Consider the following 54743-nt stretch of genomic DNA (forward strand, 5'->3'; position numbering starts at 1 on the left):
GCCCCAACATGGCCATCGGCGGCATGACACCCGCCATGAAGCTGAAAACAGCCGCCTGAATTCTACGGCTGAACCCCATCAAAAATGGGGGGATTACCAAGGCATTGAACAATATTACTCACTTAACCGAAAGGGTTCAAAAGAGCCTTCAGATCAAGAAAGGCTTGTTCTCGACATCATTCAAAATATTCAGCAGTGCAAACGCCAGTATCAGAATTTGAGAAATACGCTGGAATTAGCGCACGATTCAGTTGTCAAGAAAATCGAGGTCGATAGAAGTGCCTATAACCGCGCAGTTTATGAGGCTATAACCAAGGATCGTTGCAGCGCGGGATTAAGCCGCGCAGCACGCACTCTTCAAGACCTCAGAAGAGAGCGCGGACGAGTGCGAGAGGTTAGGGATATTGAAGAAAAACAGGCAAAACAGGCGGAACTGATGCAGGTTGTTCAGAAAGACCCTATACTTGCTGCATATCTGTTCAATAATCACGTTAGTTTTTTCGACAAACTCTACCACTCGCATCCAAACTTTGGAAAAATTGATAAACTCAAAGAAGAAGAATTTCTAGATTGGTTCAATCTCGCATTTGCAGAGCATCGTGGGTATTCCACCGATATAATTAATTCCCGACTAGAATTGCATAGAAAATTCGGCAGCGATACGAAATTCAGATCGTTGACGCAGTCGTGCGCTGCCCTGCCATTGACTTATGACATGCTTGAAACCACTCACTTCGATAAGAAAAAAGATGCCTTTACCTTCACAGTTCAACTTTACAGATCGTCCAATGACAGCAGAAAAGCTTGCGAAGAAAGTGTACCGAATACACTTCAAATGCTCTCAGAGGATGTCCTGTCACTCTTGAAATAGCGCCCCAGAGAAAATTGATTTGGATCGTTGCTTTGTAAACGAAATCTGCAGATCGACAGAACGACCTTGTAACCACCTAAACCTAAACCACAACCTCCATCGCCTCCTGCTCCCCTACCCCGAACACGCGCTTATACCGCTTGATCTCGTCCTCCGGCCCCATCGCCTTGCGCGGGTTGTCGGAGAGTTTGACGGTGGGTTTGCCTTCGGCGGCGACGGCCTTGCACACGAGTGAAAACGGCGCGAGCGCGTCGCCGGTCGTGAGGCCGCGGAAATCGTTGGTCAGCAGCGTTCCCCAGCCGAAACTGAGTTTGACGCGGCCGTGGAACTGGCGGTGGAGGTCGATGATCTTTTCCTCGTCGAGCCCGTCGGAGAAGATGATCAGTTTCTCGCGCGGGTCCTCGCCGCGGTCCTGCCACCAGCGGATCGCCACCTCGGCGCCGGTGGCCGGGTCGCCTGAATCGATGCGGATCCCTGTCCAGCCGGCCAGCCAGTCGGGGGCGTTCTGCAAGAAGCCTTCGGTGCCGTATGTATCGGGCAGGATGATGCGCAGGTTGCCCGAATGCTCGTCCTGCCAATCGGCCAGCACCTTGTAGGGGGCCTCGGCCAGTTCGGCGTCGTCGCGGGCCAGGGCGGCGTAGATCATGGGCAGTTCATGGGCGTTGGTGCCGATCGCCTCGAGGTCGCGGTTCTTGGCGATGAGGCAGTTGGAGGTGCCGACGAACCCCTTGCCCAGCCCCTCGCGCATGGCCTGCACGCACCAGTCCTGCCAGAGAAAGGAATGCCGCCGCCGCGTGCCGAAATCGGCGATGCGCAGCCCGTCGAGCGGGCGCAGGCGTTCGACCTTTTCCCAAAGCTTGGTCATGGCGCGGGCATAGAGCACCTGGAGTTCGAATTTCTTCATGTCGCCCAGGACGGCGCGGGCGCGCAACTCCATCAGCACGGCGAGGGCGGGGATTTCCCAGAGCATGACCTCGGGCCATGCGCCTTCGAAGGTCAGTTCATATTGGCCGTCGCGGGTTTCGAGGTGATAGGGCGGCAGCGACAGGTTCTCGAACCAGCGCATGAATTCGGGCGTGAACATCTGGCGCTTGCCATAGAAGGTGTTGCCCCTGAGCCAGGTGGATTCGCCGCGCGTGAGCGAGAGCGAGCGGATGTGGTCGAGCTGTTCGCGCAGCTCGCCCTCGTCCACCAGTTCGGCGAGGCGCACCGATTTGCTGCGGTTGATCAGGCTGAAGGTGACCTGCGTGTCGGGCTTGTTGCGAAACACCGACTGGCACATCAGCAGCTTGTAGAAATCCGTGTCGATCAGGGAGCGGACGATCGGGTCCATCTTCCAGCGGTGGTTATAGACGCGGGTGGCGATGTCGACCATGCCGACCTCCGGGGTAAAAGGGTTCCGGGCGGTTAAAGCAAAGGGGGGGAGGGCTGGCAAGGGGCGGCGGTTGGCCGCACGCCCCGTGGCCGGTGCCGGGTCAGGCGGCGGCGCAGCCGGAAAAGGCGTGGCGGCGGACCTGATCGGGCATCTGGCCGTATTTGCGGTGGAACCACTTTTTCATCAGCGTGACGTTGGAGAAGCCGCAGGCGACCGAGACCTCGTTCATCGGCATCGAGGTCTGCGCCAGCAGGCTGTGAGCCCGGTCAAGGCGCAGGTCGCGATAGACCTTGAGCGGCGTCTGGCGCAAGCGCTCGCTGAAACCGCGTTCCAGCTTGCGCGGCGAGACCGCGAGGATATCGGCGATCTGGCCGACGCTCAGCGTGTCCTCGAGGTGGTCCAGCATGATCTGGAGCGCGTCGGAGATGACCTCGTCGCCCTGGGCCATGCGCTTGTAGCGCCAGTGTTCGCCGACAAGGGTTTCGGCCTCGGGTTCGCTGAGGCCGAGGTAACGCGAGAGGGCGGCGCGGGTGAATTCGCCGTCACGCGCGCCCACCAGTTCGACCATCATGCGGATCGCCGCGGCCGGGCTGATGGCGCTGGAGAGGGCCTTGTGATGGCAGGTGGCGCTGCTGCTGAGGTCGAGATCGCGGCCCAGTTCCTCGACGCCGGGGCGGAAATTGGGATGCACGACAAGGCGGCGCGCGCCCAGGACACCGGCGGCAAGAGGGACGAAGACGGCCGAGCCGACGACGCAGACACGCGCGGCGTTGCGGATACAGGCGCGCAGCGAGTCGAGGTTGAGCGTATCGGGGCGCCAGGGGGTCTCGGTGCCGCCGATCAGCACGAGGGTCTGGTCGGGGCCGCAGATCGGGCCATCCATCGGGCTGCGATCGCCGGCGCAGATATGCGACCAGCCATAGGCCTCCTGCCCCAGCAGCCGGTTGGCGGAGCGCAGCACGTCGATACAGGCCCCGGCGGCGAAGGCGACGGAGGAATCCTGACTGAGGAACACGAATTGGCCCGAGAGGCTGCGGCGCGCATTCTGGGGGCCGGAAACGGCAGGCCGGGCGGTCTCAAGGTTTTCAAGATACATGGATGATCTTCCTTTCCCTTATATGACACGGAGCCCTGAATCCGCGTGGTTTCCTGTTCAGATCGTGTTTTCGATCGAGGTTTCGACGGCATGGAGGAATGATCCTGCCGAGGAACTGGCCGACAGGAGCAGGAAGCTGTCCTGCCCCGTGCGGATGATGAGAACGCCCAGATGCTCCATCGCGGTGCGCGCCGCGTCATTGACGGCGAAGGCGCTGTCGTGAAGATCGAGCGGGCAGATGCGTTCGAGCGCGGCGCGGGCGGTCGGGCCGGAGAGTTCCAGACCTGTCCAGACATCGGTCTGGTCGGTGGTATAGACCGCGCCACCGAGGCGGGCGGCGACGACGCGCTCGGCATCGGGTGTGGCGTGGGTGAAGATCACCATCCCCGCATCGAGGCCAAGGCGCACCAGCCGCGCGCCGTCCTTGGCCGACACGGATTTGCCCGGTACCGGCAGCGCCGCGCCATAGGCGGATTTGATCGCCTTTTGCGCGGCGTCCTCGCCGCCAAGCGGCAGTGCGAGCGACACGAGCGCAAGATCGGCAGGCGAGGTCAGGCGCAGATCGGCGAAGGACTTGTCGTAGCCTGCCAGCGGCGGGGCGGATGTGAGGGTGAAATCAGGCACGAAGACGCTCTCCTTCTGGGTCGATGAAGTGGGCGGAGACGATCTCGACCTCGATCTCGCCGGTCTTGAGGGGATTGACGGCGCGGATGATCTCGCCCTGGCGTGTGTCGCCGCTCTTGACGAAGCCGAGTCCGATGGAATGGCCGAGCGAGGGCGAATAGGCCACGGAGGTCATCCAGCCCTGATCGTTGTCCATGGTGGCGTCATCGCCGCGATTGATGAAGTGCGATCCCGCGATCAGCTTGTCGGCGCGGTTCACCGGGCGCAGGCCCACGAGCTTGACCGCGTCGTCGCGGATCATTTCGGGGCGCTGGCTGAGAACGTTGCCGATACAGTCCTTTTTCTGGCTGACCATGCGGCCCATGCCGAGGTTATGGGCGGTGGTCTGACCATTGAGTTCATTGCCCGCCGCGTGGCCCTTTTCGATGCGCATGACGCCCAGCGCCTCGGTGCCGTATGGCACGGCGTCGAATTCGCGGCCCGCTTCCATCAGCACATCCATCATCGAATGGCCAAAGCGCGCAGGCACCGCGATTTCAAAGGCCAGTTCCCCGGAAAAGGAAATGCGGAACAGGCGCGCGGGCGTGCCGCCGCAGACGGTGATTTCGGCGCAACCCATGAAGGGGAATGCCGCGTTCGAGATGTCGTGATCGCTGTCCACCACCTTGCGCAGGAGGGCGCGCGCATTCGGCCCGGCGACGGCGAATTGCGCCCAGCCGTCGGTGGTCGAGATGAGATGCACATCCATGTCCGGCCAGAGGCACTGGCGCGCGAATTCGAGCCGGCGGAAAACCAGCACCGCGTTGGCGGTGGTGGTGGTCATGACATAGTGGTTATCCGCAAGGCGCGCGGTGGTGCCGTCGTCATAGGCGATGCCGTCTTCGCGCAGCATGAGGCCATAGCGCACCTTGCCCACGGCCAGGGTCGCAAAGCCGTTGCAATAGACCTTGTTGAGGAATGCGCCCGCATCGCGGCCCTGGATGTCGATCTTGCCGAGGGTGGTCACGTCGCAGATACCGACCGATTTCCGGGTCATCAGCACTTCGCGGTCGACGCTGTCGCGCCAGCCCTGTTCGCCGGGGCGCGCATACCACTGGGCGCGCAGCCAGTTGCCCGCCTCGACGAAGGTGGCGCCGTTGGCCTTGGCCCAGTCATGCGACGGTGTCAGGCGGAAGGGGCGGAAATCGCGCCCGCGCGCGCGGCCCGCCAGCGCGCCCATCGGCACGGGCGTATAGGGCGGGCGAAAGATTGTGGTGCCGGTTTCGGGGATCGTCTTGCCGGTGCATTCGGCCATGATCGCAAGCGCCGGGATATTGGCGGTCTTGCCCTGATCGGTCGCCATGCCGAGGGTGGTGTAGCGTTTCAGGTGTTCGACCGCGCGGAAGCCTTCTTGATAGGAGAGTTTCACGTCCTTCACGGTCACGTCGTTCTGCTGGTCGAGCCAGGCGCGTTTGGTGCTTTCGCGCACATACCAGAAGGGGGCGCTTTCGCGCGGTTCGTCCTCGGCGCGCGGGGCGGCGGCCCTGGAGGGTTTGAAGCCCAGTTCCTTGATCTGCGCATTGGCGGTGGCGCGGCCCTCGGCCAATGCGGCCGCCAGCGTCAGCGCGCCATTGGCGGCACCGGCCACGGCCATGCCGGGGGGCAACGTGCCGCCGGGCACGAAAGCGTTGATGTCGTCGCGCCATGCCGGGCGGCCACGCTGGTGGCAGGTGAGGTGGACATTGGGATTCCAGCCGCCCGAGACCGCAAGGCCATCGACCGGGATCATCTGACCGTCGGTCAGGGTGATGGATCTGACCCCCTTGCGCCCCACCGTATCGACGACGCCCGCGCCGCGGACATGGCGGATACCGGGCAGGTCGATCGGGGGAAGGGCATCGCGGCTGTCGATCACGGCAGGCACGTCGATACCGGCGGCGGACAGGTCGGCTGCGGTGCGCCAGCCATCGTCGTTATTGGTGAAGACGGCGATCCGCTGGCCCGGAGCCACGGCGAAGCGGTTCACATAGGTGCGCATGGCCCCCGCCAGCATGATGCCGGGGCGGTCATTATTGCCAAAGGCGATGGGGCGCTCGGTGGAGCCGGCGGCCAGCACAGCGCGGCGCGAATAGACGCGCCAGAGGATCTGGCGCGGCTTGCCGCCCGGATCGGGCAGATGATCGGTGCAGCGTTCCAGAAGGCCATAGACCCCATGATCATAGGCGCCGTAGACAGTGCTGCGTATCATCAGGCGCACGTTGTCCATCGCTGTCAGTTGGGCGACGGCTTGCGTGGCCCAGTCGGCGCCGGGCATGTCGTCAATGGAGAGCGTTTCGGCGTTGAGCCTGCCGCCGGGGGTGAAATCCTCGTCGGCAAGGATCACACGTGCGCCCGCGCGCCCCGCCGCCAGTGCCGCCGCAAGCCCGGCAGGCCCGGCGCCGATCACCAGAAGGTCGCAATGCACAAAGCCCTTGTCGTAACGGTCGGGATCTTCCTGCATCGAGAGCCGCCCAAGCCCCGCCGAGGCGCGGATCACCGGTTCATACAGCTTTTCCCAGAAGGCGCGCGGCCACATGAAGGTCTTGTAGTAGAAGCCCGCCGCGAGAAAGGGCGACAGAAGGTCGGTGGCGGCCATCAGGTCGAATTCGAGCGAGCCGCGATGGTTCTGGCTGGTGGCGGCGAGGCCCTCGAAGAGCTCGACCGTGGTGGCGCGGGTGTTGGGCTCCTGGTGGGCGCCCGAGCGCAGCTGCACGAGCGCGTTGGGTTCCTCGGACCCCGCCGTCAGGATGCCGCGCGGGCGGTGGTACTTGAACGAGCGCCCGACAAGGCGCTGGCCATTGGCCAGGAGCGCAGAGGCGAGCGTGTCGCCGGGGTGGCCCTTCATCGCCTTGCCGTTGAAGGTGAAGGCGATGTCGGTGCTGCGGTCGATCTGGCCGCCGCCCTTGATGCGGTATTGCTGGGTCATGCGCTGCGCCCCCGGCTGCGGGCCACGTCGCGGGCCAGTTCGACGGCGGTGATTTCATGCGTGGTGGTGTCGCGGGTCACCACCAGCCACGAGCGGTCGCCCTGTTCGTGATACCAGAGTTCCTTGTGCGGCCCCGCAGGATTGTCGCGCAGGTAGCCGTAATCGTGGAAGGCGGCGAGCGCGTCTTCGGCCTGCCAGTCGGGGCGGTCGATCAGCGCGGCATCGCCGAGATAGACGAATTCGGCGGCGTCGCGGGGGCCAAGAAGAGGATGGGGAATGATCATCGGTGATGCCTTCTCAATGCAGGTTGGGCTGGTTGCCCTGCCCCTTCTCGTCGATCAGGTTGCCGGTCATGAACCGGTCGAGGCGCATCTGGGTGGCGGTGGGGTGCGGTTCGTCGCGGGCCAGAAGATGCGCATAGCAAAAGCCGCTGGCGGGCGTGGCCTTGAAGCCGCCATAGCACCAGCCGCCGTTGAAATAGAGCCCGTTGATATGGGTCTTGTCGATGAAGGGGGAGCCGTCCATCGACATGTCCATGACGCCGCCCCAGCTGCGCAGGAGGCGGGCGCGACCGATCATCGGCATGATCGCCATGCCGCCTTCGGCCACGTCCTCGACCACGGGCAGGTTGCCGCGCTGCGCATAGGTGTTGTAGCCGTCGATATCGCCGCCAAACACCAGACCGCCCTTGTCGGACTGGCTGACATAGAAATGCCCCGCGCCAAAGGTGACGACGCCGGGCAGAACGGGTTTCAGCCCTTCGGTGACGAAGGCCTGGAGCACGTGGGATTCGATCGGCAGGCGCATCCCGGCCTGTGCCATGACCCGGCCCGAGGAGCCGGCGACGCAGACCGCGACCTTGCGCGCGCGGATCGCACCGCGGCTGGTCTGGACGCCGGCGCAGGTGCCGTTCTCGATGTCGAAGCCCGTGACCTCGCAGTTCTGGATGATGTCGACACCGCGGGAATCGGCGCCGCGGGCATAGCCCCAGGCCACCGCATCATGGCGCACGGTGCCGCCGCGGCGCTGAAAAAGCCCGCCCTTGATGGGAAAGCGGGCATTGTCGAAATCGAGAAACGGCAGCTCGGCGCGCAGCTGATCGGCATCGGCCAGTTCGGCATCCGCCCCGGCAAGGATCATCGCGTTGCCGCGCCGCACATAGGCGTCGCGCTGCGCGTCGGAGTGAAACAGGTTCAGGATCGAGCGCTGGCTGACCATGGCGTTATAGTTGAAATCCTGCTCCAGCCCCTCCCATAGCTTGAGCGAGAGTTCATAGAAGGGTTCGTTGCCGGGCAAGAGGTAATTCGAGCGGATGATCGTGGTGTTGCGCCCGATATTGCCCGAGCCGAGCCAGCCCTTTTCCAGCACCGCCACATTGGTCAGGCCGAATTCCTTCGCGAGGTAATAGGCCGTCGCCAGCCCGTGCCCGCCGCCGCCGATGATGACGATATCGTATTCGGGCTTCGGGTCGGGCTCGCGCCAGACGGGTTTCCAGCCCTTGTTGCCGGTCAGCCCCTCGCGGAGGATGCGGAAAGCGGAGTAGCGCATTGGCATGAATCCCATTGCTCGCGTTGCCTTCAGCCTGACGGTAACGGCGCAATTGGACTTTTCTGGAATGGACGGATACATATCCAGAATGGACGAAATCGGATCGAAACCGACAAAACCCACCCCGGACGCGGCCACCCGGCGAATCGGCGTGCTGCCGGTCGCGGGGTTTGCGATGATGTCCTATGCGTCGCTGGTGGAGCCGATGCGCGCGGCGAACCTGCTGGCAGGGCGGACCTTGTACGACATGGTGAATTTCGCCACCTCGTCGGCGCCGGTCCCGAGTTCCGGCGCGGCGGTCGTGATGCCGCAGGCGGTGGTGGGAGACGCGCTGAAGCTTGATTACCTTTTCGTGGTCGCGGGGGGCGATCCGACGGGCTACGCGGACCGGGCGGTGATGAACTGGCTCGCGCGGCTTGCGCGCGAGGGCGTGCCGCTGGGGGGTGTGTCGGGCGGGCCGATCATCCTGGCGCGCGCAGGGCTGATGGCGGGACGGCGGATGACGGTGCATTGGGAACATGCCGCGGCGCTGGCGGAAATCTCGCCGCACCTGGCGATCGAGCGCACGCTTTACGTCATCGACCGGGACCGCGTGACCTGCGCGGGGGGCACGGCGCCGATCGACCTCATGCATGCGCTGATCACCCAGCATCACGGCGCCGATTTCGCCCGCCAGGTCAGCGACTGGTTCATGCATACGGATGTGCGCCCCTCGGTCGGGCCGCAGCGCGCCGGGCTGGTGGAGCGCGTCGGCACCACGGCGCCCGCGATCCTGGATGCGGTGGCTGCAATGGAGGCGCATGTGGGTGAGCCGCTGACGCTGGCGCGGCTGGCGGGGTTCGCCAGCCTGTCGCCGCGCCAGCTCAACCGGCTGTTCACCGAGAAGCTGGGCTGCCCGACCATGCGCTATTACCGTGAGCTGCGATTGGACAAGGCGCAGAGCCTCTTGCGCAATTCGCCGCTGAGCCTGACCGAGATCGCGCTGGCGACGGGATTCGCCAGCTCCTCGCATTTCTCGCGCGCCTATTCGGAGCGCTACGGGCGGCCGCCCTCATCCTATCGCTAGCGCAAATGCGGCAGCACGCGCGGGATTTGCGCAGGCCCGGGAGCGGGCGCTTGCCGCCGCGGGGTACCGGCCCTAGGCTTGGCGAAACCCGAGACGAAGGAGGCCACGCATGCGCATTCTGGTCCTGCAACACGCCACAAGCGAACATCCGGGCATCTTCCGCAGGTTCCTGGCCGAGGATGGCCATGACTGGGACGCGGTGGAATTGGACAAGGGCGCGGCCCTGCCCGAAATAGAGGATTATGACGCGCTTTGGGTGATGGGGGGTCCGATGGACACCTGGCAGGAGGATGCGCATCCCTGGCTGGCGGATGAGAAGGCCTTTATCCGCGCGGCGGTGGAGGAGCGCGGCCTGCCTTATCTGGGCCTGTGCCTCGGGCATCAGTTGCTGGCCGAGGCGCTTGGCGGCGCGGTCGGCCCGGCCAGGACCCCCGAGGTGGGGGTGATGGATGTGCATCTGACCGAAGCGGGGGCGAGCGGCGTGCTGTTTGACGGGCTGCCCGAGGTGTTCCCGGCGCTGCAATGGCATGGCGCGGAAGTGACCGCCCTGCCGCCGGGCGCGCAAGTGCTGGCGACATCGCCCGCTTGCCCGGTGCAGGCGATGAAATGGGGCACGCGGGCCTATTCGACGCAGTTCCATGTCGAGGTCGAGCCCGACACGGTGGAAAACTGGGTGGCGATCCCGGAATATGCCGAGGCGCTGGAAACCACGCTTGGCGCAGGTGCCGCGGAACGGTTGCGCGCGGATTGCGACGCACGCATGGAGCGGTTCAACGAGATGGCCGAGCGGCTTTATATCAACTGGCTTCAGGCGACGGCGAAAACCTGAGAGGGGTGCGGGGGCGCTGCCCCCGTCGCCGCAAGCGGCGACTCCCCCGAGGTATTTCCGGCCAGATGAAGGGGTCAGTCCTGCGCCCAGTCAGCGGATTGCATTTCACGCAGCCGGCTGGCGGTGCGTTCGAATTCGAAGCTGCCTTCGCCTTCGACATAGAGATATTCGGGCTCGGCGGCGGCCGAGCAGATCAGGCGCACGCGCGCCTCGTAAAGCGCATCGATGAGGGTGACGAAGCGTTTCGCCTCGTTGAAATTGGAGCGCCCGAGCCGGGGGATGTTTTCCAGCATGAGCACACGGGCGGCGTCGGCCAGGGCGAGGTAATCGGCGGGGCCGAGCGGGCGGCCACAGAGATCGTAGAAGCTGGCGCGCGCCACGCCGTTATGGAAGGCCGGGATTTCGACCGCGCGTTTTTGCACATGCAGCACATGGGGCGGGGCATCCTGGCCATCGGTGAGGTCGTCCCAGAGGGCCTGCATCCGGTCGCGCGTTTCGGGGCCGAGGGGCGTGAACCAGGTGGGGCTGCCGGCCAGCCTGTCCTGCCGGTAATCGGTGGGGCTGTTCATTTCATGCACCACCATGCGGGTCTTGATCAGGTCGATGAAGGGCAGGAAGAGCTGGCGGTTGAGCCCGTCCTTGTAGAGGTCGTCGGGGTGGCGGTTGGAGGTGGTGACGACCACGATCCCGGCATCGAACAGCGACTGGAAGAGGCGCCCGACGATCATGGCGTCGGTGATGTCGGTGATCTGCATCTCGTCGAAGGCAAGCAGGCTGAGCCCGTCGGCGACGGACGCGGCCACGGGCGCCAGCGCGTCTTCGACGCCTTTCTGGCGGGCGGCGTGCATCCCGGCGTGGATTTCCTGCATGAAGGCATGGAAATGCACCCGGCGGGCGGACACCGGCACGGTTTCGACGAAGAGGTCCATCAACATCGACTTGCCGCGCCCCACCCCGCCCCAGAGGTAAAGCCCCCTGGGCGGTTCGGGCTTGCGGCGGAACCAGCCCTTATGTGCAGCCTGAGCGGCGAGCCCGGCGCGGATACGGTCGAATTCGGGCAGCGTCGCCTGTTGTGCCGCGTCGGGCGTCAGGTCTCCGGCGGCGGTCAGGCGGGCGTAGCGATCGGTCAGCGTTTCCATGGAGCGACGCATAGCGCGCCGGGGCGCGCAAGGAAAGCGGTGCGCGGACGCTGATGAGGCGCATCACAATGGCTGAATTGACCGGGGCGGGTTTTTTCCTAATGTGGCCGGGCGCAGGACAGGAACACCCTCATGGACAGGCAGGCGCCGCTTTTCACACCGGTTCTGATCGCGGGTTGCGCGATCATACTGGTTTCGTTCGCGATCCGGGCGTCCTTTGGCGTGTTCCAGATCCCGATCGCCGAGGAGTTCGGCTGGCTGAGGGCCGAGTTCAGCCTGGCGATCGCCATTCAGAACCTGGCCTGGGGGATCGGCCAGCCGATTTTCGGCGCGATTGCCGAAAGGATCGGCGACCGCAAGGCGATCGTGATGGGCGCGCTGGTCTATGCCGCGGGTCTGGTGTTGTCGTCCTTCGCGGTCTCGCCCGAGGCGCATCAGCTTTATGAGATCCTGGTGGGGTTCGGCATTGCGGGCACCGGCTTTGGCGTGATCCTGGCCGTGGTGGGGCGGGCGTCTTCGGATGAGAACCGCTCGATGAGCCTGGCGATTGCCACTGCCGCCGGGTCGGCGGGGCAGGTTTTCGGCCCGCCGGTGGCCGAGGCGCTGCTGGGATGGATGAGCTGGCAGATGGTGTTCCTGGTCTTTGCGGGCGCGGTGCTGATGGTGCTGGCCTTCCTGCCGCTGATGCGCGCGCCCGAGCCGGCGAGCCGGGAGGAACTGGAGGAAAGCATGGGCGCGATCCTGACACGGGCGTTTCGCGATCCGTCCTATACGCTCATATTCCTGGGGTTCTTCAGCTGCGGGTATCAGCTGGGATTCGTGACCGCGCATTTTCCGGCCTTCGTGACCGAGATGTGCGGGCCGATCGCGCCGGGGGGCGCGCTGCATGCTGTGGGGATCACCACCACATCGGCCCTGGGGGCGATGGCCATCGCGGTGATCGGGCTGGCCAATATCGCCGGCACGCTGACGGCGGGCTGGCTGGGCAAGCGCTATTCCAAGAAATACCTGCTGGCGGGGATTTACGGGGCGCGGACGGTGGTGGCGGGGGCGTTTATCCTGGTGCCGATGACGCCAACGAGCGTGCTGCTGTTCTCGGTGGGGATGGGGGCCTTGTGGCTGGCGACGGTGCCGCTGACCTCGGGGCTGATCGCGCATCTTTACGGACTGCGCTACATGGGGACGCTGTACGGAATCGTGTTCTTCAGTCATCAATTGGGCAGTTTCATGGGTGTCTGGCTGGGCGGGCGGATGTATGACGTTTACGGCGACTACACGATGGTCTGGTGGGTCGGCGTGGGGGTCGGGGCGTTTTCGGCGCTGGTGCATCTGCCGGTGAGGGAGGTACGCGCGACGCCGCCGCAACTGGCGGCGTGAGCTGCTAACGCAGCAGGAGGATGTCGAGCAGGTCCAGAACCTCGCGGTCATGGGTATAGGCAACGGCATGGCCCGCGCCCTCGATGACCTCCTGGCGGGCATTGCGGTTCCATTCGGCAAGGCGGCCGAGACCCGAGATCGGGATCACCTCATCCTCGCGTGCCCAGATGGCGAGCACCGGCAGGCCGGAGGCGGCGAGGGCGCGATGCGTGTCGGCCATGTCGCCGGAAAGGGCGTGGCGCAGGGACGAGAGCACCGCCGGGCGAAAGCCGCGCCAGCGCAATTCGCCCTGCTGGCGGTCGACCACGTTGTCGATGCTGCTGTCGAGGCCGCGTTCGGATTCCGTGGCGCTGCGGAAGGAATGGCCATAGGCGAGCATGAAGAGCCAGCGCCCGAACCGGTCGTAATCGACCACCAGCCGCGCCACCGGCCCCAGATCGTGGCCCATGCCCGCAGGCGCGAGCAGCACGAGCTGGCGCAGCCGCGGCCCGTGTTTGCGCGCGAAGGCGGCCGCGATGGCGCCGCCCATGGAATAGCCCATGAGCGTGATCCGGTCCCCGACCCCGAGACTGTCGAGCAGGTTTTCCAGCTGGGTGACGAAAAACGCCGTGTCCTGCGCGCCGCGCGGGCGGTCGGAATAGCCGCGCCCGTAAAGATCGTAGAGCAGGACACGAAAGCCCAGCCGGGCCAGCCCGTCGGCAATCGGGTGCCAGACATAGGAGGGCGTGGTCAGGCCATGCACGCAGACGATCAGCGGGCCGTCGGCGGGACCGATCCACTGGTAATGGGTCTGCCCGCCGGGAAGGTCGGCGAATTGCCCCGGTGCGCAGGCGCGGGCAGCGCCGCGCATGGCCGGGCGCAGGGCCTCGGCGAGGAAGGGCGCGGCGATGAGCGCCGCGACCGTCAGGATCGCCAGCGCCCACCAGATCATTGCGCGCTCTGCCAGGCGTCGAGGATGTAGCGGCTGGTCATGAGGTCCAGATGCGCGCCGCCGCCGTTCTTGAAGAGCGTGATCTCGTCATCGCCTGTCCGGGTGAAGCCCGAGGGCGAATAGTGATCGGCGATCAGGTCGCCGCGGCTGATGGTGCCCGCTTCGAGCGGGATCTTGATCTCGCCGATATGGCCGACGGTGGTGTCGTAGCTGTCCACGAAGATGCGCGCGCGGGTCAGTGCCGTGTCATCGACCTCGCGCATGTCGGGGCGGTAGGCGCCGATCACGTCGACATGCTGGCCGGGGCGCAGCCACTCGCCCTTGAGGATCGGATCGGTGGACATGGTGGCGGATGTCACGATGTCGGCGTCGCGCACGGCGCGTTCAAGATCATCGGCGACGCGCAGGCCCGGGCAGGTTTCGACCATGGCCTCGGCTTTGGCGCGGGTGCGGTTCCAGACCCGGAAACGGGCATTGGGGAAGGCGGCGGAATAGGCATCGAAGAGCGAGTGCCCGACGGTGCCCGCGCCCACGATGAGAATGTTCTCGCTGTCGGGGCGGGCCAGTTTGCGCGCGGCATAGAGGCTGTCGCCCGCGGTTTTCCACTTGGTCACGAGGTGGAAATCCACCAGCGCCGCCAGCGTGCCGCCCGCATCGTCATAGAGATTGACCGCGCCATTGATCATCGGCGCGCCCTTGGCGGGGTTGCCGGGGAAGATCGTGGCGGTCTTGACGGCCATGCCCAGACCGTCGATCCAGGCGGCGCGATTGAGCATCGTATCGCGGTCGCGGTAGAGGAAATTATCGGCGATCTCGGCCTTGGGCAGTTTGTGCCCGGCCTCGAACGCGTCGCAAAGCCCGAGCCAGTCGAGATGTCTTTCGCCTTCGTCAAAGGGGATGATGGTAATGGTCATGCGGCCTCTTCCCTGGTCAGCAACCCGTGTTCGACCAGAGTGTGCGCCCATCTTCCGGGGCCGTCAAACAGGTGGGTGCGCCAGCCGCGCGCATGGGCGGCGGCAATGTTCTCGTCGCGGTCATCGGTGAAGAGGAGGGTTTCAGGGGCAAGGCCGCAATCGGTTTCCACCGCTTCGTAGATCGCCGGGTCGGGTTTGACGAGGCGCATCTCGCCCGAGATGTAATGGCGGTCGAACTCGGACAGGAAAGGGAATTGCGCGGCGCTGAGGGGGAAATTGCGGGCGCCGAAATTGGTCAGCGCGAAGACCGGCACGCCGCGCGCCCTGAGCGCGCGAAGGAGGCGGACGCTGTGGGGTATCTCGGGGCGCGCGATGGCGTTCCAGTCATCGCGAAAGAGGCGGATTTCGTGCTGCCAGTCGGGATGGGCCAGTGCGGTTTGCTCGATCGTGTCGGCGAAATCGCCACCCGCGTCGATCCGGGTCATCATGGCATGCACGTCGAAGGCCGCGAACAGCGAGGCTGCGCGATCCGCGCCGATGCGCTCGGCAAGGCGGCGTTCGGGTTGCCATTCGATCAGAACGTTGCCGATGTCGAAGATGACGGCGTTTATACTCATGTCTCTACCTTCTGCGGGGGGCCTTGGCGACCAGCGTGCGGCCCTTGGCGGATTCGCGCCAGAGCATGTAGAGTCCGGAGCCGACGATCAATGCAATCCCGATCCAGGCGGTCGGCGCGGGCCATGTGCCAAAGACCGTGACGCCCCACATGATCGCCATCGGCATCGCCACATATTCGAAGGGCGCGGCGAAGGCGGCTTCGGAGAGGCGGTAGGCCTGGCTGATGAACAGGCCGCCGAAGACGCCGGTCGTGCCCAGCATCACGAGGATCGGCCAGTCACCCGGCGCCACCGGCCCCCAGGGGCGCAGGAGGAATTCGAGCGAGGGGTGGCCCGAGCCGGCAAATCCGCCATGACCAAGCACCGCGCCGAAAAGCAGGCTGGCGACGATGAATGTGGCCTGGATATAGAAGGCCATCGTGGCCGCGCTTTCGGTGCCGCCGATCTTGCGCGCGAGGATATGCATCACCGCATAGAGCGTGGCCGCCGCGACGGGCAGAAGCGAGGCAAGCTGAAACGCGGTGGTGCCCGGCTTGACGATCACCAGCACGCCGAGGAAACCGACGCCGATCGCCGCCCAGCGCCGCGCGCCGACGGTTTCGCGCAGGAAGATCACCGAGAAGATGGTGATCACCAGCGGCGAGACGAAGAATACCGCGATGGCATCGGCGATCGGCATCGCCGCCAGCCCCAGAAAGAGGCACATATTGGCCAGGACCACGCAGAGCCCGCGCAGAAGATGCATCCCCAGCCGCCGCGTGCGGATCAGCGCAAGCCCGCCGCCGAAGGGCATGATCAGCGCGCCAAAGACGCACATGGCGATCATCGCGCGGATGAAGATCACCTGGTGCAGGGCATAGCGGTCCGAGAGGAACTTGATGCCCATGTCGTTGATCGAAAAGCACAGCACCGCCGCGATGGCGCAAAGCGCGCCCATCAGGTTGGATCGCGATGTGGTGGCGGTGGTCATGAATATCCGAGGCTGAAACTGCCCCGCCAGATGAGAGGAGGGGGCAGGTTTTGTAAACCCCCCGGCGACGCAAAGACGGCGGCGGCGTGATTTGAGTATTTTTGGCAAGATGAATGCGGGCGCTTGAGAAGGCGTGATACGCGGCGTCGGCAAGTGTAGAAAAAATTGCATAACCAAACTAAGTTGGATGGGATGCCAACCAGGGAATCGGTATGCGCAACCTGCAACTCCAGTTTCGGTTGGTTAACCTGTACATGCGGCTTTTTCGCCGTTCGGCTGCGGACGACCCCCTGACGCGACACAACAAGAAGGCTGTTAAGCGCCTTCGCCAGATCGAACGTCCCAGCGTGCTTGAGATCGGTTCCCGCAACGTTTCCGGAAGGATAGACCGAAACCGTTTTCCGGATGCCGCGGAATATGTCGGTTTCGACGTTCTCGAGGGCGAGAATGTCGACATCGTCGGCGATGTGCATGAACTTTCGAAGCTTGTTCCCAACAATCATTTCGACATCGTGTTCTCGACATCGGTGTTTGAGCACCTCCTGTTTCCCTGGAAAGCCGCGCTTGAGATAAACCGCGTCCTGAAACTGGGTGGATTTGTTCTGACGCAAACGCACCCCGCCTGGCCAGAACATGAAATGCCCTGGGATTTCTGGCGGTTTCCGCATCAGGCCTTCGTTTCGCTTTTCAACAGGCATACCGGTTTCAAGATCATTTCCAAAGTCGAGGGTCGCCCGTTGAAGGCATTCGCGCTTACGAATGATGGCCCCTCGCTCAAAATGTATCGGTTCAAACTGAATGGTGCCGTTCAATGCCTGGCGCAAAAGACCGGTCCCTACAGGGAAGATCTACTGAAATGGGATCTGGTTGCGAATGATGTGGTCGACAATATCTACCCGGCCAAATAGGCAGCGCCCCGGATAGAGTGGAGGATGCACCCTTGGCAGTCGTCAGGCGCGGGGTTGCGTGGCGGCGGCGCGCACGGCTTTTTCGAGGGCTTCGAGAAAGCGCGAGCGGTCGGATTTGGTGAAGCCCTTGCCGCCGCCCTGGCGGAACGGGTCGGCGGCGCGCAAATCGGCCATCAGGTCGCGCGTGGCCAGCACGTTGCCGATATTGGCCGCCGTCAGCGCCTCGCCGTTATGCTTGAGCACCTGCGCGCCCGCCTCGACGCAGCGCGCCGCGAGGGGGATGTCGCCGGTGATGACCACGTCGCCCGGACCGGCACGCTCGGCGATCCACATATCGGCCACGTCGGGGCCGTCGGGGACGATCACGGTGTCAACCAGTGGGTTGGGCGAGGGGCGCAGGCCGCCATTGGAGACGACATGGACGCGCAGGCCGTGGCGGGTAGCGACCCTTTCCACCTCGGATTTGACCGGGCAGGCATCGGCATCGACATAGATGCTCATGTTTGCGTCTTTCCGGCGTGGCCCGCGTCGCGCCGCACCTTGTATTCCTCGGGGATGGGCATGCGGTTGAAGGCGTCGAGACCCGCGATCTTGTAGGCCTCGGCGAGGGTGGGATAGTTGAAGGTGTTCTGCACGAAATAGTCCACCGTACCCTTGAGGTTCAGCACCGCCTGAGCGATGTGGATCAGTTCGGTTGCGCCTTCGCCGACGATCTGCACCCCGAGAACGCGGCGGGTTTTGAGCGAGAAGAGCATTTTCAGCATGCCATGTTCGAGCCCCATGATATGCCCGCGCGAGGTTTCGCGGAAGCGCGCGACGCCGACCTCGTAGGGGATGCCGCGTTCCTGCATTTCCTCCTCGGACATGCCGCAGGTCGAGATTTCGGGCACCGAGTAGATGCCGTAGGGAAACCATGGGCTTTCGGGCAAGGTGGGCGTGTCGAGCGCGTCGCAGGCGGCGACCCGCCCCTGTTGCAGCGAGGTCGAGGCCAGTGAGGGGTGCCCGATCACGTCGCCGGCGGCGTAGATATGGGGCACGTCGGTCTGGTAGGTCTTGCGATCCACCGACAGCCGGCCACGGTGGTCGGCCGTGAGGCCGGCGGCGTCGAGGTTCAGGCTGTCGGTCGCGCCCATGCGTCCGGCGGCGAAGAGCAGCATTTCGGCGCGCACATGGCGGCCATTGGCGAGGCTGACCTCGACATGCTCGCCGCAATCGTCGATCCGGTCAATGGCGCTGCCGAGGCGCAGGTCGACGCCGTTCTCGCGGATCTGATGGGTGAAGTCCTGGATCAGGGTGCGGTCGATGAAATCGAGGAAGCTGTCGCGCGGCTCGATCAGGGTGATGCGCACGTCGAGCGCCGAAAACATCGTTGCGTATTCCACCCCGATCACGCCGGCGCCGACCACGATCAGGCTGCGCGGAATCCGGGCGAGTTCGAGAAACTCGTCGCTGTCGAGCACGGTGGTGCCGTTGAAGGGCACATCATCGGGGCGGTAGGTGCGCGTGCCGGTGGCGATCAGGAAGCGGTCGGCGGTGAGCCGGGTCTTGTCGCCCGCCTCGGTGGCGACCTCGATCTCGTGGGGGCCTATAAAGCGCGCCATGCCGCAAAGCGTGTCGACATGATTGCGGTTGAACTGGTGTTCCAGAACGTCGACCTCGTAATCGAGCGTCTTGTGCAGCCGCGCCTTGAGGTCATGCGCACCGATGTCGTCCTTGACCCGGTAGGAGCGCCCGTAAAAGCTGCGCTCGCGCCAGCCCGAGAGATTCAGCACGGTTTCGCGCAAGGTCTTGGAGGGGATGGTGCCGGTATGCACCGAGACCCCGCCCAGCCGGTCCTTGCGGTCGACCACAAGCACCCGGCGCTTGAGCTTGCCCGCCTGGATGGCGGCGGCGCGGCCCGCGGGGCCGGAGCCGATGATGACGAGGTCGTAATGGGACATGCCGTCAGCCTGTATAGAGCGCCTCGGCATGGAAGGCGACGTGGTCTTCCATGAAGGTCGAGATGAAATAATAGCTATGATCGTAGCCCGGCTGCATGCGCAGCGTCGCCTGCTGGCGGCGTTCGGCGCATGCGGCGGCGAGCGCCTCGGGGCGCAAGAGGTCGAGGAACTGATCGCTGGTGCCGGTATCCACCAGCACCGGGCCGTCGAAGCCGCGTTCGCGCATGAGATGGCTGGAATCATGCGCCGCCCATGCGGTTTCGTCATCGCCCAGATAGGCCGCGAACTGCTTGCGGCCCCAATCGCTGGCGCTTGGATTGCAGATCGGCGCGAAGGCCGAAACGCTGGTGAAGCGCCCCGGCAGCGACATCGCCAGCGTCAGCGCGCCGTGCCCGCCCATCGAATGGCCGGCGATGGCCTGCCGGTCGCCGTCGATCGCGAAATTGTTGATCAGCACGCGGGGCAGATCCTCGGCGATGTAATCCCACATGCGGAAATGCGGCGCCCAGGGGGATTGCGTGGCATTAACGTAAAAGCCCGCGCCCTGCCCCAGATCATAGGCGTCGTCATCGGCGACGCCCTCGCCGCGCGGGCTGGTATCGGGGAACACCAGCGCGATGCCGTGCTCGGCCGCCCAGCCCTGCGCCCCGGCCTTGGTCATGGCGTTTTCATGGGTGCAGGTGAGGCCCGAGAGATACCACAGCACGGGCACCGGGCCGTCCTCGGCCTCGGCGGGGAGGAACAGCCCGAAGGTCATGTCGCATTCGGTGGCCTGCGATGCGTGGCTGTATACGCCCTGCACGCCGCCGAAACAGGCGTTTTCCGATAGGGTTTCCATTGGCGCGTTCCCTTCTGATGTGGTCAGTGTCGCGCAACAGTGACCACGAGGCAGGGGGCAAAGGCAAGCCCGCGCGACGCGCCCAGGGCGGCTTTTTCGCGCGCTAGCCGCTGCCGATCAGCACCCCGGCGGCGAAGACCAGCGCGCCGCCCAGCACCACCTGGAAGGCGGCGCGGAAGAATGGCGTTTCCATGTAGCGGTTCTGAATCCAGGCGATCGCCCAGAGTTCGATGAAAACCACGACGAAAGCGATGCTGGTGGCGGTCCAGAAATCGGGGATCAGATACGGCAGGGCATGGCCGAGCCCGCCCACGGTGGTCATGACGCCCGAGGCGATGCCGCGTTTCAGCGGGCTGCCACGGCCCGAAAGCTCGCCGTCGTCGCTGGCGGCTTCGGTGAAGCCCATCGAGATGCCCGCGCCGATCGAGGCGGCAAGCCCGACAAGGAAGGTTGTCCAGGTGTCCTGTGTGGCGAAGGCGGTGGCGAAGATCGGCGCCAGCGTCGAGACCGAGCCATCCATCAGCCCGGCCAGCCCCGGCTGTACCCAGGTGAGCACGAACTGGCGCTTGGAATTGCGCTCTTCGGCGGCCAGCGCGTCTTCGTCAAGGTGTTCGGCCTGAAGTTCGGTGGCGCGTTCGCCGTGGCCCGCCTCGGCGGCGGCCAGGTCGCCCAGCAGCTTGCGGGTGGCGGGATCGGTGCTGCGCTGTGCGGCCTTGTGATAGAAGGCCTCGGCGTCGTGCTCCATCGCTTCGGCCTCGGCGCGGATGCGTTCGATCCCGAGGTTCTCCATCAGCCAGACCGGGCGGCGGGCATAGAACCCGGCCACATGTTCGCGCCGGATCAGCGGGATGACCCCGCCAAAGCGGCTTTCATGCAGGTCGATGAGGGCGCGGCGGTGGCTGTCTTCCTCGGCGGCCATGCCATCGAAGATGCGTGCCGAATCGGGAAAGTCGGCGCGCAGGTGTTCGGCATAGGTCCTGTAGATCCTGGCGTCGTCCTCTTCGGAGGCGATGGCAAGTGCCAGGATTTCCTGTTCGGACAGATCGGCAAAGCGTCGGCGCGATGAAACTCCGGGGATCATGCGCGGGTCTCCTTTGTTAGAATGATTCTAAATTACTCGCAGGAATCGGAAACGCAAGCCCTCTGGGGCGGACAGAAGGCCGCGGAAGAAAGTGAACAGATCAGTTCAGTTTTGACTTGCAAAGTAAACTATCTGGTTTAGATCTGAAAAAGTAAACTGATCAGTTCAGATAGGAGATCGTCATGAAACCCGTCCTTGCCGCACTTGTGATCATGCTGTCCGTCGGCCCTGCATTCGCCTTTGGAATCGGGACCGACACGCTGACCCCGACTCTGTCCTACCCGACCCCGAAACCGGCCCCCGCGCCCGTCACCCAGACCGACGCGGGCATCAACAGCTAGAGGATGCGCGACGTAAACGAGCGAGGTGCTTGCGGTATCCCCCCTGGCGCGACTAGACTGCGACGGCTTTGGGGAGACACCGCATGTCGGCGATGGCCGCTGAAATCAAGAAGGGCAGAAAGTTCGACCAGGTGCTGGAAGGCGCGCGCGAAGTGTTCATGCGCGACGGGTTCGAGGGCGCCAGTGTCGACGAGATCGCCCGTGTCGCAGGTGTCTCGAAGGCCACGCTTTACAGCTATTTCCCCGACAAGCGGCTGCTGTTTTCCGAGGTCGCGCGGATGGAATGCAACCGGCAGGCCGAGGCGGCGCTGGCGGAGTTCGATGCGGATCATCCGATTGACTGCGTGCTGCGGCTGGCGGCGGATCGGATCGTGCGCTTTTTCCTGTCGGATTTCGGGCAGCAGGTGTTTCGCATCTGCGTAGCCGAGTCGCACCGCTTTCCCGAACTGGGCTGCAGGTTCTACGAATCCGGCCCGGCGATGGTGCGCGACCGGCTGACCAGCGTGCTGACGCCCTATGTCACGAGCGGCGTGCTGAAGATCGACGACATGGCCCTGGCCGCCAACCAGTTCGGCGAGCTGTGCAAGAGCGATCTGTTCCTGCGCAGCCTGTGCGGGGTCGGCAAGCCGGCCACCGAACAGGATATCGAGCGCGTGGTCGAAGGCGCGGTCGCCATGTTCCTGGCGCGCTACCGCGCCTGAGCGTCAGGCGCCCACATCAACGATGGCCTGGGCCAGCTTGGGCACGGTGTCCTTGTTCAGCCCGGCGATATTGATGCGCGAATCCCCGACCATGTAGATACCGTGATCCTTGCGCAGGCGTTCGACCGTTTCGGGCGAAAGTCCGAGGCGCGAGAACATGCCGCGATGCTGGGCGATGAAGCCGTAACGATCCGAATTGGTCAGTTTGCGCAGCTCGCCTGAGAGCTGTTCGCGCAGGCCCAGCATGCCGTTGCGCACCTCTTCCAGCTCGGCCTGCCAGTCGGCGCGCAGATCGTCGCTGTGCAGCACGAGCGAGACCAGCCGCGCGCCGTGATCGGGCGGAAAGGAATAGTTCTGGCGGTTGAGATAGGCCAGGTTGCCTTGCGTGACAGCATGCAGCCCCTTGTCCTGCGCCACCGCCATCAGGATGCCGGTGCGTTCGCGGTAGATGCCGAAATTCTTTGAGCAGCTTGCGGCGATCAGCACTTCGGGGCAGCCCGAGGCGACCGCGCGGGTGGCGGCGGCATCGGCCTCGAGCCCGTCGCCGAAGCCCTGATAGGCGATGTCGATCATCGGCAGCGCGCCAAGGTCGTTCATCAGCGCGATGACCGCCTGCCATTCCGGGCCGGTCAGGTTGGCGCCGGTCGGGTTGTGGCAGCAGCCATGCAAAAGCACCACGTCGCCGGCGCGAAGCCCGGCCAGATCGGCCATCATGCCGTCGAAATCGACGCCGCCGGTTTCGCTGTCGAAATAGCGGTAGCTGACGGCTTCGATCCCGAGATGCTTGAGGATGCTGAGGTGGTTGGGCCATGTCGGGTCCGACACGAACACCCGCGCTTCGGGATTGGCCATGTGAATGAGGTCGAAGGCCTGGCGCACCGCGCCGGTGCCGCCCGGCGTGGCGACGGCGGCGACGTGGTCGCGCGCGACGGCATCGCCCAGCACGAGGCCGATCATCGCATCCGAGAAGGCAGGATCGCCCGCCAGCCCGGTATAGGCCTTGGTGGTTTCCTCGTCCCACCAGCGGCGCTCGGCTTCCTTGACGGCGCGCATGATCGGGGTCACGCCCTGCGGGTTCTTGTAGACACCCACGCCAAGGTCGATCTTGTCGTCGCGCGGATCCTCCTTGTAGGCCTGCATGAGCGCGAGGATCTTGTCCTTGGGTTGTTCCTTGAGATGTTCGAACATGGGTCAGTCTTCTCCGGTGGCGACGGGCACGGTGGGGAAGGCGCCCCATTCGCACCAGGACCCGTCGTAAACAGCGTGATCGGTCTTGCCGATCCGCTCCAGTGCAAGGTTGATGATGGCGGCGGTCACGCCCGATCCGCATGAGGTGATAACGGGTTTGGAAAGATCCACCCCCGCATCCGCGAAGACGGCGCGCAGCCCGTCGGCATCCTTCATCGTGTCGTCGTCATTGAGCAGGTCGCGATAGCAGACATTGCGCGAGCCGGGTATATGCCCGCCGCGCAGGCCCTCGCGCGGTTCGGGCTCTTCGCCGCGGAAGCGGCCGGGCGAGCGGGCGTCGAGGATTTCGTGATCGCCGAGCTTGGAGGCGGCGGAGACCTGCGTGACATCCTTGACCATGTGGTTCTGGCGGCGGACCGTCATGTGGCGGTCGCGCACGATGGGGGGCATGTCCTCGGTGGGGCGGCCCTCGGCCACCCATTTGGGCAAGCCGCCATCCAGCACGGCGATGTTGTCCTGCCCCATCAGGCGGAACAGCCACCAGACGCGCGCCGCCGAAAACAGGCCCAGCGCGTCATAGACCACCACCTGATGCCCGTCGCCCACGCCCATCGCCCGCAGGCGCGACATGAATTTTTCGACCGGGGGGACCATATGCGGCAGGGCCGAGCGATGGTCGCTGATGTCGTCGATGTCGAAGAAGCGCGCGCCGGGAATATGCGCCGCGTGATATTCGGCGCGGGCATCGCGGTCGGTTGGCGGCAGGAAATAGGTGCCATCGAGGATCCGAAGGTCGGGATCCTTCAGATGGCTGGCCAGCCAGCCGGTGGATACGAGGGTTTTAGGATCGTCATGGGCCATGTGCGCGTCCCCTGATTTCGGACGGCTCATGCCTAGCGCGCGGCGCAGTCGAGAGCAAGCAATCCCGGTGCGCCGCCGGGTTTATTTCACCAGCATGTTCCGGATCGAGCCAAGCGCCAGCAAGACCGCCGCGCCGCCGAGAGCGCCCGTCACGGCATGGGTCCAGAGCACCCCGGCATCGCCACCGCCCAGCGCCGAGGACAACCCGTCATCGCCCAGTACCGACAGCGCCTTTGCGCCGATTCCCGCACCGACCACCCCGGCAAGGGCGTTCCCGAAAAGACCCAGGTTGATGTTGCGCAGAAGCCCGGCGGCGACATTCGCGCCAAGCGCACCGGAGATCAGCCCGATCAACAGTTCCATGCGCCCCCCCCTTTTTGTACCAGCGATCACACGAGAGTAGCAAAACCGGGCGGCTTTCCCATCATGGGAATTATGACCGGCAGGTCACCGCTCAGCCGTGATCCTTCAGAAGGCGCTGTTTCTGGCGATTCCAGTCGCGCTTGGCCTCGGTCTCGCGCTTGTCATGGGCCTTCTTGCCCTTCGCGATGCCGATCTTCATCTTGGCGATGCCCTTGTGATTGAAATAAAGAACAAGCGGCACCAGCGTCATGCCCTTGCGCTGCGTCTCATTCCAGAGCCGGGCCAGTTCCTTTTTCGACACCAGCAGCTTGCGGCGGCGTTTTTCCTCGTGCTGGAAGGTCTTGGCCTGCTCGTAAGGCGCGACGTAGGAGTTCACCAGCCACAATTCACCGTTATCCACGGTGGCGTAGCTTTCGGCGATGTTGGCGCCACCAAGGCGCAGGGATTTGACCTCGGAACCTTCAAGGATGATGCCGCATTCCAGATCGTCCTCGATCGCGTAATCGAAGCGCGCGCGCCGGTTCTCGGCGACGACCTTGTAGTTGGGGTTTTCCTTTGGCTTGGCCATGTTGCCTGTCCTGTCGCGCTGTGCCCGAAGCGGCAAGATAGACGCTTGCGCGGGGTGATCCAAGGGGGCGTGGACGAATCGGGCGCTCAGGCCAGCCCGCGCGCGGCAAGTTCGGCGCGAAGTGCCGCGCCATCGGCATCGCGTGCGGGGATCGGGCGCGGCGCGGGCGCGACCCCGTCAAAGCGCGGCGCGGGGGCGGGTTGCTGCATGCCGTCGGCCATGTGCCAGACGCCGCGCGCCGCCATATGGGGGTCGCGCGCGGCTTCGGCGGGCGAAAGGACCGGCGCGACGCAGGCGTCGCTGCCCTCGAAGAGGCGCGCCCAGTGATCGCGCGGCTGTGCCGCGAAGATCGCGGCAAGGCGTTCGGTCTGGGCGGGCCATCGGGCGGGATCGTTCTGACCGGCGAAGGCGGCATCATCCGAGAGCCCCATCAGATCCAGGAACGTGGCGTAGAATTGCGGCTCGAAACATTGCACGCTGACATGACCGCCACAGGCGCAGCGATAGGTTCGGCACCAATGCGCCCCATCCAGAAGGCTTTGCCCGCGCGTCTGCGAAAGGTTACCCGCAGGCGCCATCGACATCAGCAGCGCCATCATATGCGCCGAGCCATCGACGATGGCCGCGTCCACCACCCTGCCCTGCCCTGTGCCTGCGGCGCTGATGATCCCGGCCAGAATCCCCGCCACCAGATACATCGCGCCGCCGCCGATATCGCCGACCAGCGTCGGCGGCGTCAGCGGCGCGGCACCGGGCGGCGAGGCGTACCAGAGCGCGCCCGATGTCGCGATGTAATTGAGGTCGTGCCCCGCCATCGGCGATTTCGGCCCGTCCTGCCCCCATCCGGTCATGCGGCCATAGATCAGCGCCGGATTGTCGGCGTGGCAGGTTTCGGGGCCAAGGCCCAGCCGCTCCATCACGCCGGGGCGAAAGCCCTCGATCAGCGCATCGGCGGTAGCGATCAGCGCCCGCGCGGTGGCAAGGTCGGCCGCGTCCTTGAGGTCAAGCGCGATGGTGCGCTTGCCCCGGTCCAGCAGGTTGCGCGCGCCGGCCACGGCGTTGCCTGTGCCGGGGCGCTGGATCACGATCACCTCGGCCCCGAGATCGGCCAGCATCATGGCGGCGAAGGGGCCGGGGCCAAGGCCCTCGATCTCGATTACGCGGATACCTTGCAACATCTTCCTTCCCCCGGTCGTGGCGTTCCGGCGCGCAGCTTAGCGCGCCGCACGCCGGGTGCAATGACGCTGGCCACTTGGCCAGCGATGCGGGTTGCTCTAGGCTGAGCCGCAGGGCGGACGCGACAGGAGGAAGCGCCATGAAGATGAGTGACGAACGTATTATCGAAGCCGATCGTGCGACGGTCTGGGCGGCGCTTCTGAACCCGGATGTGTTGAAGGAATGCGTGCCCGGCGCGCAGGAGGTCACCGGCAATCCCGAAGACGGGTTCGAGGCCACCGTGACCCAGAAGGTCGGCCCGGTGAAGGCCACGTTCAAGGGTCACGTCACCGTATCGGAGATGGTGGAACCCGACAGCCTGACCCTGAGCGGCGAGGGCAAGGGCGGGGCCGCCGGCTTTGCCAAGGGCGCGGCCGATGTGCGTCTGGAAGAGGTGCCCGAGGGCACGCGGCTGTCTTATGACGTGGAAGCCAAGGTCGGCGGCAAGCTGGCGCAGCTTGGCAGCCGGATCGTCGACGGTTTCGCCAAGAAGATGGCGGACAATTTCTTTTCCCGGCTCGAAGAGGTGATCGAGGGGCCAAAGGAAGAGGACGACGAGGCGGAAGCCGAGAAGAAAGGCTGGCTGAAGCGGCTGATCAAGTCCTAGCGAGAAGACGGCGGGCGGCTGTGCGTCTCGATGATGCGCGCGATCCTGCGGCCGATTTCATCGCTGCCCTTGGGCGAGGGATGGATCAGGTCCAGCCCGTGATAGGACCGGTCGCCATGCGGCACGACATCGGCCAGCGACAGGAAATGCACGCGCCGGTCTGGCGCATCCGGGAGACGAAGCCGGGGATCCTGCCGCGCTTGCCGTCCTCTGAAATCAGCCGCGAAATGCGATGCTTGCACGGGCCGCAGAGACATCCCATCCAGATATCGTTGCCGCCGCCATTCATGACGACCCATTCCCAGTCGCCTTGGCGATATTGCTTGGTGATATTGAGTCCGGCACTGCCCGAGATCGGCAGCGCATAGAGGAACCGGGCGCCGATCACCGAGCGATCCGTCACCGGTTCGTTCAAGCTGTTTTCGATGGCGTCCGAGACGGCGCGGCCCTGCACCCTGTTGAAGGCCATAAGCGAATCGCCCAGCAGCAGGATGCGCGACCCGCTATCGGATGTGACAGGTTCGCCGCAGCCTGCGAGCACAATCAGAGAGACCAATGAAACCAAGCGTTGAATCATGTTCCGGCCACTCATCCTGATTTTGCCTGCAAAGTTTGTAGCATCATACGCGCGGAAGGAAAGCCCAAAGCGTGCCCCCCTGCATGCCTGCACAGAGGGGTCTGCATGCCGGGCGATTTGCAGTCGGGCGGCAATGCCTTAGCCTGCGGGGATCGAAAACGGAGACGCCGCATGACACCGATGGTCGAGGTCGAGAACCTGCGCAAGACATATGGCGATGGCTTCGAGGCGTTGAAGGGAACGTCGCTGACCATCGACGAGGGCGAGATCCTGGCCTTGCTCGGCCCCAATGGCGCGGGCAAGACGACGCTGATCTCGGCGCTTTGCGGGATCACCACGCCAACCGGCGGTCAGGCCCGCGTGGGCGGGCATGATGTGGTCAAGGAATACCGCGCAGCGCGCGCGATGATCGGGCTGGTGCCCCAGGAGATCGCGCTGGAGCCGTTCGAGAAGGTCATCAACACGGTGCGGTTCTCGCGCGGGCTGTTCGGCAAGGCGCAGGATGCCGCGCTGACCGAAAGGATCCTGCGCCAGCTGTCGCTGTGGGACAAGCGCAACGCACGCACCCGCGAACTGTCGGGCGGGATGAAGCGGCGGGTGCTGATCGCCAAGGCACTGATCCACGAACCGCGCGTGCTGTTTCTGGACGAACCCACCGCGGGCGTCGACGTGGAGCTGCGCCGCGACATGTGGGAGGTTGTCAGGGGACTGAAGGCAGAGGGCGTCACCATCATCCTGACCACGCATTACATCGAAGAGGCGGAAGCCATCGCGGACCGGATCGCGGTGATCAACAAGGGCGAGATCCTGCTGGTCGAGGACAAGGCGGCGCTGATGCGGCGCATGGGGCGCAAGACGCTGCGCATCGACCTTGCGGAGCCTGTCGGCGCGGTCCCGGCGGCGCTGGCGGATTACGATCTTGAACTGGCCGCGGATGGCAGCGCGCTGAGCTATCATTATGACACGCGCGGGCAGGACGGCACCGGCATCACGCGGCTGTTGCAGGCGCTGGCCGATGCGGGGCTGACCCTGAGCGATCTTCACACAACGCAGTCGAGCCTTGAGGAAATCTTTGTCGGGCTGGTCAGGGACGAAGAGGAGGAAACGGCATGAACCTGCGGGCCATCCAGGCGATCTATGTCTACGAGATGAAGCGTTTCCTGCGCACCTTGATGGAGAGCCTTCTGTCGCCGGTGATTTCGACATCGCTTTATTTCGTGGTGTTCGGGTCGGCTATCGGCAGCCGGATAGACCAGATCGAGGGCGTCAGTTACGGCTCGTTCATCGTGCCGGGGCTGATCATGCTGACGATCATCACCCAAGGCATCAGCAATGCCAGTTTCGGCATCTATTTCCCGAAATTCATCGGCACGATCTACGAATTGCATTCGGCGCCGATCAATTTCCTGGAGATCGTCATCGGTTATGTCGGCGCGGCGGCGACGAAATCGCTGATGATCGGGGCGGTGATCCTGGTGACGGCGGGGTTTTTCGTGGATCTGGACATCATGCATCCCTGGCCGATGCTGGCCTTTCTGGTGCTGACCTGCCTTTCGTTCTCGCTTTTCGGTTTCATCATCGGGATCTGGGCCGAGAATTTTCAGCAATTACAGATCATCCCGCTGCTGGTGATCACGCCGCTGGTGTTTCTTGGCGGGTCTTTCTATTCGATCTCGATGCTGCCGCCGATCTGGCAGACGGTGTCCTATTTCAACCCGGTGGTTTACCTGATCTCGGGCTTCCGCTGGTCGTTCTTCGGGCTGGCGGATGTACCTCTGGGGCTGAGCCTGTTGGCGATTGCCGCCTTTACCGGGCTGTGCCTGTTCATCATCTGGCTGATCTTCAAAACCGGCTACCGGATCAAATCCTGAGCGGCGCAAGCGCCTGAAGCGCGTGACTTATCTGCGCATCCATTCCGGCTTTTTGTGGGCGGGGGAAAAATGCTTGGCGATGCCGCCTTGTTTGTCGGTCTCCGGCATTCTACATCGGTTGCCATGAAAGAGCGCATTCCCTTTCTCAACCGTGGCCCGCTGGTTGCCGTGATCCGTCTCAACGGAACGATCGGAACCGGCAGCCGTTCGCAGCTCAATGACGAGGTGCTTGCGCCCGCGATCGAGAAGGCGTTCAAGCGCGGCAAGCCGAGGGCGGTGGCGCTGCTGATCAATTCGCCCGGCGGCTCGCCAGTGCAGTCATCACTGATCGCATCGCGCATCCGGCGGCTGGCCGATGAAAAGAACATTCCCGTCCATGCCTTTGTCGAGGATGTGGCCGCCTCGGGCGGTTACTGGCTGGCGACGGCGGCGGAATCGATCTGGGTGGACGAGGCCTCGATCGTGGGGTCGATCGGCGTGATTTCCGCAAGTTTCGGCGCGCCCGTGCTGCTGGCGCGTCAGGGGGTGGAACGCCGGGTCCACAGCTCGGGGAAATCCAAGAGCTTCCTTGATCCGTTCCTGCCCGAAAAGGAAGAGGACGTGACGCGGCTCAGGGGGCTGCTGGAACAGATGCACGGCGTCTTCGAAGCGCAGGTCACGAGCCGTCGTGGCGCGCGGCTGGCCAGGAACGACGATCTGTTCACCGGCGAATTCTGGCTTGGCGCAAGGGCGATCGAGCTGGGGCTGGCAGACGGGGTGGCGCATCTGGTGCCCAAGATGAAGGAACTTTACGGCGACGATGTCCGCTTTGCGCAATATGGCCGCAAGCGCGGGCTGTTCCAGCGCTTTGGCATAAGCATGGCGGCGGACGCCATTGCCGGGGTCGAGGAGCGCGCGGCATTCGCGCGTTTCGGCCTCTGAGGTGATCGTCAAGATCGTCATATTGTTTCTTGTCGGCATGGGCGTCATGGCCATGTTCGGCAAGCTGCGCTTTCCGGGCCAGAAGAAGCTGGCCTCGGCGAAATGTCCCAAATGCGGACGCTTCCGTATCGGCAAGGGTCCATGCCCCTGCGGAAAGGGCAAGACCAAATGATGCCATGGTTATTGGCGAGTCTGGGATTGGTGATCCTGCTTCTGGCCGGCGATGCATTGGTCAAGGGCGCGGTCAATCTGAGCCTGCGGATCGGGATTCCGGCGCTGATCGTCAGCCTGACCATCGTGGCCTTCGGGACATCCGCGCCCGAGTTGCTGATCTCGGTCAACGCGGTGCTGGACGACAAGCCGGCATTGGCACTTGGCAATGTGATCGGGTCGAACACCGCCAATATCCTGCTGGTGCTGGGACTGCCCGCGATGCTGTCGGTGCTGCACACCAGCGATTGCGACACGCGCAAGACCTATGTGTTCATGCTGGCGGGCTCGGTGCTGTTCATCGGGCTGGCCTTTCTGGGCACGTTTACCCTTGTGTCGGGACTGATCCTTCTGGCGGGACTGTCATTCGTGCTGACCGATGCGTTCATCGAGGCGCGCCAGCATCGCCGCGCCAGTTTTGCCATTGTCGCCGGTAACCCCGACGATATCGCGGAGGTCGAGGGGGCGGACCCCGATATGCCCTGGTGGCAGATCGTGCTGTTCCTGATGCTGGGATTGGTGGGCCTGCCGCTCGGGGCGGACCTGCTGGTGGACAATGCCTCGATCATCGCGCGCCAATACGGCATCAGCGAAGCCGTGATCGGCCTGACGCTGGTGGCGCTTGGCACCTCCTTGCCGGAACTGGCGACGACGGTGATGGCGGCGCTGCGCAAGCAGGCCGATGTGGCGCTTGGCAACGTGATCGGCTCGAACATGTTCAACCTGCTTGCGATCATCGGCATCACCGCCCTGATCGGCGATCTGCCGGTGGACCGCGAGTTCCTGCAATTCGACCTGTGGGTGATGTTGGGGGCGTCGCTGCTGATCGTGCCCTTCGTCTTTTTCAAGGTCGATATCGGTCGTCTTTGGGGCGTCGTGCTGACGGCGCTTTACGTCACCTATATCGTTGTGGTGCTGGCATGAGCAGAGCTTTGGTAACTGGAGCGGGGAAACGGCTGGGCCGCGCGATGGCGCTGGAACTGGCGCGGCGCGGGCATGATGTTGCGGTGCATTACGCCAGCAGTGCCGAGGAGGCGGAATCGGTTGCGCAGGAGATCCGCGAGATAGGACAGCGGGCCGTGACGCTGCAAGCGGACCTGCTGGACGAGGCGCAGGTGGAGCGGCTTTTGCCGGCGGCCGCCGAGGCGCTGGAAGGGCCGATCACCGTGCTTGTGAACAACGCGTCCATCTTCGAGCATGACACGCTGGAAACCGCCAGCCGCGAAAGCTGGGACAGGCACATCGAAAGCAACTTGCGCGCGCCCTTCGTGCTGATACAGGCGCTGGCGCGCCAGGTGCCCGCGCCCGTCCCCTGCGAGGGTGGCGAGCCGGTGGCGCAGGGTCTGGTCATCAACATGATCGACCAGCGGGTGCGCAAGCTGACCCCTGAATTCATGAGCTACACACTTGCCAAGATGGGATTGTGGGCGCTGACCCGGACCGCCGCGCAGGCGCTGGCGCCGCGGGTGCGGGTCAATGCGATCGGCCCCGGTCCGACCCTTCAGGGCTACCGCCAGAGCGACAGTCATTTTCAGCGCCAGCGCCAGGCGACAGTGCTGGAGCGGGGCGCCAACAGCGCTGATATCATCGCCGCGCTATCCTATTTCCTGGATGCGCCGGCGGTGACCGGGCAGCTTCTGTGCGTCGATGGCGGGCAGCATCTGGCCTGGCAGACGCCGGATGTGCTGGGCCTGGAGTGACCCGGGGACGAGACGATGCCGGGGGAACTTGTGCACGACCCGGAAAACCGTCAGAAAGCTGTTACAAAATTTTTAATGTTTTCAATATTTTGCGAGCAGTGAAAGTTTTTTACCTGCAATTTCAATGGCTTGAAAATACGCCTAAAAATTGGGCAGATCGATCAAATCATCTGAATCCAAGGGAATATTTCCCTTTCACGAAACTTGCCCCCAAGTTTATCCACAGGATTGGTGGAAAGGTTTCCTCTTGCCCGCACCGCGATAAGATTGCAGCGACCCGGAAGAATCATATCTGAGCCTCATGACCGAGCAGAACAGCGACAACACCCCTGAAACGGGCCACGGCCTGATCCGCCGCTACCTGCGGACGCTGGATTCCTCGCCCGGAGTCTACCGGATGCTCGATGCACAGGCGCGGGTGCTGTATGTCGGCAAGGCCCGCAATTTGCGGGCGCGGGTATCGAATTATGCCCGGCCCACCGGACATACCGCGCGCATCGCCCGGATGATCCGTGAAACCGCCTCGATGATGTTCCTGACCACGCGCACCGAAACCGAGGCGCTGCTGTTGGAACAGAACCTCATCAAGCAGCTGAAGCCGCGCTACAACGTGCTGTTGCGCGACGACAAGAGCTTTCCCAGCATTCATGTCACCGCCCATGATTACCCGATGATCCGCAAGCATCGCGGCGCCAAGAAGGGCAAGGGGCGGTTCTATGGCCCCTTCGCCAGTGCGCGCGCGGTCAACCGGACGCTGGCGCAGTTGCAGCGCGCGTTCCAGTTGCGCAATTGCACGGATACCCAGTTCGCCTCGCGCACGCGTCCGTGCCTTCAATACCAGATCAAACGCTGCACCGCCCCTTGCGTCGGCTATATCAGCCAGGAGGATTATGCCGCCGTGGTGCGCGATGCGGAACGGTTCCTTTCGGGGCGCTCGACCGAGATTCAGGACAAGCTGAAAACCCAGATGGCCGAAGCGTCCGACGCCATGGAATTCGAGCGCGCAGCAGCGTTGCGCGACCGGATCAAGGCGCTGACCGAGGTGCAGAGCGCGCAAGGCATCAACCCGCGCACCGTGTCCGAGGCTGATATTGTGGCGCTGCATCTGCAGAACGGGCAGGCCTGCGTGCAGGTGTTCTTTATCCGGGCCGGGCAAAACTGGGGCAACCGGGATTTCTATCCGCGTGTCGGCGACGATGTCGAAGAGGCCGAGGTGCTGGAAGCCTTTATCGGGCAGTTCTACGACAGCAAGGAACCGGCGCGGCAGCTGATCCTGTCGCATCCGATCGAGAACGCCGATCTGATGACCGAGGCCCTGAGCGGAAAGCTGGGCCGCAAGGTCGAATTGCTGGTGCCCAAGCGCGGCGAGAAAGCCGAGTTGGTGGATGCCGCGCTGCGCAACGCCCGCGAGAGCCTGGCGCGCAAGATGTCCGAAACGGCGACCCAGGCCAAGCTGCTCAAGGGGCTGGCCGAGGCGTTCGACCTGCCCGCCCCGCCCCAGCGGATTGAAGTCTATGACAACTCGCATATCCAGGGCACCAATGCGGTCGGCGCGATGATCGTGGCCGGTCCCGAAGGGCTGATGAAGAACCAGTATCGCAAATTCAACATCCAGGGCGACGACCTGACGCCGGGTGACGATTTCGGGATGATGAAAGAGGTGCTGACCCGGCGGTTCAAGCGGCTGCTGAAGGACGACCCGGAGCGCGAACACGGGCTTTGGCCCGATCTGCTGCTGATCGACGGGGGCGCGGGACAGGTCAGTGCCGTGGCGCAGATCATGCGCGAAATGGGGGTCGAGGACATCCCCATGCTGGGCGTCGCCAAGGGCGTGGACCGCGACCAGGGCAAGGAGGTGTTCCACCGTGTCGGTGCGCGGCCCACGGCGCTCAGGCATAATGACCCGGTGCTTTATTTCGTGCAGCGTCTGCGCGACGAGGCGCACCGATTTGCCATCGGCTCCCACCGGGCGAAACGCGCCAAATCCATGAGCGCCACCCCGCTTGACGAGGTGGCCGGCGTGGGCGCGGCCCGCAAACGGGCGCTGTTGGTGCATTTCGGGTCAGCCAAGGCAGTGAGCCGCGCCAACCTTGCGGATCTGAAGGCGGTCGAGGGGGTGTCGGAGGGGCTGGCGCAGAAGATCTACGACTTCTTTCACGAAAAGGGCTGAGGCGCACAGGACGAAGGGGCGGTTGACCAGGTCCGCAGTTTTAATGAATATGGATTCAGTTTCATAAAATTGGATTGCCCATGAGTACCGCACAGAAGCCCCGGCCTGACCCCTCTGGCCCCATCGGCACGTTCAACTATCGCAAGGTCCTGGCCGAGCGCGTGAGAGGCGAAACCAAGGGCCAGCGCACGGCACAACAGATCCGCATCGCCACCTGCGCCCTGCTGGAAGAGGCCGCGCTTCAGGATCTGACGATCAGCGCCATCTGCAAGAAGGCGGGCGTGGCCAACGGCACGTTCTACCTTTATTTCAAGGATCAGTCGCAGCTTCTGGATGATCTTCTGCCGGGCTTTGCGCATTTCCTGCAGGATGGCATGATGCGGGCCAGCCGGGGCGCGCCGGATGACAGTATCCGCGCCGCAACGCTGGCCTATGCGATGCTGTTTCGCGAAAACCGGGGCCTGATGAAATGCCTCGTGCATCATCTTGATCGCTTTCCCGAGGCGCGCGGCGCGTTTCACCGGCTGAACCGCGACTGGATCGAGACCGTGGCCGCCGCCGCGCGGCGCAGGATCGAGCGCGATGGCACCGCCCTGCCCGAGGACGAGCTGATGCGTCGCGCCTATGCGCTTGGCGCGATGACGGACCAGTATTTCTCAGGGTTGTTCCTGTCGGGCGAACCCGGGCTTGTGGCGGTATCCGGCGATCTGGAGGCGGTGATCGATACGCTGACGACAATCTGGGAGCGGGGATTGATGCCATGAATTTACTTCACGAGGGCGATTTTGCCGGGGCTGATAAGCTGAAGGCGCATCAACAGGCGGCCTGGGCCATGCAAAGCGGTTATGTGGCGCGGAATTCGGCATTCTACCACGCCTTGTGGCAGGGCAAGCAGCCTTCGGCCGATCTGCGCGACCTGCCCGAGCTGCCCTTGTCGGACAAGGCGCAGTTACGGATTTCGCAGGCCGATCACCCGCCTTTCGGCGATTACATGGCCGCCCCGCGCAGCGCCGCCGTGCGGCTGCACCGCACATCCGGGACCACGGGGCAGGCGATGAACCTGGCGCTGTCGGCAAAGGACTGCCTGGCAACGGAAACCGTTGGCGGGCGGTGCCAGTCGGCAGCGGGGCTGACGCCGGATCATACGGTGGTGCATTGCCTCAATTACCAGATGTGGATGGGCGGGCTGAGCGATCACATGACCTTGCAGGCGACGGGCGCAATGGTGGTGCCCTTCGGTGTGGGCGCGACCGAGTTGCTGGTGCGCACCATTCAAGAGGTGGGGATCGACGCGATTTCCTGCACCCCGTCATATCCGGCGGTTCTGGAAAGGGTCATCGCCGAGAGGTTTCCGGGGCTGAAGCCACGAGACCTGGGGCTGAAGCTGGGCCTTTTCGGGGGCGAGGCGGGGCTTGATGACCCGGCCTTTCGTGATCGCTTGCGCGATGTGTGGGGGATGGAGCCGCGCAACGCCAATTACGGCGTTTCGGACGTGTTCTGCAATTTCGCGGCGCAATGCACGCATGACACGCGGCTGCATTTCATGGCGGCGGATGTTCTTTTCCCCGAACTGGTCGATCCCGACAGCGGCGCGCCGCTGCCACTGGAGGCGGGGCAGACCGGAGAGCTTGTTCTGACCCATCTGATGCGCGACTGCCAGCCGCTGGTGCGGTTTCGCTGTGGTGACATCATCACCGTGGATGCAACCGAACCCTGCGCCTGCGGGCGCACGGGGTTCCGGTTCCGGGTGGTGGGACGCTCGGATGATATGGTGGTTGTGCGCGGGCTCAACCTGTTCCCGACGATGGTCGCGGCGGTGATCAATGAGTTCGCGGCATTGTCCGGGGATTACCGGATCGTGCTGGACGGGCCGCCGCCCCATGACAGCCTGCCGGTGACGGCGGAACTGGCCGAAGGACAGGAGCCGGGCGAGGGGCTGGCGCGGCAGGTTGAGGCCGTGATCAAGGCCCGGCTGGGCGCAACCGCCCGCGTAACCTTGCTGCCGCACGGGACGCTGCCGCTGACCGAAGGCAAGACGAAACGCGTGATACGGAGTGATAAATGACTGATTTCACGTATGAAACCGTACTGAGCGAGATGACGGGCGATGGTGTGCGGACGATCACCCTCAACCGCCCCGGCAGCCTGAACGCGATGAACCGGCAATTGATCGACGATGTGGCGCGCGCCTTTGACGACGCCAATGGCGACGCGGCGACGCGGGCAATCCTGTTCACAGGGGCCGGCAAGGCGTTTTGCGCGGGCGATGACCGACATGCGCATGTTCACCCCGAGACCGAGGAAGAGGCGCGCGAGCTGGTGCAGGCGATCCAGCGGGCGACGCATGCGATCACGCTGGGGCCAAAGCCGGTGGTGGGCGCGATCAATGGCTGGGCCGTGGGGGGCGGTTTTGAATGGGCCATCAATTGCGATTTCCCGATCTGGGGCGCGTCGGCCAAGGGCTTTTTTCCGGAAGTGTCGCTCAACCTGTTCGTGACCGGTGCCGTGACCAGCCTCTTGCCCGCGCTGGTCGGGCTGATGAAGGCACGTGAGATGCTGTTTTTCGGCGACCGCTATGGCGCCGAGGAGCTGCACGGCCTTGGCTTGGCTTGGAAAACCGTTGAAGATCATAATCTTATAGAGATGGCCCAAGCAGAGGCGCAGCGCCTGGCGGACCTGCCGGTCTTGTCGGTGCGCGCGATGAAACGGGTTCTCAACAGCGCCGCCCTGCCCGATCTGCACCGCGCGTTGCAGTTGGAAACCGATGCGACGGTCGCCGGATTCATGGACCCTGAGACCACGAAGCGGCTGAGCGATTTTTGACCGCCCGATGCGACGCAACCGCGCTTTCCCTTTGCCTTGGAACGGATTAGAACCGGGGCATGAGCTGGAACGTGCCAAATATCCTGACCGCTTTGCGCCTGCTCGCCGCGCCGGGGGTGGCTGTGATGTTCCTGTATTTCCACCGGCCCTGGGCGGACTGGTTCGCGCTGGTGCTGTTCATCAGCGCGGCGGCGACGGACTGGTTTGACGGCTACCTTGCAAGGGCATGGAAACAAACCACAAAACTTGGCGCCATGCTGGACCCGATCGCCGACAAGGCGATGGTGGTGATCGCCTTGATGGTGATCGTGGGCTATTCGAGCATGTCGCCCTGGCTGGTGTTGCCGGCGACGGTGATTCTGTTTCGCGAAGTGTTCGTGAGCGGGTTGCGGGAGTTTCTGGGCGATACGGCGGGGACGTTGAAGGTCACGCGATTGGCGAAATGGAAAACGACCGCGCAAATGATTGCAATTGCGGTACTTTTTGCACAGGGCGTGTTCGAGCACTATTTTGGGGCCATGACCCGTGGCGCGGTCGTTCTGGGCCATGCGGGGCTGTGGCTGCTGTGGATCGCGGCCGCGCTGACATTGCTGACGGGGTATGATTACTTCAGGAAATCAATACCTTATCTGAAGGAATGAGAGATGGACGTTCTGTATTTCGCATGGGTGCGGGAAAGGGTCGGGCGCCCGAAAGACCGAATCGAGACCGGAGCCGCAACGGTGCGGGAACTGGTTAACGAACTGACCCTGAAAGAAGAGCGTTACGCAGCCGCCTTTGCCGATCTGGACGCGCTGCGCGTGGCCGTGGATCAGGAGTTGAGCGATTTCGACGCATCACTGGAGAATGTGCGGGAAGTTGCGTTTTTCCCACCGATGACAGGGGGTTAACCCATGGACATCCGTGTGCAGCAGGAGCCGTTCGACCTTGGTCACGAGGCCAGCCGGTTTGCCGCGCGGCAGGCGGGGATGGGAGCGATCGTCACGTTTACCGGGATCGTGCGCGATCTGGAGGACGGCGATCTGGAGGTGATGGAGATCGAGCATTACCCCGGCATGACCGAAAATTCCATCCGCAAGATCGCCGATGAAGCCCTAAGCCGTTGGAATATAGGTGATATTCTGGTCATACACCGATACGGTAAGCTTGGCCCGGACGAGATGATCATGATGGTCGCCACATCTGCGCCGCATCGGGTGGATGCCTTTCAAGCTGCTGAATTTCTGATGGATTTCCTGAAATCCCGCGCGCCGTTCTGGAAAAAGGAAGTCACCGGCGGCGGTGAGGGCTGGGTCGCGGCGAAAGACACGGACGAGGACGCGCTGGATCGCTGGTGAGGATGGTACAAATCGTCCGGTTTGTACGGCGGTTTTGTACGCAATATGAGGGACGGCGCGCGCATTTTGTACAAATCGCCGCAAAGGCCCGGAAATTGACGCGGGGTTCCGGTTGCCGCGCCTGCGGAATTCACCAATCTGGTGCGATGACCGATCCCGATAAGAGGCCCAGATGAGCGAGCTGATCGAAAGCTATATCCGCGAACTGACACCCAAGGCGCGTGGCGCCATCCGGGGCAGCGCCAAGCTGGTGATCACCGGCGAGGGTGCGGTGATGCTGGACGAGAGCGGCGCGCGCGCCGCGGATGAGTCCGGGGACGAGCTGGCCGACGTGGTGCTGATCGCCAGCGACGAGGTGTTCCGCAACATCCTGTCGGGCGAGCAGAACCCGGTCATGGCCTTCATGTCGGGCAAGCTGAAGGTCGAGGGCAATGCCCAGCGCGCGCTGAAGGTCAGTTCCATCCTGACGGGGTGAGGCGCCTTTTTGCAGGCAGAAGCCGGGGGGCCAGCCCCCCGGACCCCCCGAGGTATTTCAGGCCAGATGAAGGGGATGAGGTCAGGAGATTTGGCGTTTCAGGCGCGGGGCGGGCGTGTTGTCGGGTGCGTCGAAGCTGTCATCCTTCGGGCCGTGCTCGACGATGCGCTTTTGCAGTTGCGGTGCGGGGATCGGGCGCGCGGGGTTCGCGAGGATCCGGCGCGCGTCGGGACCGGGAAACAGGGAGTCGATTTCCGTGAGGGCGCGCAGCGGCAGGCGGTTGCGGGCCTCCTCGGCGAGCAACAGGCTTTCGGTTGCGGTGCCTTCGGCGATGATCACCTGATGGCGGTCGAACAAGAGGTGGTGATAGGAGACCGGACCATCCGGCGGCACCATGTCGACGCCCGGCCAGTCGAGGAAGCGGAGCGCGGGGAGCAGCGCTTCGTCGGTGCCGCAGACCTGCAACACCCGTTCACCGGTCACGAGCAGCCGGTGCTGACGCGAGACCAGGAGATCATTCTGGGGCAAACCGCCGCCAAGCGCGCCACGACGGATGCGGATGGGGCGCAGGCGGTCTTCGGCCGCCAGGGCATCGGCGTGGACGGTGCGCTGCCCGACCCAGCGGACCTGTTGAAGGGCGTCGTCGCGGGTCACGATCAGATCGCCGGGGCGGATCGCTTCAACGGGTTTGGGGCCGATGGCGGTCTCGATCAGGGTGCCCGCGACAAAGCAGGGCACGCCGGTGATGGTGATGGTGACGGTCTGGGTATCGCTGCCGCCGGTATCTTGCAGGCGCACGACGAATGTGTCGGTCAGGGTCTGGCCGGTATCGAGCGCCTGCACGGCGGCGTTGTTTTCATCGAGGTCATAGCTCCAGACCCCGGTGGTGGGGTTGACGCTGGCGCTGCCATAGGTGGCGCCGCTCTGGATCGACCAGGTGTCGCCCCAGATATTTCCCGAGATGTCGTCGAGGTCTCCGGAGACTAGGCCGATGCTGTCGGAGTCGATCCCGCCCGCGCTCAGGCCACCGATGTCAGGTGCGCCCATGGCGGCTCTCCTTGAGAAGGCGTTTGAACTGGCCGGCGCCATAGGATCTGATCGTGATCGGGGCGTCGGGGGCGGCGCGGCTCCATTCGACGATGCGGTAGCGGGTGCCCGGCCGGTTGTGCCACATGGTCCTGACGCGCAGCACATCGGGGTTCTGCGCCAGCAGGGGCACGATCTGGTCGACATGGCCGAAGGGCGCGATGAAATCGACCAGCCAGAGGGAAGTGCCGCTGTTCCAGTCTTCGGGGCGCAGGGCCTGATGATCGACGGCGAAGGCGTATTCGGCCTGCGGCGACAGCCCCGCCCAGGTGATCGCGGCGCGCGGGTGACCACCGGAGCGGAACAGTTTGTACTGGCCCAGGCGCAGGGGCGGTTCGAAACAGGCGAAAAGATCATGCAGCGACCGGGGCCGGTGATAGCGGGTCAGCGACGCGAGGTAGAAGAGGCTGCCGAAATCGGCGAGGAAACTGTCGGGCAGGTCGAACCAATCGCCTGGAAAGGCCGCGCCGCAACGTGGGTTGTCAGGCCCGGCGGCCCGCAGCTCGGCGAAATGGCGCATGGTGGCGCGCACGAACTGCTCTGAGTCCGGTCTCTCGGTCATGATCACTACCTGTCATGACGGGGGCGCCGCTTTTCGCGATCTTCCTGCCGTCACTGCTTGCCTCAACATTGCGCCTTCGGGAGCGCTATCTTTGGATATTATGACAAATTTTCGGCTTCGGCAATGAATTCTGTTCTTTTCCGGGCAAGATGTGGCGAGGATGTGTCGGCCAAGGCTCTGGACAGGGGCCGGGCGCGGGTGCAAGAGTTTGATCAAATTCCCGACTCAGAGATTGCATGGAGCCACCCGATGAAAGACGACAATTTCCTGCGCGAGATGAATGCCCGCCATCTGTGGCATCCGATGGGCCATCCCGGCGAAGCGCATGAGAACGCCCCCAAGATCATCAAGGGCGCCGAGGGTGTCGAGATCGTCGATCTTGACGGGCATCGCGCCGTCGATGCGGTGGGCGGGCTTTGGTGCGTCAACCTCGGCTATTCCAACGATGCGATCAAGCAGGCGATTTCCGATCAGCTTTGGGAGCTGCCCTATTATTCGGCCTTTGCGGGCACATCGAACCCGGCGGCGATCGAGGCCTCTTACGCGGTGCAGGAATTCTTTGCCGAGGACGGCATGGTGCGGGCCTTCTTCACCAGCGGGGGGTCTGACAGCGTGGAGACCGCGCTGCGCCTGTCGCGCCAGTATCACCGGCTGCGCGGGGAGCCGACGCGGATCAAGTTCCTGAGCCTCAAGAAGGGCTATCACGGCACGCATTTCGGTGGCGCCAGCGTGAATGGCAACAACCGCTTCCGCATCACCTATGAGCCGCTTCTGCCGGGCTGTTACCATCTGCCCAGCCCCTATACCTATCGCAACCCGTTCGACGAGACCGACCCCGAGGTGCTGGCCGAGAAGATCGCCGCGGCGGCGGTGGACGAGATCGAGTTCCAGGACCCGAGCACCATTGCCGCCTTCATCATGGAGCCGATCCAGGGCGCGGGCGGGGTGATCGTGCCGGGCGACAGTTTCATGCGGCGGATGCGCGAGGTCTGTGACCGTTACGGGATCCTCTTGATCGCCGACGAGGTGATCACCGGGTTCGGGCGCAGTGGCGACTGGACCGGGTCGCGCCATTGGGGCGTGAAGCCCGACATGATGACCTGCGCCAAGGGCATCACCAGCGGGTATTTCCCGGTGGGCGCCGCCCTGATGAGCGAGAAGGTGGCCGATGTGTTCGAGAATTCCGGCCCCGAGGGCGCGATCTGGCATGGCTATACATATTCGGCGCATCCGGTGGGCGCGGCGGCGGTGGTGGCCTGCCTGTCGGAAACCTTGCGTCTGGACACCAAGACCAACGCGGCGGCGCGCGGCACGCAGCTTTATGACGGGGTGTGCGGGCTGGCCGAGAAATACGACATCATCGGCGATGTGCGCGGCGGGCACGGGCTGATGACCGGGATCGAGATCGTCAGCGACCGCGCCGCCAAGACGCCGATGGACGGGGCCACCATGAAGCGCATCCACCAGACCGCCTATGAGGCGGGGGCGATGGTGAGGCTGGGGGCGCATAACGTGCTGATGTCACCGCCCCTGACCATCACCGAAGGCGAGGTCGACCGCATCCTGGCGGCGCTGGACAAGGGGTTCGCGGCGGCCTGATCCGGCCCCGCCGGCCCTTGCCCGCAAGGCTGCGCCCCCCAAGGGCTCAGCCGAAGCGGCGCCAGGCGTCTTCCATGGCTTCGGACATGGCGTTCCAGGCCTTGTCCGCCCCGGCCTTGAGGTCGTTCCAGGCGGCGGTCTGGGTGTCGCGCAGCTCCTCGAGTTCCTTTTCGAGGTTGGCGCGGCGCTTTTTGAGGTCCTCGATATATTCCTGATACTGAAGCTGGGCGTCGGCCTCGGCGGATTTTGCCTTGGCCTGCATCTTCTCGATCTCGGCCTTCCATTCATCCAGCCGCGCGTTGAGCTTCTGTTGATAGGCTTCCTTTTCGTCCATGTCTTGTCCTCCTGTGTTCGGGTGTCTGTCTGCGTTGGACACTTTTCAAAGGTAGGAACCGTTGGCGGGCCGATCAATGCGCGGCGTCAATTGGGGTGGGTGCACCGCTTTCTCCCACCACAAAAAAGACCGGCGCAAATTGCGCCGGTCTTGGTGTTCATGTCGTCCGCAGATCAGTGGAACTTCTTGATCTCGCCGGATTTCAGGCGCGCGAGGTAGCTTTCGAGTTCGCGCTTGACGATCGGCATCAGGAAGTAGAGCCCGATGATGTTGACCACGGCCATGGCAAAGATCGCGGCGTCCGAGAAGTCGATCACCGGACCGAGCTGTGCGGCCGCGCCGATCACGACGAAGACGCAGAAGATCGTCTTGAACACCAGTTCGGTGGTGTTGCCTTCGCCGAACAGGAAGGTCCAGGCCTTGAGGCCGTAATAGGACCAGGTGATCATCGTCGAGAAGGCGAAGAGCACGACCGCGATGGCCAGCACATAGGGGAACCAGCCGATGGCGCTGCCGAAGGCCGCCGATGTGAGGCCGACGCCCGAGGTGTCGCCCACTGTCCGCACGCTGTTGCCCGCCTCGTTGAGCAGGTAGAGCCCGGTTTCCGGATCGGCCACGAGCTGCTGGGTGATGATGATCACCAGCGCCGTCATGGTGCAGACCACGACCGTGTCGATGAACGGTTCCAGCAGTGACACGAAGCCTTCGGTGATCGGCTCCTTGGTCTTGACCGCCGAGTGGGCGATCGCGGCCGAACCGACGCCCGCCTCGTTCGAGAAGGCGGCCCGCTTGAAGCCCTGGATCAGCGCGCCGACCATGCCGCCGGCCACGCCGAGCCCGGTGAAGGCGCCCGCGAAAATCTGGCCGAAGGCCCATCCGATCAGGTTGTAGTTCATCGCGATGATGATGAGCGCGGTGCCCACATAGAGGATGCCCATGAACGGCACGATCTTTTCGGTCACCTTGGCGATCGACTTGATCCCGCCGACGATCACCGCGAAGACAAGGCCCGCAAAGACCAGCCCGGTGATCCAGCCGGGATATTGCCCGACAACGCCGGTGATCTGCTGATGCGCCTGGTTGGCCTGGAACATGTTGCCACCGCCCAGCGCGCCGAGGATACAGAAGATCGAGAACAGCACCGCCAGGATCTTGCCGCCCGGCAGGCCGCGTTCGGCGAAGCCCTTGGTCAGGTAATACATCGGCCCGCCCGAGACGCGCCCGTCTGCGTATTCGTTGCGGTATTTCACGCCCAGCGTACATTCGGTGAACTTGCTGGCCATGCCCATGAGCCCTGCGAGGATCATCCAGAAGGTCGCCCCCGGCCCGCCGATACCGATCGCCACCGCCACACCGGCGATGTTGCCAAGGCCCACGGTCCCCGACAGCGCCGTGGCGAGGGCCTGGAAGTGGCTGACCTCGCCCGCATCGTCGGGGTCGGAATAGTCACCCTTGATCAGCGCGATGGAATGGCCGATCACGCGGAACTGGATAAAGCCGAAATAGAGCGTGAAGACCGTCGCCCCGATCACCAGCCAGGCCACGATCCATGGAAATGACGTGCCCGGAAAGTTCGAGAAGATGAGGCTGACGAACCAGCCCGTGGAATCCGCGAAGATCTGGTTCACCTTGTCGTCCAGCGACTGCGCGAATGCCGGGGCTGCGCCCGCAAGGCTCAGCCCGGCTGCGGCCAGGGCCGCCCGTGTTGCTTTAGGATACATCTGAAAATCCCTGTTGTGTTGGTTTCTTGCGTTCATGGAACGATGGTGCAGGGCACGGGCGCGGTCTGCACAAGCGCGCTGGCGACCGAGCCGAAGACCCGCGCGCCCAGCGCCGAGTGGCCGTCGCGCCCGATGAAGATCTGCGCCGCCTTCTTCTCCTTGGCGATCTCGCACAGGACATCGGCGATCTTGCCGTAACGGATGACGCTTTCGATCTCTGCGCCCCGGCCCGAGACCTTCTTGACCACCGGCGCCATGAGCGCGGTTTCGGCGCGCTCCAGTTCCTCGCGGCGGCGCTTGTGGCGCTCTTCCAGCTCGGTCGGGGTCAGAAAGGAATAGGGCGACCACTCAAGCACATGCGCGATCAGCACCGTGCCGCCCTGCGCCGCAGCGCGTTCTATGGCGAAGTCCAGCGCGCGATGCGCCGCTTCGCTGCCGTCAAAACCAACGACGAATGTTCCGGACATGTTTATTCACTCCCTCGCTCTGAAATCTCTGCCACTCTTGGTTGTTATTGCGCGGCAGAATGACGCATCATAGCATGAAGCAACGGTTATATTTTCCCCAAATTGCTTATATGGCGGACCATTTAACGGTAAATGTCGTTATTTGAAGGTCATATGGATCATTCCGCCCGGAAATGCGGGCCGTGCCCTTGACGTGTATCTGCCACGCCCTTGTCCCGCCGCGCGCGCCTGCCTCGCCCCGGAACCGCGCGGCGCGGCGCAGGCAGTTGTTGAAGTCGCAGGGCAATTCGTCGCATAAAATGGTCTGACCAAGGAGGCGCGCCATGGACATACGCAGGATTACCGGGGATTTCTCGGTCAGTCCCCAGATCTCGCCGGGCGATATCCCGGACATCGCGGCGGCGGGGTTCCGCTCGGTGCTCTGCAACCGCCCCGATGACGAGGAACCCGGCCAGCCCGATTACGCGGCGGTGGCCGAAGCGGCCCGCGCCGCCGGGCTGGACATACGCTCGGTGCCGATCCCGCTGGGGCCGATGACCGGGGACACCGCCGGGGACTTCGCCCGCGCGCTTGACGAGATGGAGCGCCCGGTGCTGGCCTATTGCCGCTCGGGAACGCGCTGCGCGATGCTCTGGAGCATCGTGAGCTACGGCGCGCTCAGCGGTGACGAGATCATCCGCAGGGCGCGGGATGCCGGCTATGACGTGGCCGGGCTGGTGCGCCAGATCGAAAGAGGCTGAGCCGGCCATGACGGACTGGATCGCCATCGGCCGCGACGGCGCGCAGGTCAGCGCCCATGCGATGCGCGGCGCGCGCCTGATCCAAAGCGTGCGCGCCGCTGACGAGTCCGGTGCGCTGACGGCGCTGAAATACGACGCCGCGCAGCAGGTCCGGATCGGCGACGGCGCCCCCGACCCCCTGCCCGCGCCGGTTCTGCCCAAGGCGGCGGGTGCTGCCCTGCCGGGCCTTGCGCAAAAGACCCCGCCCGATGTGATCGGCGCGCGGGTGCGGCTGTGGATCGCGGGCCTGCTGGCGCGCCAGCCCGGCTGGGACGGGGTGGTCTGCGCGCTGGAGGACGGCGTCAATCACTGGATCCAGATCAGCGCAGGCGAAGCCGTGAGCACGCAAAGCTTCCTCACCCCGCGCCTTGTGGCGGCACTGGGCGGCACCGCCCCGCCCGCGCCCGAGGCCATCGCCGACAGCCTGAGCCGCCCCGAACGGCTGGCCGCGCATCTGCGCGTCGCCGAGGTCTCGAACCGCCCCGACGCCATCAGCGGGCATTTGCTCGGGGCCGAACTCGCGGCCGCGCGGCCCTACTGGCTCGGCCAGAAGGTCGCCCTCATCGCGCCTGACGGCGCCGCCCCGGGGCTTGACGCCGCCCTTCGCGATCAGGGCGTTCCGGTCGAGCTCCACAGCCGCGAAAGCCTGCTGGCAGACGGGCTTGGCGCGCTGGCGCGGGCCTTCGAGCTGAACGACTGATCCCTTCTTCTGTTTGAAAATATCCCAGGGAGCGCGAGGGACTGGTCCCTCGCTCCTGCCCTCTCAGCCGCGCCGCAGCCCTGCCGGTGCGCGACAGGGACCAAACAGCGCCGCCAGCAAAAGGATCACGCCCGAGATGCAGGCGATCATCCCTGCGGCGCTGAGCGCGTGCGCACCCCCCAGCCAGAGCGGCCCGTATCCCGCCAGCATATAGCCCAGCACCGCCGACAGGATCGCAAAGCCGATGCTCCACCAGATTTGCGCGCCAAGGCGGTCGGTCATCAGCCGCGCGGCGGCGGGCGGGCAGATGAACATGGCGATCACGATGATCGAGCCGACCGCGTCGAAGGCCGCGACCGCGGCCATTGCCGCAAGACCGACCAGCCCCACGCCAATGGCCCGGACCGGCAGGCCGAGCGTGCGGGCGAAACCCTCGTCGAAGGTCGACAGCACAAGGGGGCGCCAGAACAGCAACACGGCCCCCGCCACGACCAGCAGCGTCAGGGCGATGCGCGGCAATTCGGGCGGAAGGGCGGCGAGCGCCTGCGCGTCCCAAAGCGAGTCCCAGCCCGTCGCCTCGAGCCAGATCAGGCTTTCGAGATTGCCGTAAAGCGCGTGTTGCACGTCCAGATGCACGCCCGAGGTGTCGCTTTGTTCAAGCAGCAGCACACCGGCGGCGAACATGGTGGTAAAGACCACGCCCATCGCGGCGCCGGGTTCGATCCGGCCAAGGCGGCGGATGGTCTCGATCAGCAGCACCGAGACAAGCGCCGCCGCGCCCGCGCCCAGCATCATCGGCCAGGCCGCCACGAGTCCGGTCACGAGGAAAGCCAGCACGATGCCGGGCAGCACCACATGGCTGATCGCGTCGCCAATCAGCGCCTGGCGGCGCAGCAGCAAGAAGTTGCCCGGCAGGGCGCAGGCGATGGCCGCCAAGGTGCCGATCAGGATCGGCGGCAGCGACAGGGCGACGAATTCGGCGCCCATCATCGCCCCCCTGCCCCCGGCGCGCCGGCACGACGACGGCGCATGAGCGTTGCCAGCACCCCGCGGCGCGGCGCGGCCAGCAGCGAGAGCGCGAAAATGGCAAAGGCCAGGAGCACGATGAGCGGCCCGGTCGGCAGGCCCGGCGCAGTGGCCGAGAGGGCCGCGCCGCCATAGCCCGAAATCCCGCCAAAGAGGCCCGAAAGGGCCAGAACATGATCGACCCGGTCGCTCCAGAACCGGGCGGCGACGGGCGGGATGATCAGCAGGGCGACGATCAGGATCAGACCGACGATCTTGAGCCCGATCACCGTGATCGCCATGGCAAGCCCCATGGCGGCCAGTTCGATGCGCCGCACGTTCAGCCCCTGGGCGATGGCGAAATCGGGATCGAAGGCAGCCAGTGTCATCGGGCGGCGCAGCGCCAGCACCAGCCCCAGCACCAAAGCCCCCGCCAGGGCGATCACCAGGGCGTCGCTGCGCAGCATTCCGGCGGTGGAGCCGAGCAGGAAGGTTTCGAGCCCCGCCTGACGACCCGCAGTCATGGTCTGGATCACCGTCAAAAGGACCACCCCCGCGCCGAAGAACACCGACAGCACCGCGCCGATGGCGGCGTCCTCGCCAAGGCGGGTGCGCCGGGTCAGCCAGCTGACGCCCAGCAATCCGACCCCAGCCGAGGCCGCGGCACCCAACAACAGCCCCGGCAGCGCACGCCCGTCGCCCCCGGCCATGACCATTGCGATGAAGGCCAGCCCGATACCGGGCAGGGTGGCGTGGCTGACCGCGTCGCTGACCAGCGCGCGCTTGCCCAGAACCAGGAACACCCCCGTCACGCCTGCCGCCACCCCGAGCAGCGCCGCGCCGATCGTGACCAGAGTGGCGTTGTAGCCAAGTTGCAGGAACAGCGCCTCAGAGAGCATCGCGCGCGCCCGCTGCCCCGGCCGGGTCCGGCGCCAGACGCCCGCCATAGGCCAGATCGAGGTTTTCACGGCTGAAGGCCGTGGCCACAGGCCCTTCGGCGATGGCGTGGGCGTTCATGAGGAACACGCGATCGAAATAGCCCGGCACGGTGGCAAGGTCGTGATGCACGGCGATGACGGTGCCGCCTTCGGCCACGATCTGCTTGAGGACGGCGATGATGGCGCGTTCGGTCGCGGCGTCGACCCCGGCGAGGGGTTCATCGAGCATATAGAGATCAGCCCCCTGCGCCAGCGCGCGCGCCAGGAAAACGCGCTGTTGCTGACCGCCTGACAGGCGGCCGATCTGGCGGTCGGCGAAATCCTCCATCCCGACGCGGGCAAGGCAGGACATGGCCCGCGCCAGATGCGGCGCGCGCACCCGGCGCAAGAGGCCAAGTTCGCGATACATGCCCATCAGCACCACATCGAGCGCGCGGGCGGGAAACTCCCAGTCGATGGCGGCACGCTGGGGCACATAGGCAATGCGGTGGCGTTGACGCGCCAGCGGCCTGCCCCAGCAGGTGACCTGCCCGGAAAGCGGCGCCACGATGCCCAGCGCGGATTTGAGGAGCGTCGATTTGCCCGCGCCGTTGGGACCGATGATCGCAGTCATGGCGCCGGAGCGGAAAGCGACGCTGACATCATTGACGGCGGGCGTGTCGCCATAGGACACGGTCAGGCCGTTGATTTCCAGCGGGCTGGGCGGCGTATCCGCCGCGGGCATGCCGGCGACGACCGGGGCGTGGGCCTTCGGGCGGGTGCTGTCGATCTTCATTCTCACAATCCCGCCTGCAAGAGGCCATCCATGCCCCGCGACGGGACCTGACCGCCCAGGGCGGCGGCGATGGTGGTGACGTTATGGTCGATCATGCCGATATAGCTGCCCTCGTAGCTGCCGGGCGTGCCCATCGCATCCGAAAAAAGCGCGCCGCCGATCGTGACCGTATGGCCCTTGGCGGCGGCACCTTCGACCAGCGCACGCATGTTGCGATCCGACACGGAGGTTTCGACAAAGACCGCGCGGATGTCGCGTTCGGCCAGCAGCGTTGCAAGTGTGCGGATCCGGTTCAGCCCGGCCTCGGATTCGGTCGAGATGCCCTGCACACCGATCACCTCGAAACCGTAGGCGCGGCCGAAATAGCCGAAGGCGTCATGTGCCGTCATCAGAACGCGCGAGGGGGCGGGCACGGTGGACAGCACGCCCTGCGCATAGTCATCAAGCCGGGCGATGCGCGCGAGGTAAGCATCGGCATTGGCGGCGAAGGTGTCGGCATGTTCGGGCGCAAGGTCAGCGAGCGCGTCGCGCACGGCGTGCAGCACATGGGTCCAGAGGGCGGGCACCATCCAGACATGGGGATCAAAGCGCCCCTCGTATTCGTCATGGGCGATCAGGAGCCGGCGCGGCACGCCCTCGCCGACCGCGACGGCGGTGCCACGGCGCGAGAACTTGAGCAGCATCTCTTCCAGCTGCGCCTCGAGGTAGAGCCCGTGCCAGAGCACCAGGTCGGCCCGCGTCAGGGCGACGATATCGCTGCGGGTCTGACGATAGGAATGCGGATCGACGCCGGGGCCCATGAGTGCGCGCACAACGACCAGATCGCCGCCGATATTGCGCGCCGCGTCGGCGATCATCCCGGTTGTCGCCACGATATCAAGCGCGGGCGAGGCGGCCCGGAGCGGCGTGGCCGCAAGCGCAAGGGCCGATGCGGCCTGACCGAGGAGGCGGCGTCGGGAAAGGCGGGTCATGGTAGCTCCGTTGGTTGCGATCGCTTTTGGGGGACTATGGGGCGGGTGGGGCCTGAAGTCAATGCAATTGCGAGTTATTCGCAATTGCAGGAAGGGTGTGCGCGCTTGCCAAGCCACCCGGCGCATGCGAGTCTGGCGCCGGGTTTTTCAGGACATGGCGGCATGCCGATGCAGGGCTTCGGACAGGATCACGTCACGCGGTTGCCGCAAGCCGGTGGCCTGCGCAATGCGGGCATGGATCTGGACATGGACTGGCTTGGCGCGCTGCGGGTGAATGCCCCGGCGATCAATCGCACGGCGGCCGCCCTGCCCGCGCGGCGCGTTGTCACGGGGCGCGCGCGGGCGGCCTGGATGTGCAAGGCGGTAGCCTGCATGGACCTCACCACCCTGTCGGGCGACGATACCGCGGCGCGGGTCGCGCGGCTTTGCGCCAAGGCGCGTCAGCCGCTGCGCCCGGACCTTCTGGAGGCGCTGGGGATGGAGGGGCTGCGCGTGGGCGCGGTCTGTGTCTATCACGAGATGATCACCCCGGCGCTCAAGGCACTGGAGGGCACGGGCATTCCGGTGGCGGCGGTTTCGACCGGGTTTCCGGCGGGATTGTCGCCGATGCGCCTGCGCATCGCCGAAATCGAGGCCAGCGTTGCCGCCGGGGCGCAGGAGATCGACATCGTGATTTCGCGCCGACGGGTTCTGGAGGGGCGCTGGGACGCGCTGCATGATGAGCTGCGGGCGTTTCGCGCGGCCTGTGGCGCGGCGCATATGAAGGCGATCCTTGCCACCGGAGAGCTGGGCGGCCTGAGAAACGTCGCGCGCGCGGCGATGGTGGCGATGATGGCGGGCGCGGATTTCATCAAGACCTCGACCGGGAAGGAGCCGGTGAACGCGACGCTGCCGGTGACGCTGGTGATGTTGCGGATGATCCGGGACTATCACGAAAGGACCGGCTGGCGGGTGGGCATGAAACCGGCGGGCGGCATTTCAAAGGCGGGCGAGGCGCTGGCCTATCTGGCGATGATGCGCGAGGAGCTGGGCAGCGCGTGGCTTTCGCCGGAGCTGTTCCGCTTCGGGGCGTCGTCCTTGCTGGCGGATATCGAGCGGCAGCTTGAACAGCATGTGAGCGGGCGGCCCTCGGCGGCCTGGCGTCACGGGATCGGGTGAAGTGAGCGGGGGCGGGGACATGAGCGTGCGCGGGGAATATGACAGCATGGAGTATGGCGACGCCCCGGAAAGCGCCGCCGAGGCGCTGGCATGGCTGGTCGATCAGGGCGACCGTTTCGGGCAGTTCATCAATGGCGCCTTCGGCGCACCGGGCGCGGGGTTCGACGCGGTGAACCCGGCCAGCGGCGAGGTTCTGGCGACATTGTCGGCGGCGACGCAGGACGATCTGAACAGCGCAGTAAGCGCCGCCGCGAAGGCGCAGCGCAAATGGGCAAGTATGCGCGGGGCCGGACGGGCAAGGCACCTGGACGCGCTGGCACGGGTGTTCGCCAACAATGCGCGGCTCTGCGCGGTGATGGAGGTGCTGGATACCGGGCGGCCCATCGGTGCGGTGCGCGACGGTGATCTGGCGCAGGTGGAGCGGCAGTTTCAACATCACGCCAGCCTTGCGCGGTTGATCGACAGCGAATTGCCGGGGCGGGTGCCGCTGGGTGTCTGCGCGGTGATCCTGCCGTCGCGGATGCCGCTGGTGGTGCTGGCGCGAAAGCTGGGCCCGGCGCTGGCGGCGGGCAACAGCGTCATCGTGAAGCCATCGCAATGGGCATCGCTGAGCGCGCTGCTGTTCGCCGATCTTTGCCGGCAGGCAGGAATGCCGAAAGGCGTGGTCAATATTCTGACCGGCGATGCCGCATTGGGCGAGCGCCTCGCCTGCCAAGAGGCGATCGACATGGTCGGCTTTGCCGGGTCGCTTGCGGCGGGGCGCGCGCTTCGCCGCGCGACGGCGGGAACAGGCAAGGCCCTGTTGCTGGAGATGGACGCCGCCGAGAGTTTCGTGGTCTTCGAAGATGCCGATCTGGATTCGGCGGTCGAGGCGCTGGCGCAGCGCTATGACAACCCGCATCGCCTGCTGGTGCAGGAGAGCGTGGCGGAGCGGTTTCACCAAAAGCTACGCAACCGTATGGAACAGCTGAGGGTCGGCGAGCCGCTGGATCGTTGCACCGATATCGGTGCGATGGCCAACCCGGCAGGACGCGGGCGGATGGCCGATCTGATCGCCCGAGCGGGGGGCGATCTGTTCGTGCCGGTGCGGCCCTCGCCCGGTGGGCAGTATCATCGCCCTGCCCTGATCAGCGGGCTGGCGCCCGCCGATCCGGCGATGCATCTTGACATACGCGGTCCCGTCGCGGTGCAGATGAGCTTCAGAACGCCGCAGGAGGCGCTGCAACTGGGCAACAACACGGGCCATGCGGGCGCGGTCTCGCTTTGGTCGGAGACGCTGTCGCTGGTGCTGGATCTGGCGCCGCGGCTGGCGGCGGGCGTCGTCTGGATCAACGCGACGGGGCTGACGGACGCCGCCGCGCCGCATGGCGGGCTGCGCGAAGCGGGGTTCGGGCGCGGCGGGGGATGGGATGGGCTGGTGCACTATACGGCTGCGAATGGAAAACCCAGACCCCTGCCCCGGAGCGAGCCCTTTGCCAGCGCCAATGGCACGCATGCCAGCGAGCACGCGCCCGAGGTCAGCGATGCGACGCTGTTCATTGCAGGGCGGCAGGTGCGCCCCGGCGGCTATTGCCGCAATGTGCACGACAAGGCGGGGCGGATATTGGGACAGGTGGCGCTGGCCGGGGCAAGCGATGTCGGCGCGGCGGTCGGCGCGGCGCATAACGCAGCGGACTGGAGCCGCAGGAGCGGGCGCGACCGGGCGCGGGTTCTTTTGGCCATGAGCCATGCTCTGGCTGCGCGGAAAGATGATTTATCAAGCATTATCAATAATCTGACAGGCGGTCGAAGCGGCGAGAAAGAGATCGCAACGGCGATCGAACGGCTGTTCACTTATGCCGCGAAGGCCGACACGATCGCGGCCCGCGCGCCCGGCGTGCAGATGCACGGGCTGACCGTGGCCGAACGCGCGCCCGTCGGTGTGATCGGCGCGATCTGCCCGGACGAGGCGCCGCTGCTGGGGCTGGTCTCGGTGCTGGCACCGATCCTTGCGATGGGCAACCGGGCGGTTCTGCTGGCATCCGAAGCCTATCCGCTGCTGGCGCCCGAACTGGCGCTGATCTTTGAATGCCTGCAGATGCCGCCCGGCGCGGTCAACCTGCTGACCGGGTGTCACGCGGACCTGGCCCCGGCGATGGCGCGGCATATGGAGATCGATGCGCTGTGGTGTTTTTCATCGAGCGATCTGTCGGCAATGATCGAGCGCGAGAGCGCCGAGGCGATGAAGCGGACCTGGGTGAATGACGGTCATGCGCGCGACTGGTTCGGCGCGCAAGGCGAGGACCCGGAGTTTCTGGACAAGGCGACGATGATCAGGACGATTTGGCTGCCCGCCGGAATCTGAGCCGGATGTGACGACGCCCGGCGCGGCGCAGGGCCGGGCCGGGCGTCTGAAGGAATGGTCCCTCCGCTCAGCCTGCGCTGCGATTGCCGCCTGCGGCGCCCCGATACTCGGTTTCATCGGTCACGCTGAAGCGACCGCCCTTGAGCTTTTGCAGCTTGCCGTCGCGCAGGAGCTTGCCGAAGCTGCGCAAGCCATCCTCACGCGAGAAACCGGCATCCGACACTTCGCGCAGCTTGCCCATCAGCATCGGGCGCGAGAATTGCGGGCGGCCTTCGACATCGGCAAGATAGGCGGCGGCGGCCTCGAGCAGATCGGGCAGTTCCGTGGCGCCCATTTCGGCTGCAAAATCGGCAAAGCCACTGTCCACGGTGGCCGGATCGGCCTGTAATTCGGCGGTCGAGATCCGGCGCGGGCGGATCGGTTCGCGCGCGGTTTCGACATCGACGCGCTGTTCGGCCACCAGCTTGAGCGGCGCTGAGCGGGTTTCCTCGGGCCGGGGCGAGCGGGTATGCTCGCGCGTGGCACCGGCACGGGGGCGACGCGGGCGCACCACATCCGCCAGGTCCGAGCGATAGGGCGTGTCGTCCTTGCCGGGATCATGTTCGACGCCGGCTTTCTTGTCGGCGCGGGTGGCGGCCACGGCGGCGCGCAGGTGCTGGATCACGCTGCGGCGGTGATTCGCTTCGGGCGCGTCGCGCTGGCTGTCGGTTTCGGCGAAGATGCGGTTCACATCCGCATGGGGTTCGTCTTCGTCCAGCGTGCCAAGGGCAGGCTCGGGTCGGGCGGGTTGATCCTCGTCGGTTTCCGCAGCCTCGGCCCAGTCGTCATCCAGCGTGGATTCAGCGCCGTCGTCGGCCTCGTCCGTATCATCATCCGTATGATCGGCGGCGAGACGGTCCTGTTGGGCGGGCGCGTCATCGTGCATCTCGGCCTCGAGCGCGGCGAGTTCGCGCTGAAGATCGGCCTCTTCCTCGGGGCTGAGGAGGGAGGTGGGTTCGTCCTGGTTCTGGTCGTCCTCGTCATCCGCTTGCGCGGCGGTGTCGCCGGCGAGTTCCTCTTCGAACTGCTGCGCGGCCAGCGTGGCTTCGAGTTCGCTGCGCTTGATGGCGACGACACGGGCGCGCAGGGGTTCCTGCGCCTGATCTGTGTCGTCTTCGGCGGCGGGTGCGGCCTCGGGTGCGGCGTCGTCGGATCCGGTGTTTTGCGACCCGGCGGACTCTTCTGGCGGTTCGGATCGGACCGCTTGCGCATCGGAGGTTTCCGGCGCTTGAGGCGTGGCGGTTTCTTCGGCGGCTTCGGGCGCGTCGC

The 54743-nt window shown here is 64.9% G+C and carries 57 protein-coding genes and 1 pseudogene (1 of these 58 running past the window's edge); 27 read left to right on the plus strand and 31 right to left on the minus strand.

Annotated elements, in window-relative coordinates; genetic code table 11:
* Positions 1-871 (plus strand): hypothetical protein (locus N5A93_RS02600; RefSeq protein ID WP_268953510.1); only part of this gene is annotated, 871 nt, incomplete at its 5' end.
* Between the two features lie 82 nt (positions 872-953).
* Here the strand turns inward: N5A93_RS02600 and pncB are convergent.
* The 6 genes from pncB to N5A93_RS02630 form a co-directional block, all read right to left on the minus strand.
* A complete protein-coding gene (gene pncB / locus N5A93_RS02605) occupies positions 954-2246 on the minus strand; it encodes a nicotinate phosphoribosyltransferase (protein WP_268953511.1) in 1293 nt (430 codons plus the stop codon).
* Between the two features lie 100 nt (positions 2247-2346).
* Entirely contained in the window at positions 2347-3342 is a 996-nt protein-coding gene (locus tag N5A93_RS02610; RefSeq protein WP_268953512.1) for a helix-turn-helix domain-containing protein, read from the minus strand.
* A gap of 57 nt (positions 3343-3399) precedes the next feature.
* The gene (locus tag N5A93_RS02615; protein ID WP_268953513.1) at positions 3400-3966 is read right to left on the minus strand and encodes a sarcosine oxidase subunit gamma; all 567 of its coding nucleotides are present in this window, start codon (positions 3964-3966) and stop codon (positions 3400-3402) included.
* Positions 3959-6910 (minus strand): sarcosine oxidase subunit alpha family protein, encoded by a 2952-nt coding sequence (locus N5A93_RS02620; protein WP_268953514.1) that lies wholly within the window; start codon positions 6908-6910, stop codon positions 3959-3961. The genes N5A93_RS02615 and N5A93_RS02620 overlap by 8 nt, the downstream gene beginning before the upstream one ends.
* A complete protein-coding gene (locus tag N5A93_RS02625) occupies positions 6907-7194 on the minus strand; it encodes a sarcosine oxidase subunit delta (RefSeq protein ID WP_268953515.1) in 288 nt (95 codons plus the stop codon). The genes N5A93_RS02620 and N5A93_RS02625 overlap by 4 nt, the downstream gene beginning before the upstream one ends.
* Positions 7195-7207: 13 nt before the next feature.
* The gene (locus N5A93_RS02630) at positions 7208-8458 is read right to left on the minus strand and encodes a sarcosine oxidase subunit beta family protein (protein WP_268953953.1); all 1251 of its coding nucleotides are present in this window, start codon (positions 8456-8458) and stop codon (positions 7208-7210) included.
* 88 nt (positions 8459-8546) lie between these two features.
* Here N5A93_RS02630 and N5A93_RS02635 point away from each other — a divergent pair, with 88 nt between their 5' ends.
* Positions 8547-9524, plus strand: coding sequence for a GlxA family transcriptional regulator (locus N5A93_RS02635; protein WP_268953516.1), 978 nt, complete (start codon positions 8547-8549; stop codon positions 9522-9524).
* 109 nt (positions 9525-9633) lie between these two features.
* Complete coding sequence (locus N5A93_RS02640; protein WP_268953517.1) at positions 9634-10353, plus strand: type 1 glutamine amidotransferase; 720 nt, start codon at positions 9634-9636, stop codon at positions 10351-10353.
* A gap of 74 nt (positions 10354-10427) precedes the next feature.
* Here N5A93_RS02640 and zapE read toward each other — a convergent pair whose 3' ends face one another.
* On the minus strand, positions 10428-11492 hold the full coding sequence (gene zapE, locus N5A93_RS02645) for a cell division protein ZapE (protein WP_268953518.1): 1065 nt from the start codon (positions 11490-11492) through the stop codon (positions 10428-10430).
* Positions 11493-11624: 132 nt separating this feature from the next.
* Here zapE and N5A93_RS02650 point away from each other — a divergent pair, with 132 nt between their 5' ends.
* On the plus strand, positions 11625-12869 hold the full coding sequence (locus tag N5A93_RS02650) for an MFS transporter (protein WP_268953519.1): 1245 nt from the start codon (positions 11625-11627) through the stop codon (positions 12867-12869).
* 4 nt (positions 12870-12873) lie between these two features.
* On the opposite strand, the gene N5A93_RS02655 is transcribed toward N5A93_RS02650, so the two are convergent.
* Genes N5A93_RS02655 through N5A93_RS02670 form a run of 4 tightly spaced genes read right to left on the minus strand, consistent with a single transcriptional unit; the run spans position 12874 to position 16301 of the window.
* Complete coding sequence (locus N5A93_RS02655; RefSeq protein ID WP_268953520.1) at positions 12874-13800, minus strand: alpha/beta fold hydrolase; 927 nt, start codon at positions 13798-13800, stop codon at positions 12874-12876.
* Positions 13797-14714 carry an ornithine cyclodeaminase family protein gene (locus N5A93_RS02660; protein WP_268953521.1) on the minus strand — a complete coding sequence of 306 codons (918 nt, stop codon included), beginning with the start codon at positions 14712-14714 and terminating at the stop codon, positions 13797-13799. The genes N5A93_RS02655 and N5A93_RS02660 overlap by 4 nt, the downstream gene beginning before the upstream one ends.
* Positions 14711-15331 carry an HAD family hydrolase gene (locus N5A93_RS02665; RefSeq protein WP_268953522.1) on the minus strand — a complete coding sequence of 207 codons (621 nt, stop codon included), beginning with the start codon at positions 15329-15331 and terminating at the stop codon, positions 14711-14713. The genes N5A93_RS02660 and N5A93_RS02665 overlap by 4 nt, the downstream gene beginning before the upstream one ends.
* A gap of 4 nt (positions 15332-15335) precedes the next feature.
* Entirely contained in the window at positions 15336-16301 is a 966-nt protein-coding gene (locus tag N5A93_RS02670; RefSeq protein ID WP_268953523.1) for a DMT family transporter, read from the minus strand.
* Between the two features lie 212 nt (positions 16302-16513).
* On the opposite strand from N5A93_RS02670, the gene N5A93_RS02675 reads away from it, so the two are divergent.
* The gene (locus N5A93_RS02675) at positions 16514-17209 is read left to right on the plus strand and encodes a methyltransferase domain-containing protein (RefSeq protein WP_268953524.1); all 696 of its coding nucleotides are present in this window, start codon (positions 16514-16516) and stop codon (positions 17207-17209) included.
* 42 nt (positions 17210-17251) lie between these two features.
* Here the strand turns inward: N5A93_RS02675 and N5A93_RS02680 are convergent, their stop codons facing one another.
* The 4 genes from N5A93_RS02680 to mbfA form a co-directional block, all read right to left on the minus strand.
* A complete protein-coding gene (locus tag N5A93_RS02680) occupies positions 17252-17710 on the minus strand; it encodes a YaiI/YqxD family protein (protein ID WP_268953525.1) in 459 nt (152 codons plus the stop codon).
* Positions 17707-19149, minus strand: coding sequence for a Si-specific NAD(P)(+) transhydrogenase (gene sthA, locus N5A93_RS02685; protein WP_268953526.1), 1443 nt, complete (start codon positions 19147-19149; stop codon positions 17707-17709). Before sthA ends, N5A93_RS02680 begins: the two co-directional genes overlap by 4 nt.
* Positions 19150-19153: 4 nt before the next feature.
* Positions 19154-19987 carry an S-formylglutathione hydrolase gene (gene fghA, locus N5A93_RS02690; protein ID WP_268953527.1) on the minus strand — a complete coding sequence of 278 codons (834 nt, stop codon included), beginning with the start codon at positions 19985-19987 and terminating at the stop codon, positions 19154-19156.
* Positions 19988-20090: 103 nt separating this feature from the next.
* Positions 20091-21068, minus strand: a complete 978-nt coding sequence (mbfA, locus tag N5A93_RS02695; protein WP_268953528.1) for an iron exporter MbfA — start codon at positions 21066-21068, stop codon at positions 20091-20093.
* Positions 21069-21250: 182 nt separating this feature from the next.
* Between mbfA and N5A93_RS02700 the strand changes: the two genes are divergently transcribed.
* Entirely contained in the window at positions 21251-21409 is a 159-nt protein-coding gene (locus tag N5A93_RS02700; RefSeq protein ID WP_268953529.1) for a hypothetical protein, read from the plus strand.
* An 83-nt stretch (positions 21410-21492) separates the two neighbouring features.
* Positions 21493-22110 carry a TetR/AcrR family transcriptional regulator gene (locus N5A93_RS02705; RefSeq protein ID WP_268953530.1) on the plus strand — a complete coding sequence of 206 codons (618 nt, stop codon included), beginning with the start codon at positions 21493-21495 and terminating at the stop codon, positions 22108-22110.
* Positions 22111-22113: 3 nt separating this feature from the next.
* Here N5A93_RS02705 and N5A93_RS02710 read toward each other — a convergent pair whose 3' ends face one another.
* The 5 genes from N5A93_RS02710 to N5A93_RS02730 form a co-directional block, all read right to left on the minus strand.
* Complete coding sequence (locus N5A93_RS02710) at positions 22114-23298, minus strand: amino acid aminotransferase (RefSeq protein ID WP_268953531.1); 1185 nt, start codon at positions 23296-23298, stop codon at positions 22114-22116.
* A 3-nt stretch (positions 23299-23301) separates the two neighbouring features.
* The gene (sseA, locus tag N5A93_RS02715; RefSeq protein WP_268953532.1) at positions 23302-24159 is read right to left on the minus strand and encodes a 3-mercaptopyruvate sulfurtransferase; all 858 of its coding nucleotides are present in this window, start codon (positions 24157-24159) and stop codon (positions 23302-23304) included.
* Positions 24160-24240: 81 nt separating this feature from the next.
* Positions 24241-24522 (minus strand): hypothetical protein, encoded by a 282-nt coding sequence (locus N5A93_RS02720; protein ID WP_268953533.1) that lies wholly within the window; start codon positions 24520-24522, stop codon positions 24241-24243.
* Between the two features lie 91 nt (positions 24523-24613).
* Entirely contained in the window at positions 24614-25090 is a 477-nt protein-coding gene (gene smpB, locus N5A93_RS02725) for an SsrA-binding protein SmpB (protein WP_268953534.1), read from the minus strand.
* Between the two features lie 86 nt (positions 25091-25176).
* Positions 25177-26268, minus strand: coding sequence for a CaiB/BaiF CoA transferase family protein (locus N5A93_RS02730; RefSeq protein WP_268953535.1), 1092 nt, complete (start codon positions 26266-26268; stop codon positions 25177-25179).
* Between the two features lie 137 nt (positions 26269-26405).
* Here N5A93_RS02730 and N5A93_RS02735 point away from each other — a divergent pair, with 137 nt between their 5' ends.
* Positions 26406-26912, plus strand: a complete 507-nt coding sequence (locus N5A93_RS02735; protein WP_268953536.1) for an SRPBCC family protein — start codon at positions 26406-26408, stop codon at positions 26910-26912.
* 85 nt (positions 26913-26997) lie between these two features.
* Here the strand turns inward: N5A93_RS02735 and N5A93_RS02740 are convergent, their stop codons facing one another.
* On the minus strand, positions 26998-27489 hold the full coding sequence (locus N5A93_RS02740) for an SGNH/GDSL hydrolase family protein (protein ID WP_328404617.1): 492 nt from the start codon (positions 27487-27489) through the stop codon (positions 26998-27000).
* Positions 27490-27660: 171 nt separating this feature from the next.
* Here N5A93_RS02740 and N5A93_RS02745 point away from each other — a divergent pair, with 171 nt between their 5' ends.
* The 14 genes from N5A93_RS02745 to N5A93_RS02810 all read left to right on the plus strand — a co-directional run bounded on the left by N5A93_RS02745 (position 27661) and on the right by N5A93_RS02810 (position 38996).
* The gene (locus tag N5A93_RS02745; RefSeq protein ID WP_268953537.1) at positions 27661-28602 is read left to right on the plus strand and encodes an ABC transporter ATP-binding protein; all 942 of its coding nucleotides are present in this window, start codon (positions 27661-27663) and stop codon (positions 28600-28602) included.
* Positions 28599-29360, plus strand: a complete 762-nt coding sequence (locus tag N5A93_RS02750; protein ID WP_268953538.1) for an ABC transporter permease — start codon at positions 28599-28601, stop codon at positions 29358-29360. Before N5A93_RS02745 ends, N5A93_RS02750 begins: the two co-directional genes overlap by 4 nt.
* Positions 29361-29483: 123 nt before the next feature.
* The gene (locus N5A93_RS02755; protein ID WP_268953539.1) at positions 29484-30281 is read left to right on the plus strand and encodes a S49 family peptidase; all 798 of its coding nucleotides are present in this window, start codon (positions 29484-29486) and stop codon (positions 30279-30281) included.
* Between the two features lies 1 nt (position 30282).
* Positions 30283-30453, plus strand: coding sequence for a hypothetical protein (locus N5A93_RS02760; RefSeq protein ID WP_268953540.1), 171 nt, complete (start codon positions 30283-30285; stop codon positions 30451-30453).
* Positions 30450-31415 (plus strand): calcium/sodium antiporter, encoded by a 966-nt coding sequence (locus tag N5A93_RS02765; protein WP_268953541.1) that lies wholly within the window; start codon positions 30450-30452, stop codon positions 31413-31415. Before N5A93_RS02760 ends, N5A93_RS02765 begins: the two co-directional genes overlap by 4 nt.
* Complete coding sequence (locus N5A93_RS02770) at positions 31412-32191, plus strand: SDR family oxidoreductase (protein ID WP_268953542.1); 780 nt, start codon at positions 31412-31414, stop codon at positions 32189-32191. Before N5A93_RS02765 ends, N5A93_RS02770 begins: the two co-directional genes overlap by 4 nt.
* A gap of 301 nt (positions 32192-32492) precedes the next feature.
* On the plus strand, positions 32493-34361 hold the full coding sequence (gene uvrC, locus N5A93_RS02775) for an excinuclease ABC subunit UvrC (protein WP_268953543.1): 1869 nt from the start codon (positions 32493-32495) through the stop codon (positions 34359-34361).
* Positions 34362-34441: 80 nt separating this feature from the next.
* Positions 34442-35125, plus strand: coding sequence for a TetR/AcrR family transcriptional regulator (locus tag N5A93_RS02780; protein ID WP_268953544.1), 684 nt, complete (start codon positions 34442-34444; stop codon positions 35123-35125).
* On the plus strand, positions 35122-36426 hold the full coding sequence (locus N5A93_RS02785) for a phenylacetate--CoA ligase family protein (protein WP_268953545.1): 1305 nt from the start codon (positions 35122-35124) through the stop codon (positions 36424-36426). The genes N5A93_RS02780 and N5A93_RS02785 overlap by 4 nt, the downstream gene beginning before the upstream one ends.
* A complete protein-coding gene (locus N5A93_RS02790; protein ID WP_268953546.1) occupies positions 36423-37184 on the plus strand; it encodes an enoyl-CoA hydratase/isomerase family protein in 762 nt (253 codons plus the stop codon). The genes N5A93_RS02785 and N5A93_RS02790 overlap by 4 nt, the downstream gene beginning before the upstream one ends.
* A gap of 59 nt (positions 37185-37243) precedes the next feature.
* Positions 37244-37825 carry a CDP-diacylglycerol--glycerol-3-phosphate 3-phosphatidyltransferase gene (gene pgsA, locus N5A93_RS02795; RefSeq protein ID WP_268953547.1) on the plus strand — a complete coding sequence of 194 codons (582 nt, stop codon included), beginning with the start codon at positions 37244-37246 and terminating at the stop codon, positions 37823-37825.
* Between the two features lie 3 nt (positions 37826-37828).
* Positions 37829-38074, plus strand: coding sequence for a molybdopterin converting factor subunit 1 (gene moaD / locus N5A93_RS02800; RefSeq protein ID WP_268953548.1), 246 nt, complete (start codon positions 37829-37831; stop codon positions 38072-38074).
* A gap of 3 nt (positions 38075-38077) precedes the next feature.
* The gene (locus tag N5A93_RS02805) at positions 38078-38521 is read left to right on the plus strand and encodes a molybdenum cofactor biosynthesis protein MoaE (RefSeq protein WP_268953549.1); all 444 of its coding nucleotides are present in this window, start codon (positions 38078-38080) and stop codon (positions 38519-38521) included.
* Between the two features lie 172 nt (positions 38522-38693).
* Entirely contained in the window at positions 38694-38996 is a 303-nt protein-coding gene (locus N5A93_RS02810) for an SCP2 sterol-binding domain-containing protein (RefSeq protein ID WP_268953550.1), read from the plus strand.
* Between the two features lie 81 nt (positions 38997-39077).
* Here N5A93_RS02810 and N5A93_RS02815 read toward each other — a convergent pair whose 3' ends face one another.
* Both N5A93_RS02815 and N5A93_RS02820 read right to left on the minus strand, forming a co-directional pair.
* On the minus strand, positions 39078-40043 hold the full coding sequence (locus tag N5A93_RS02815) for a Hint domain-containing protein (RefSeq protein ID WP_268953551.1): 966 nt from the start codon (positions 40041-40043) through the stop codon (positions 39078-39080).
* Positions 40030-40644, minus strand: coding sequence for a toxin-activating lysine-acyltransferase (locus N5A93_RS02820; RefSeq protein ID WP_268953552.1), 615 nt, complete (start codon positions 40642-40644; stop codon positions 40030-40032). The genes N5A93_RS02815 and N5A93_RS02820 overlap by 14 nt, the downstream gene beginning before the upstream one ends.
* Before the next feature lie 249 nt (positions 40645-40893).
* Between N5A93_RS02820 and N5A93_RS02825 the strand changes: the two genes are divergently transcribed.
* Complete coding sequence (locus N5A93_RS02825) at positions 40894-42243, plus strand: aminotransferase class III-fold pyridoxal phosphate-dependent enzyme (RefSeq protein WP_268953553.1); 1350 nt, start codon at positions 40894-40896, stop codon at positions 42241-42243.
* A 46-nt stretch (positions 42244-42289) separates the two neighbouring features.
* Here N5A93_RS02825 and N5A93_RS02830 read toward each other — a convergent pair whose 3' ends face one another.
* The 3 genes from N5A93_RS02830 to N5A93_RS02840 form a co-directional block, all read right to left on the minus strand.
* On the minus strand, positions 42290-42577 hold the full coding sequence (locus tag N5A93_RS02830; RefSeq protein ID WP_268953554.1) for a sll1863 family stress response protein: 288 nt from the start codon (positions 42575-42577) through the stop codon (positions 42290-42292).
* 173 nt (positions 42578-42750) lie between these two features.
* Positions 42751-44298: an alanine/glycine:cation symporter family protein gene (locus N5A93_RS02835; RefSeq protein ID WP_268953555.1), complete on the minus strand. Its 1548-nt coding sequence runs from the start codon at positions 44296-44298 to the stop codon at positions 42751-42753.
* A gap of 32 nt (positions 44299-44330) precedes the next feature.
* Positions 44331-44765: a universal stress protein gene (locus N5A93_RS02840; protein WP_268953556.1), complete on the minus strand. Its 435-nt coding sequence runs from the start codon at positions 44763-44765 to the stop codon at positions 44331-44333.
* Between the two features lie 323 nt (positions 44766-45088).
* Between N5A93_RS02840 and N5A93_RS02845 the strand changes: the two genes are divergently transcribed.
* The gene (locus N5A93_RS02845; RefSeq protein ID WP_268953557.1) at positions 45089-45505 is read left to right on the plus strand and encodes a protein tyrosine phosphatase family protein; all 417 of its coding nucleotides are present in this window, start codon (positions 45089-45091) and stop codon (positions 45503-45505) included.
* Between the two features lie 7 nt (positions 45506-45512).
* Positions 45513-46244 carry a 2-dehydro-3-deoxygalactonokinase gene (locus N5A93_RS02850; protein WP_268953558.1) on the plus strand — a complete coding sequence of 244 codons (732 nt, stop codon included), beginning with the start codon at positions 45513-45515 and terminating at the stop codon, positions 46242-46244.
* 63 nt (positions 46245-46307) lie between these two features.
* Here N5A93_RS02850 and N5A93_RS02855 read toward each other — a convergent pair whose 3' ends face one another.
* The 4 genes and pseudogenes from N5A93_RS02855 to N5A93_RS02870 form a co-directional block, all read right to left on the minus strand.
* Positions 46308-47234, minus strand: coding sequence for a metal ABC transporter permease (locus N5A93_RS02855; RefSeq protein ID WP_268953559.1), 927 nt, complete (start codon positions 47232-47234; stop codon positions 46308-46310).
* 26 nt (positions 47235-47260) lie between these two features.
* Positions 47261-48148: pseudogene (locus N5A93_RS02860) on the minus strand (metal ABC transporter permease); the annotation flags it as partial.
* Complete coding sequence (locus N5A93_RS02865) at positions 48138-48911, minus strand: metal ABC transporter ATP-binding protein (RefSeq protein WP_268953954.1); 774 nt, start codon at positions 48909-48911, stop codon at positions 48138-48140. The gene N5A93_RS02865 and the pseudogene N5A93_RS02860, both read right to left, overlap by 11 nt.
* A gap of 53 nt (positions 48912-48964) precedes the next feature.
* Positions 48965-49933 carry a metal ABC transporter solute-binding protein, Zn/Mn family gene (locus tag N5A93_RS02870; protein WP_268953560.1) on the minus strand — a complete coding sequence of 323 codons (969 nt, stop codon included), beginning with the start codon at positions 49931-49933 and terminating at the stop codon, positions 48965-48967.
* 168 nt (positions 49934-50101) lie between these two features.
* Between N5A93_RS02870 and deoC the strand changes: the two genes are divergently transcribed.
* Together deoC and N5A93_RS02880 are read left to right on the plus strand one after the other, a co-directional pair.
* Positions 50102-51091, plus strand: a complete 990-nt coding sequence (deoC, locus tag N5A93_RS02875) for a deoxyribose-phosphate aldolase (RefSeq protein WP_268953955.1) — start codon at positions 50102-50104, stop codon at positions 51089-51091.
* Between the two features lie 19 nt (positions 51092-51110).
* Positions 51111-53435, plus strand: a complete 2325-nt coding sequence (locus tag N5A93_RS02880; protein WP_268953561.1) for an aldehyde dehydrogenase family protein — start codon at positions 51111-51113, stop codon at positions 53433-53435.
* A 67-nt stretch (positions 53436-53502) separates the two neighbouring features.
* Here N5A93_RS02880 and N5A93_RS02885 read toward each other — a convergent pair whose 3' ends face one another.
* On the minus strand, positions 53503-54743 hold the 3' portion of the coding sequence (locus N5A93_RS02885) for a hypothetical protein (protein ID WP_268953562.1). 1195 nt of this gene lie beyond the right edge of the window; the window shows 1241 of its 2436 coding nt (coding positions 1196-2436); its start codon lies beyond the right edge, outside the window — the gene reads right to left on this strand; it ends in the stop codon at positions 53503-53505.

Origin of the sequence: Roseovarius salincola, assembly GCF_026891095.1 — a bacterium.
Lineage (GTDB): Bacteria > Pseudomonadota > Alphaproteobacteria > Rhodobacterales > Rhodobacteraceae > Roseovarius > Roseovarius salincola.

Excerpts from the sequence above, each read along its gene's own strand:
- N5A93_RS02705 (WP_268953530.1), top strand. The coding sequence starts at position 21,493 with ATGTCGGCGATGGCCGCTGAAATCAAGAAGGGCAGAAAGTTCGACCAG.
- N5A93_RS02870 (WP_268953560.1), bottom strand. The coding sequence starts at position 49,933 with ATGACCCGCCTTTCCCGACGCCGCCTCCTCGGTCAGGCCGCATCGGCC.
- N5A93_RS02660 (WP_268953521.1), bottom strand. The coding sequence starts at position 14,714 with ATGACCATTACCATCATCCCCTTTGACGAAGGCGAAAGACATCTCGAC.
- N5A93_RS02790 (WP_268953546.1), top strand. The coding sequence starts at position 36,423 with ATGACTGATTTCACGTATGAAACCGTACTGAGCGAGATGACGGGCGAT.
- N5A93_RS02765 (WP_268953541.1), top strand. The coding sequence starts at position 30,450 with ATGATGCCATGGTTATTGGCGAGTCTGGGATTGGTGATCCTGCTTCTG.
- N5A93_RS02655 (WP_268953520.1), bottom strand. The coding sequence starts at position 13,800 with ATGATCTGGTGGGCGCTGGCGATCCTGACGGTCGCGGCGCTCATCGCC.
- N5A93_RS02770 (WP_268953542.1), top strand. The coding sequence starts at position 31,412 with ATGAGCAGAGCTTTGGTAACTGGAGCGGGGAAACGGCTGGGCCGCGCG.
- N5A93_RS02740 (WP_328404617.1), bottom strand. The coding sequence starts at position 27,489 with ATGATTCAACGCTTGGTTTCATTGGTCTCTCTGATTGTGCTCGCAGGC.
- uvrC (WP_268953543.1), top strand. The coding sequence starts at position 32,493 with ATGACCGAGCAGAACAGCGACAACACCCCTGAAACGGGCCACGGCCTG.
- N5A93_RS02635 (WP_268953516.1), top strand. The coding sequence starts at position 8,547 with ATGGACGAAATCGGATCGAAACCGACAAAACCCACCCCGGACGCGGCC.
- N5A93_RS02825 (WP_268953553.1), top strand. The coding sequence starts at position 40,894 with ATGAAAGACGACAATTTCCTGCGCGAGATGAATGCCCGCCATCTGTGG.
- N5A93_RS02620 (WP_268953514.1), bottom strand. The coding sequence starts at position 6,910 with ATGACCCAGCAATACCGCATCAAGGGCGGCGGCCAGATCGACCGCAGC.
- N5A93_RS02850 (WP_268953558.1), top strand. The coding sequence starts at position 45,513 with ATGACGGACTGGATCGCCATCGGCCGCGACGGCGCGCAGGTCAGCGCC.
- fghA (WP_268953527.1), bottom strand. The coding sequence starts at position 19,987 with ATGGAAACCCTATCGGAAAACGCCTGTTTCGGCGGCGTGCAGGGCGTA.
- N5A93_RS02865 (WP_268953954.1), bottom strand. The coding sequence starts at position 48,911 with ATGCCCGCGGCGGATACGCCGCCCAGCCCGCTGGAAATCAACGGCCTG.
- N5A93_RS02665 (WP_268953522.1), bottom strand. The coding sequence starts at position 15,331 with ATGAGTATAAACGCCGTCATCTTCGACATCGGCAACGTTCTGATCGAA.
- N5A93_RS02730 (WP_268953535.1), bottom strand. The coding sequence starts at position 26,268 with ATGTTGCAAGGTATCCGCGTAATCGAGATCGAGGGCCTTGGCCCCGGC.
- N5A93_RS02835 (WP_268953555.1), bottom strand. The coding sequence starts at position 44,298 with ATGTATCCTAAAGCAACACGGGCGGCCCTGGCCGCAGCCGGGCTGAGC.
- N5A93_RS02745 (WP_268953537.1), top strand. The coding sequence starts at position 27,661 with ATGACACCGATGGTCGAGGTCGAGAACCTGCGCAAGACATATGGCGAT.
- N5A93_RS02840 (WP_268953556.1), bottom strand. The coding sequence starts at position 44,765 with ATGTCCGGAACATTCGTCGTTGGTTTTGACGGCAGCGAAGCGGCGCAT.
- N5A93_RS02625 (WP_268953515.1), bottom strand. The coding sequence starts at position 7,194 with ATGATCATTCCCCATCCTCTTCTTGGCCCCCGCGACGCCGCCGAATTC.
- N5A93_RS02675 (WP_268953524.1), top strand. The coding sequence starts at position 16,514 with ATGCGCAACCTGCAACTCCAGTTTCGGTTGGTTAACCTGTACATGCGG.
- N5A93_RS02720 (WP_268953533.1), bottom strand. The coding sequence starts at position 24,522 with ATGGAACTGTTGATCGGGCTGATCTCCGGTGCGCTTGGCGCGAATGTC.
- N5A93_RS02810 (WP_268953550.1), top strand. The coding sequence starts at position 38,694 with ATGAGCGAGCTGATCGAAAGCTATATCCGCGAACTGACACCCAAGGCG.
- N5A93_RS02845 (WP_268953557.1), top strand. The coding sequence starts at position 45,089 with ATGGACATACGCAGGATTACCGGGGATTTCTCGGTCAGTCCCCAGATC.
- N5A93_RS02630 (WP_268953953.1), bottom strand. The coding sequence starts at position 8,458 with ATGCGCTACTCCGCTTTCCGCATCCTCCGCGAGGGGCTGACCGGCAAC.
- sseA (WP_268953532.1), bottom strand. The coding sequence starts at position 24,159 with ATGGCCCATGACGATCCTAAAACCCTCGTATCCACCGGCTGGCTGGCC.
- N5A93_RS02710 (WP_268953531.1), bottom strand. The coding sequence starts at position 23,298 with ATGTTCGAACATCTCAAGGAACAACCCAAGGACAAGATCCTCGCGCTC.
- mbfA (WP_268953528.1), bottom strand. The coding sequence starts at position 21,068 with ATGATCCCCGGAGTTTCATCGCGCCGACGCTTTGCCGATCTGTCCGAA.
- N5A93_RS02610 (WP_268953512.1), bottom strand. The coding sequence starts at position 3,342 with ATGTATCTTGAAAACCTTGAGACCGCCCGGCCTGCCGTTTCCGGCCCC.
- N5A93_RS02700 (WP_268953529.1), top strand. The coding sequence starts at position 21,251 with ATGAAACCCGTCCTTGCCGCACTTGTGATCATGCTGTCCGTCGGCCCT.
- smpB (WP_268953534.1), bottom strand. The coding sequence starts at position 25,090 with ATGGCCAAGCCAAAGGAAAACCCCAACTACAAGGTCGTCGCCGAGAAC.
- N5A93_RS02880 (WP_268953561.1), top strand. The coding sequence starts at position 51,111 with ATGAGCGTGCGCGGGGAATATGACAGCATGGAGTATGGCGACGCCCCG.
- N5A93_RS02680 (WP_268953525.1), bottom strand. The coding sequence starts at position 17,710 with ATGAGCATCTATGTCGATGCCGATGCCTGCCCGGTCAAATCCGAGGTG.
- N5A93_RS02780 (WP_268953544.1), top strand. The coding sequence starts at position 34,442 with ATGAGTACCGCACAGAAGCCCCGGCCTGACCCCTCTGGCCCCATCGGC.
- N5A93_RS02750 (WP_268953538.1), top strand. The coding sequence starts at position 28,599 with ATGAACCTGCGGGCCATCCAGGCGATCTATGTCTACGAGATGAAGCGT.
- N5A93_RS02640 (WP_268953517.1), top strand. The coding sequence starts at position 9,634 with ATGCGCATTCTGGTCCTGCAACACGCCACAAGCGAACATCCGGGCATC.
- N5A93_RS02735 (WP_268953536.1), top strand. The coding sequence starts at position 26,406 with ATGAAGATGAGTGACGAACGTATTATCGAAGCCGATCGTGCGACGGTC.
- N5A93_RS02820 (WP_268953552.1), bottom strand. The coding sequence starts at position 40,644 with ATGACCGAGAGACCGGACTCAGAGCAGTTCGTGCGCGCCACCATGCGC.
- N5A93_RS02755 (WP_268953539.1), top strand. The coding sequence starts at position 29,484 with ATGAAAGAGCGCATTCCCTTTCTCAACCGTGGCCCGCTGGTTGCCGTG.
- N5A93_RS02805 (WP_268953549.1), top strand. The coding sequence starts at position 38,078 with ATGGACATCCGTGTGCAGCAGGAGCCGTTCGACCTTGGTCACGAGGCC.
- sthA (WP_268953526.1), bottom strand. The coding sequence starts at position 19,149 with ATGTCCCATTACGACCTCGTCATCATCGGCTCCGGCCCCGCGGGCCGC.
- N5A93_RS02855 (WP_268953559.1), bottom strand. The coding sequence starts at position 47,234 with ATGATGGGCGCCGAATTCGTCGCCCTGTCGCTGCCGCCGATCCTGATC.
- N5A93_RS02650 (WP_268953519.1), top strand. The coding sequence starts at position 11,625 with ATGGACAGGCAGGCGCCGCTTTTCACACCGGTTCTGATCGCGGGTTGC.
- moaD (WP_268953548.1), top strand. The coding sequence starts at position 37,829 with ATGGACGTTCTGTATTTCGCATGGGTGCGGGAAAGGGTCGGGCGCCCG.
- N5A93_RS02815 (WP_268953551.1), bottom strand. The coding sequence starts at position 40,043 with ATGGGCGCACCTGACATCGGTGGCCTGAGCGCGGGCGGGATCGACTCC.
- deoC (WP_268953955.1), top strand. The coding sequence starts at position 50,102 with ATGCAGGGCTTCGGACAGGATCACGTCACGCGGTTGCCGCAAGCCGGT.
- N5A93_RS02670 (WP_268953523.1), bottom strand. The coding sequence starts at position 16,301 with ATGACCACCGCCACCACATCGCGATCCAACCTGATGGGCGCGCTTTGC.
- zapE (WP_268953518.1), bottom strand. The coding sequence starts at position 11,492 with ATGGAAACGCTGACCGATCGCTACGCCCGCCTGACCGCCGCCGGAGAC.
- N5A93_RS02830 (WP_268953554.1), bottom strand. The coding sequence starts at position 42,577 with ATGGACGAAAAGGAAGCCTATCAACAGAAGCTCAACGCGCGGCTGGAT.
- N5A93_RS02785 (WP_268953545.1), top strand. The coding sequence starts at position 35,122 with ATGAATTTACTTCACGAGGGCGATTTTGCCGGGGCTGATAAGCTGAAG.
- pncB (WP_268953511.1), bottom strand. The coding sequence starts at position 2,246 with ATGGTCGACATCGCCACCCGCGTCTATAACCACCGCTGGAAGATGGAC.
- pgsA (WP_268953547.1), top strand. The coding sequence starts at position 37,244 with ATGAGCTGGAACGTGCCAAATATCCTGACCGCTTTGCGCCTGCTCGCC.